Origin of the sequence: Microcoleus sp. A006_D1 (assembly GCF_036702805.1) — a bacterium.
Lineage (GTDB): Bacteria > Cyanobacteriota > Cyanobacteriia > Cyanobacteriales > Microcoleaceae > Microcoleus.
In genome coordinates this window covers 328,282-373,630 of sequence record NZ_JAUBVZ010000007.1, presented here as the reverse complement: position 1 = coordinate 373,630, position 45,349 = coordinate 328,282, and the positions used below count along the sequence as shown (strand labels likewise).

At 45.8% G+C, this 45,349-nt stretch carries 38 protein-coding genes; 20 read left to right on the top strand and 18 right to left on the bottom strand.

Features of this window, described 5'->3' with window-relative positions; all coding sequences use genetic code 11:
- Nucleotides 1–94: 94 nt before the first annotated feature.
- Nucleotides 95–1,651 (bottom strand): metallophosphoesterase family protein, encoded by a 1,557-nt coding sequence (locus QUB68_RS15950; protein WP_332994125.1) that lies wholly within the window; start codon nt 1,649–1,651, stop codon nt 95–97.
- Nucleotides 1,652–2,119: 468 nt separating this feature from the next.
- On the opposite strand from QUB68_RS15950, the gene QUB68_RS15945 reads away from it, so the two are divergent.
- Nucleotides 2,120–3,505: a hypothetical protein gene (locus tag QUB68_RS15945; protein WP_332994123.1), complete on the top strand. Its 1,386-nt coding sequence runs from the start codon at nt 2,120–2,122 to the stop codon at nt 3,503–3,505.
- A gap of 372 nt (nt 3,506–3,877) precedes the next feature.
- On the opposite strand, the gene QUB68_RS15940 is transcribed toward QUB68_RS15945, so the two are convergent.
- A complete protein-coding gene (locus QUB68_RS15940) occupies nt 3,878–4,276 on the bottom strand; it encodes a DUF4342 domain-containing protein (RefSeq protein ID WP_332994121.1) in 399 nt (132 codons plus the stop codon).
- A gap of 654 nt (nt 4,277–4,930) precedes the next feature.
- Here QUB68_RS15940 and QUB68_RS15935 point away from each other — a divergent pair.
- Together QUB68_RS15935 and QUB68_RS15930 are read left to right on the top strand one after the other, a co-directional pair.
- A complete protein-coding gene (locus tag QUB68_RS15935) occupies nt 4,931–7,753 on the top strand; it encodes an AAA-like domain-containing protein (RefSeq protein ID WP_332994118.1) in 2,823 nt (940 codons plus the stop codon).
- A 387-nt stretch (nt 7,754–8,140) separates the two neighbouring features.
- On the top strand, nt 8,141–9,688 hold the full coding sequence (locus QUB68_RS15930; protein ID WP_332994116.1) for a sensor histidine kinase: 1,548 nt from the start codon (nt 8,141–8,143) through the stop codon (nt 9,686–9,688).
- An 81-nt stretch (nt 9,689–9,769) separates the two neighbouring features.
- Here QUB68_RS15930 and QUB68_RS15925 read toward each other — a convergent pair whose 3' ends face one another.
- From QUB68_RS15925 to QUB68_RS15910, 4 genes are all read right to left on the bottom strand, one after another.
- On the bottom strand, nt 9,770–10,150 hold the full coding sequence (locus QUB68_RS15925; RefSeq protein WP_332994114.1) for a hypothetical protein: 381 nt from the start codon (nt 10,148–10,150) through the stop codon (nt 9,770–9,772).
- Nucleotides 10,151–10,248: 98 nt separating this feature from the next.
- Nucleotides 10,249–11,217, bottom strand: a complete 969-nt coding sequence (gene secF, locus QUB68_RS15920; RefSeq protein ID WP_332994111.1) for a protein translocase subunit SecF — start codon at nt 11,215–11,217, stop codon at nt 10,249–10,251.
- 212 nt (nt 11,218–11,429) lie between these two features.
- Nucleotides 11,430–12,839 carry a protein translocase subunit SecD gene (secD, locus tag QUB68_RS15915; protein ID WP_332994109.1) on the bottom strand — a complete coding sequence of 470 codons (1,410 nt, stop codon included), beginning with the start codon at nt 12,837–12,839 and terminating at the stop codon, nt 11,430–11,432.
- Between the two features lie 169 nt (nt 12,840–13,008).
- Nucleotides 13,009–13,992, bottom strand: a complete 984-nt coding sequence (locus QUB68_RS15910; RefSeq protein ID WP_332994107.1) for an alpha-ketoacid dehydrogenase subunit beta — start codon at nt 13,990–13,992, stop codon at nt 13,009–13,011.
- Between the two features lie 192 nt (nt 13,993–14,184).
- Between QUB68_RS15910 and QUB68_RS15905 the strand changes: the two genes are divergently transcribed.
- Nucleotides 14,185–14,760, top strand: coding sequence for a Uma2 family endonuclease (locus QUB68_RS15905; protein WP_332994104.1), 576 nt, complete (start codon nt 14,185–14,187; stop codon nt 14,758–14,760).
- Nucleotides 14,761–15,037: 277 nt separating this feature from the next.
- Here QUB68_RS15905 and QUB68_RS15900 read toward each other — a convergent pair whose 3' ends face one another.
- Nucleotides 15,038–15,310 carry a type II toxin-antitoxin system HicB family antitoxin gene (locus QUB68_RS15900; RefSeq protein ID WP_332994101.1) on the bottom strand — a complete coding sequence of 91 codons (273 nt, stop codon included), beginning with the start codon at nt 15,308–15,310 and terminating at the stop codon, nt 15,038–15,040.
- A 174-nt stretch (nt 15,311–15,484) separates the two neighbouring features.
- The gene (locus tag QUB68_RS15895; RefSeq protein WP_332994098.1) at nt 15,485–16,852 is read right to left on the bottom strand and encodes an NACHT domain-containing protein; all 1,368 of its coding nucleotides are present in this window, start codon (nt 16,850–16,852) and stop codon (nt 15,485–15,487) included.
- Nucleotides 16,853–17,177: 325 nt separating this feature from the next.
- Between QUB68_RS15895 and QUB68_RS15890 the strand changes: the two genes are divergently transcribed.
- Entirely contained in the window at nt 17,178–18,017 is an 840-nt protein-coding gene (locus QUB68_RS15890) for an SH3 domain-containing protein (RefSeq protein WP_332994096.1), read from the top strand.
- 219 nt (nt 18,018–18,236) lie between these two features.
- On the opposite strand, the gene QUB68_RS15885 is transcribed toward QUB68_RS15890, so the two are convergent.
- Nucleotides 18,237–18,962 carry a M15 family metallopeptidase gene (locus QUB68_RS15885; protein WP_332994093.1) on the bottom strand — a complete coding sequence of 242 codons (726 nt, stop codon included), beginning with the start codon at nt 18,960–18,962 and terminating at the stop codon, nt 18,237–18,239.
- 94 nt (nt 18,963–19,056) lie between these two features.
- Between QUB68_RS15885 and QUB68_RS15880 the strand changes: the two genes are divergently transcribed.
- Nucleotides 19,057–19,293: a hypothetical protein gene (locus QUB68_RS15880; protein WP_332994090.1), complete on the top strand. Its 237-nt coding sequence runs from the start codon at nt 19,057–19,059 to the stop codon at nt 19,291–19,293.
- A 183-nt stretch (nt 19,294–19,476) separates the two neighbouring features.
- On the opposite strand, the gene purB is transcribed toward QUB68_RS15880, so the two are convergent.
- From purB to QUB68_RS15860, 4 genes are all read right to left on the bottom strand, one after another.
- A complete protein-coding gene (gene purB, locus QUB68_RS15875) occupies nt 19,477–20,772 on the bottom strand; it encodes an adenylosuccinate lyase (RefSeq protein WP_332994087.1) in 1,296 nt (431 codons plus the stop codon).
- Between the two features lie 182 nt (nt 20,773–20,954).
- Nucleotides 20,955–26,663: a DEAD/DEAH box helicase gene (locus QUB68_RS15870; protein WP_332994085.1), complete on the bottom strand. Its 5,709-nt coding sequence runs from the start codon at nt 26,661–26,663 to the stop codon at nt 20,955–20,957.
- 11 nt (nt 26,664–26,674) lie between these two features.
- Complete coding sequence (locus QUB68_RS15865; RefSeq protein WP_332994082.1) at nt 26,675–27,685, bottom strand: hypothetical protein; 1,011 nt, start codon at nt 27,683–27,685, stop codon at nt 26,675–26,677.
- Complete coding sequence (locus QUB68_RS15860; protein ID WP_332994079.1) at nt 27,678–29,711, bottom strand: hypothetical protein; 2,034 nt, start codon at nt 29,709–29,711, stop codon at nt 27,678–27,680. The genes QUB68_RS15865 and QUB68_RS15860 overlap by 8 nt, the downstream gene beginning before the upstream one ends.
- A gap of 53 nt (nt 29,712–29,764) precedes the next feature.
- Between QUB68_RS15860 and QUB68_RS15855 the strand changes: the two genes are divergently transcribed.
- The 7 genes from QUB68_RS15855 (at nt 29,765) to QUB68_RS15825 (ending at nt 32,322) form a co-directional block, all read left to right on the top strand.
- Nucleotides 29,765–29,950, top strand: a complete 186-nt coding sequence (locus tag QUB68_RS15855; RefSeq protein WP_332994077.1) for a type II toxin-antitoxin system HicB family antitoxin — start codon at nt 29,765–29,767, stop codon at nt 29,948–29,950.
- A gap of 36 nt (nt 29,951–29,986) precedes the next feature.
- Nucleotides 29,987–30,229: a type II toxin-antitoxin system HicB family antitoxin gene (locus tag QUB68_RS15850; RefSeq protein ID WP_332994074.1), complete on the top strand. Its 243-nt coding sequence runs from the start codon at nt 29,987–29,989 to the stop codon at nt 30,227–30,229.
- On the top strand, nt 30,222–30,428 hold the full coding sequence (locus tag QUB68_RS15845; RefSeq protein ID WP_106148795.1) for a type II toxin-antitoxin system HicA family toxin: 207 nt from the start codon (nt 30,222–30,224) through the stop codon (nt 30,426–30,428). The genes QUB68_RS15850 and QUB68_RS15845 overlap by 8 nt, the downstream gene beginning before the upstream one ends.
- On the top strand, nt 30,425–30,655 hold the full coding sequence (locus QUB68_RS15840; RefSeq protein WP_332994070.1) for a type II toxin-antitoxin system HicB family antitoxin: 231 nt from the start codon (nt 30,425–30,427) through the stop codon (nt 30,653–30,655). The genes QUB68_RS15845 and QUB68_RS15840 overlap by 4 nt, the downstream gene beginning before the upstream one ends.
- Nucleotides 30,656–30,723: 68 nt before the next feature.
- Nucleotides 30,724–30,945, top strand: a complete 222-nt coding sequence (locus QUB68_RS15835; RefSeq protein WP_332994069.1) for a type II toxin-antitoxin system HicB family antitoxin — start codon at nt 30,724–30,726, stop codon at nt 30,943–30,945.
- Nucleotides 30,946–31,286: 341 nt separating this feature from the next.
- The gene (locus tag QUB68_RS15830) at nt 31,287–31,754 is read left to right on the top strand and encodes a helix-turn-helix domain-containing protein (protein WP_332994066.1); all 468 of its coding nucleotides are present in this window, start codon (nt 31,287–31,289) and stop codon (nt 31,752–31,754) included.
- Nucleotide 31,755: 1 nt separating this feature from the next.
- Nucleotides 31,756–32,322 (top strand): PIN domain-containing protein, encoded by a 567-nt coding sequence (locus QUB68_RS15825; RefSeq protein ID WP_332994064.1) that lies wholly within the window; start codon nt 31,756–31,758, stop codon nt 32,320–32,322.
- Between the two features lie 68 nt (nt 32,323–32,390).
- Here the strand turns inward: QUB68_RS15825 and QUB68_RS15820 are convergent, their stop codons facing one another.
- A complete protein-coding gene (locus QUB68_RS15820; RefSeq protein WP_332994060.1) occupies nt 32,391–33,920 on the bottom strand; it encodes a YifB family Mg chelatase-like AAA ATPase in 1,530 nt (509 codons plus the stop codon).
- A gap of 224 nt (nt 33,921–34,144) precedes the next feature.
- On the opposite strand from QUB68_RS15820, the gene QUB68_RS15815 reads away from it, so the two are divergent.
- From QUB68_RS15815 to lnt, 3 genes are all read left to right on the top strand, one after another.
- Nucleotides 34,145–34,492 (top strand): histidine triad nucleotide-binding protein, encoded by a 348-nt coding sequence (locus QUB68_RS15815; RefSeq protein ID WP_332994058.1) that lies wholly within the window; start codon nt 34,145–34,147, stop codon nt 34,490–34,492.
- A gap of 670 nt (nt 34,493–35,162) precedes the next feature.
- Complete coding sequence (gene psbA / locus QUB68_RS15810; RefSeq protein WP_332994057.1) at nt 35,163–36,245, top strand: photosystem II q(b) protein; 1,083 nt, start codon at nt 35,163–35,165, stop codon at nt 36,243–36,245.
- A gap of 359 nt (nt 36,246–36,604) precedes the next feature.
- Nucleotides 36,605–38,356, top strand: coding sequence for an apolipoprotein N-acyltransferase (lnt, locus tag QUB68_RS15805; protein WP_442923095.1), 1,752 nt, complete (start codon nt 36,605–36,607; stop codon nt 38,354–38,356).
- 129 nt (nt 38,357–38,485) lie between these two features.
- Here lnt and QUB68_RS15800 read toward each other — a convergent pair whose 3' ends face one another.
- Nucleotides 38,486–39,391, bottom strand: a complete 906-nt coding sequence (locus QUB68_RS15800) for a bestrophin family protein (protein ID WP_332994055.1) — start codon at nt 39,389–39,391, stop codon at nt 38,486–38,488.
- A 322-nt stretch (nt 39,392–39,713) separates the two neighbouring features.
- Between QUB68_RS15800 and recJ the strand changes: the two genes are divergently transcribed.
- Entirely contained in the window at nt 39,714–41,789 is a 2,076-nt protein-coding gene (gene recJ / locus QUB68_RS15795; protein ID WP_332994053.1) for a single-stranded-DNA-specific exonuclease RecJ, read from the top strand.
- 88 nt (nt 41,790–41,877) lie between these two features.
- Here the strand turns inward: recJ and psb30 are convergent, their stop codons facing one another.
- Nucleotides 41,878–42,018 (bottom strand): photosystem II reaction center protein Ycf12/Psb30, encoded by a 141-nt coding sequence (psb30, locus tag QUB68_RS15790; protein WP_332994051.1) that lies wholly within the window; start codon nt 42,016–42,018, stop codon nt 41,878–41,880.
- A gap of 213 nt (nt 42,019–42,231) precedes the next feature.
- Between psb30 and QUB68_RS15785 the strand changes: the two genes are divergently transcribed.
- The 3 genes from QUB68_RS15785 to QUB68_RS15775 all read left to right on the top strand — a co-directional run bounded on the left by QUB68_RS15785 (nt 42,232) and on the right by QUB68_RS15775 (nt 43,485).
- Nucleotides 42,232–42,600, top strand: coding sequence for a YkgJ family cysteine cluster protein (locus QUB68_RS15785; protein WP_332994049.1), 369 nt, complete (start codon nt 42,232–42,234; stop codon nt 42,598–42,600).
- Nucleotides 42,601–42,677: 77 nt separating this feature from the next.
- Complete coding sequence (locus QUB68_RS15780) at nt 42,678–43,001, top strand: hypothetical protein (protein WP_332994046.1); 324 nt, start codon at nt 42,678–42,680, stop codon at nt 42,999–43,001.
- 196 nt (nt 43,002–43,197) lie between these two features.
- Nucleotides 43,198–43,485 carry a YggT family protein gene (locus QUB68_RS15775; RefSeq protein ID WP_106149207.1) on the top strand — a complete coding sequence of 96 codons (288 nt, stop codon included), beginning with the start codon at nt 43,198–43,200 and terminating at the stop codon, nt 43,483–43,485.
- Between the two features lie 255 nt (nt 43,486–43,740).
- Here the strand turns inward: QUB68_RS15775 and QUB68_RS15770 are convergent, their stop codons facing one another.
- Both QUB68_RS15770 and QUB68_RS15765 read right to left on the bottom strand, forming a co-directional pair.
- Nucleotides 43,741–44,172, bottom strand: a complete 432-nt coding sequence (locus QUB68_RS15770; RefSeq protein WP_332994043.1) for a hypothetical protein — start codon at nt 44,170–44,172, stop codon at nt 43,741–43,743.
- Between the two features lie 196 nt (nt 44,173–44,368).
- On the bottom strand, nt 44,369–45,346 hold the full coding sequence (locus tag QUB68_RS15765; RefSeq protein ID WP_332994139.1) for a shikimate dehydrogenase: 978 nt from the start codon (nt 45,344–45,346) through the stop codon (nt 44,369–44,371).
- Nucleotides 45,347–45,349 lie beyond the last annotated feature (3 nt).

Below are 45,349 nucleotides of genomic sequence, written 5' to 3'. Positions count from 1 at the left end.
AAACTGGCTCGTATCATAGATTCTTAGCTAAACCCGCCCCTACAAGATACTATTGTTTTTTTGCAATGACCTACTTACCAACCCAGAAACGAAGTTAAATCACAAAAGGTTCGATCGCGATCTCCTGCCATTTCCCCTCAAATCGTTCGACAACCAAAGGTCTGACTCGGAACTTCGGGGGAGTCCCGTCTAAAACATCAATCCGCAAACACGAATAAGGACGGCGCTTGTGGGCACCTTGACCGCTGCGGCCGACAAATAGCAAAGATTCTGCTACCTGGCGGCCTGTTTTTTCAGCACCGGTCGATCGCGCCAACCGATAAGCTTCCGGGCTCGACGGTTCGTGCAATATCGGCCCTTCCGGGCGCTGGCGGCGGAGACTGTGGCCGCTTCCCCCGCAGACAATCCAATTAATCCCAGAGTCGCCGTGTCCGGTATCTCCAGTCCGCAGGTATTCCAAACAGTGGGCGTGGCCTGTGAGTACCAAATCTACTAGCGGGCGCCCCCGCGTCTCCTTCCCAACTGCATCGGCCACCGCGTCGAGCACCTCGCGCAACCGCAACCGCACCGCCAAAGTTTGAGCTTGATTCCACTTTGTCGCCTCGGTTACGTAGGGGGGATGGTGCAGGTAAATTACCCGCCCTCGCACCTGTGCATCGCCCCAAGACGCGATCAGTCTTTGTTTGAGCCATTCGAGCTGTTCGACATCCGTGGAGGCCTTTCTGTCGGGCGACAGTTGTTTGTCGATATCCATCAGCATTTCGTCAACTTGCTCTAATTTGGCGCTCAAGTCGTCTAGCTGTTCGGCTTCCTCTGGATTTTCCGGTTTGAGCCGATCGGACATTTCCAGCATTTCCAATTTTTCTTGTTCCAACTTCTGCCTATCAAGTTCCAAATTTTGGCGGCGAATGTCGCCCTGTTTGGTTTTCGGGATCGGCAAGGGTTCGTTGAAAGTATTGGAGTCGAGGGCGAAGAAGTCGATGCCGCCGCTGCGGAACGTGTAATAGCGGTTGGGTAAGCGGGTAAAGCGTCCGGGTTGGTAGCGGAGGCAGCGACCTGTGCTGGTGCTGGCGGTGTAGTGGATGTCTAGGTGGCGATCGAGTTCTCCGGGCAAGTTGTGAGCTTTCAGGTAGTCGAGAAATGCTTTAGCGTAGGCATTTCCGCGATCGGAACCGTGCCAGCCGACATCGAGATCCAATTTGGAACCCAACAGCTTCCGCAGCGGCAAAGCTGTTGCCGACAGAATGCCGTAGAGTACGGGCAAGTCGTAGTAGTCGTGGTTTCCCGGTACTGGCAAAAACGGAAAATTGAACACCATGCGATCGTAAGCAATCCGAGATGGTTGCTCGCCGCCGACGAGAAACTCTCGGTAGGGGCGAATAAAGTTTTGCAAGTAATATTCGCTCGAACCCACCAGATACACTACATCGCCCGTGTGCAGGGCGAAACGGCAATTTTCGCGTTCCGAGATCATTTGTTCGGCAACCTGCCGCTGGGGGTTGTGCCCGCGGTGGTTGCTGGTGCCGCTGTCGCCTGCAACTAAAAACGAAAACTCTGGAGTGTCGGCGGTTGGATCGTCCAAAACCATTCGAGTTTGGTCGATTCCCCGATCGGCGATCGACTGTTCTTGCCACCGCACCCGCTCGTTCATTTTGCGGATTTTGACTATTATCCGCGGATCGGACACGAATTTCACGCCACCTAGTCTCCCAAATTGCTCAGTTCCTAGTTAATAGTGCAGCGATCGACCGCGTTTTTACCTCTCTCTAAAAGCTGAACATCGATCTGGGGAAAGCGTGCGGGGGCTAAAAACTTGGTTTCTGCTTGCCTAGGAGTCGATCGATCCTTGAAACCAGATTTTTTTGAGATTTCGCCAGCTTGCGGTTATTAACTAACCGCTGCAATCTACTGTTATTAATGATACAAATCGCTTTTGTTCCGGGAATCGCCGCCAACTTTAAATTTTTTATTCCCCTCTTCCCCCTCACCCCGTCTCCCCCTCACCCCGTCTCCCCACAACCTGCAATTTTTGAGTCATGAACGATGGCACGATCGCAGCCTGTTTTGATACCATGCAATCAAGCCCAAGACAATCAGGGAATGTACTGGAGGTGCGTAAATGGAGCTTTTCGGAGAACAAAAACGGTGTCTGGATGGTTTGGTGGAGTCGATCGAGCAATTGGGAGGTCGAGTAGAGATTGGCAAGCTGGAGCAGATAGCCGAGTTAATCATTCAAACGATGAGAGGGCCTTGGCGCTACTTTCACACGTCGGAACACATTTTTGAGGTCGGGGGTTCTGTCGATGCGATCGAGGTGCTCGCTGCCCTGTTTCACGACCTCGTATACGTGCAAGTCGATCAGGGCGTGAGTTTCAATATTAGTAGCGCCCTTTGTCCTTTTGTCAAAGAAGTGCGATCGCAGTTAGTGATTAGAGATGAAACCGAACTTCCCAACGATGTCATGTATCACCTCGTGGCCTGTGTCTTTGGGTTTGTTCCCGGTAAAACTCTCTCTCCCTTTGCCGGCCAAAACGAATTCTTGAGTGCTGTGATTGCTGCCAAATCTTTGGAGCCTTTTTTGCCAGCAAGTGCGATCGCCGAAATCGCCGCCTGCATCGAAGCTACTATACCTTTTCGTGCGGTGTCGCCCAGCGGTTTGAGCGCGATCGAACTTTTGCACCAGCGACTGGTAAGTGTCAATCGCGATTTTGATTTCGGATGGACTGATGCCAAAACCGCAGAAATTGTCAAGCGTTCTGTCAGGTTAGCAAATCGGGATGTAGAGAATTTTGCCTCTCCAAATTCCTCTAATTTCTTAGACAATACATGGAACCTGATGCCGGAAACCAACCACGAATTGAGCAATGTCAATTCCTATACTGTTGCCGGATATCGCAAGTCTCTGCAAAAAATGGAAGGATTTTTAAACTTCCTCAAACCCGAACTGGTTTTCCAGCAGTTTTTGCAAGAGCCGGACGATGAAACCTACGCTAACATGATTGCCCAAACTCGCAAAAATATCGCAGTTGCCAAACTTTATCTGGGTATCAAGCTAATTACCATCGCCATTTTAGAAGCTCTTTCCTACCGTTTGGGTCGCGATATTCCGCTTTCAACTATGATGGGAGAATTGCGCGCACCAGGATTCAAAACATCGGTTTTGGAGGATTATTTGCCCAACAGACAAATCGCCTACCCCTTAGAAAGTCAGTTGGAAAAAGAGGTTTTAGATATCCTAGCAATAGGACGCAATCAAGAATCTCCCTATGATATTAAAAACTCACCCGTAGCTACCTTTATTATCAAATCTATCGGCTTTGCTGAAACAGAAAACTTTTTGAAGAAAGCTCAAGATTTTTTTGCCGGTGATATTTCGTCGGAAGAGTTTCTATCTTACTGCGCTCCCGATATCATCGAGACCATCTCCTCCGGGGTGATGAAGCTCTTTGACAGCAGAAAGATGGCTTTAGGGAAAGTTAAGTTAGCTCACCAAACTGTTTCTTAGGATATAGATAGGACGTACGGTTGAAACCGCATCTACACAAATGTAGGCGTTATCCTTCGGGAAGGGTAGTCCGCCTCCGCGGTGTAAAGCAAATAACGCAATTTTAACTGCCCAATCTTCAACCCGCGGAGGTATTCGGCGAGCGAAGCCGAGTCGCGGGTTTTGTTTGTATAGACGCAGTTTCAACCGCCCAGTTTTCTAATTTTTTTACTCCAAAGAATTGGTTTAAAGCCCCAAGCCTTAAAGGCGAGAAATTAAAACAAGACTATTCATTACTCGAATCCTCTTCCTTCCAGGTAGAGGTCGCCCTCATATGTCAACTGTCATATGTCAACTGTCAACTGTCAACTGTCAACTGTCAACTGTCAACTGTCAATCTGTTCTTTCGATGATAATCGTCATGTGAGCGACTAATGCACCGATCGCTCCGATTGCTGCAATGACTGGAAACAAAGCGGCACCGATCACTCCGCCAACTACTCCCACCGTCAGAGGAACTTCTACCAAGATCCGTCCTTCTTCATTTTTGATAATGATGCGGCGGATATTGCTTTCGTGAACCAGTTCTTTAACTTTAGCCACTAAATCGTCGCCATTAATCTTCAACTCCTCGACGCTAACTTTGTCCTGAGTATAAACAGGAGTTTCTAAGGGAGTCGTTTCAAAGTTAACCTCAGTAACTTTTTGGCTCGAAATATTTCCCGATACAGGTATTGATTCGAGTTCTCTAGCCCCGACCGGTTCTTGTTCGCGATCTGTAGGTGTGTCCATTTTTTGTTCTCCTTGGGAGTAAAAGTATTTATGTATAGAATTACCTAGTAAAGATAACACGCAACTTTTTGTAGATAAATCATTCTTTTGGGTGATATTGCTGCTGGTGCTGTCGTGCTTTTCTCTTCATTTTTAACGGCGACAATCCAAAATCCGTCCTCCGCGGGCTCGATTCTGTCTGCTGCAAGAAGCAAGTTCGGCAACGAGCAAGGTACGGGATGCAACGGATGTAGCGGATAGAAGCAATCAGCAACAGGGAATATTTTTCCCCTCTCCCCTTCTCCCCCTCCCCTTGTGCCAATACGCTAACTGTCTGCATATCGCCCTCGTGGCGCGAGGGCAATTCAAAAACCTGCGATCGCCACAGCCACAGGATTCAAGCTAGTTTCACACTCTCAGATACTCAAACTCAACAGGTGTACCGGTTGAAATAGTGACATTGTACTGAAAGTGCGATCGCCTCGCCGTTTATAGGGTTAACACATCTAATTCGGCAAACCGCACATGGAAACCGTCGCTTACTTTACTCAAATGTCCTTTCAATTCAACTCTGTGCGATCGCCCTCCCAAACCCGGCCCCCCGAGGTTCCTCCACTCAACATCTTAGAGTTTCTCATGAGAATTGCCTAAAATTAAGGGGTAGGAGAAGTAATAATGATCGAAATATTATCGCAACAAAATCAACTTCCTCAAATAGAAGTTGAGGTTGAGAAAAAGTCGGGTAAAATAGAATTACTTGCTTCTGCTTCCCCTTTATTGTCCGTGTGCGATTTGACAGCTACAGAATTTGAATATCAAGTTGGCGGCAGTTTGCCCGCGAATGCTCCTACCTACGTCACCAGAGCTGCCGATCGCGAACTTTACGACTCGTTAAAAACAGGCGAGTTTTGCTACGTACTCACCGGGCGACAAATGGGGAAATCGAGTCTGCGGGTGCAAACAGCGCGCCGCTTGCAAGCAGAAAACACCGCCTGCGGGATTGTTGACATCACGGGAATTGGCACTGCCGAAATAACTCCCGTGCAGTGGTATGCCGGCTTTACAGCCACTCTCGCCAACAGCTTAAAAATTAAAATGAATGTCAAGACTTGGTGGCGCGATCGCGAACACTTGCCGCCAGTCGTCAGATTAAATGAATTTATAGAACAAGTATTGCTTCCTGCGAGCGATCGCAATATCGTGATATTTATCGACGAAATTGACAGCATTCTCTCCCTCAACTTCAGCAGCGACGACTTTTTTGCCATGCTGCGCGGCTGCTACAACAAACGCGCCGAAAATCCCGACTACAACCGCCTGACTTTTGCCTTATTTGGAGTCGCAACTCCTCAAGATTTAGTTGGTGACAAAACCCGAACTCCGTTTAATATTGGTCGCGCCATCGAGCTCAAAGGATTCGATCTTGCCGAAGCAGCACCTTTAGCCCGAGGCTGGCCGCAAAAAATAGATAATTCCCAAGAAATTCTCCAAGAAATCTTAGCATGGACGGGAGGACAGCCATTTCTAACCCACAAAATTTGTCAATTAACGTCTCAAAAGTTAGCAGCACAAACCGACAGCAACTGCAATAGTCCAGCTAACAGTCAGTTATTCATTGCCGAATTAGTGCAGTCGAGCGCCTTGGAAAACTGGGAATTTCAAGACGAACCGGAACACCTCAAAACAATTCGCGATCGCCTTTTGAGAAATCCCCAGCACACCAGCCGCTTGTTAGGAATTTACCAACAAATTTTAGCCGCCGGTGCGACTCTCCCCAACGCCACAGAAAAACCAGCAGGAGAATTAATTCCTCAAGCTGCTTTAGCTGAAGACAGTGCCGAAAAAAGGGAACTGTTACTATCTGGTTTAATTGTCAAAGATCGAGGAAAACTGAGAGTCTTTAACCAGATTTACGCCTCGGTTTTCAACCGAGAATGGATACAGCAAGAATTAGCAAAGCGCAGACCTTACTCTGAGTCCCTCGACGCTTGGTTCGCATCCAACCATACCGACAGTTCTCGCTTGCTGCAAGGCAGATCTCTGGTAGAAGCGTTAACCTGGGCGGCAGACAAAAGTTTAAGCGATCGCGATTATCAATTCCTGTCAGCTAGCCAAGAACTAGAAAATCTCGAATTTCAGAGAGCTTTGGAATTAGAAAAAGCAGCCTCAAAAATATTGGCAGAGGCAAATTTAGTATTGACTAAAGCTCAGCAAAAAGCCAAGCTGACAGTCCAATTGAGTTTGTTCGGACTCGCTGCCATTTCCGCAATTTCTGCCAGCATCGTAGTGCAGGCGGAGCGAGTTGCTGCTCGCGCCCAAAATCAAAAAAAACAAGCGATAATTACCCAAATTGAAGCTCTCAACTCCACCGCCGATATTTCCCTAAGCTACGACGAGCTAGGAGCTTTAATCGCAGCAGTCAGCGCGGCAAAAAAAATGCGAGACATCCAAGTTTCCCCAACGCTCAAAGCACAGACAGTAAATATACTGCATCGAACGCTAAATGCAGTCCGAGAACGCAATCGTTTGGTTAACGGACACACAGCTAATTTTAGCCCCGACGGCAAGTTAATTGTAACTGCTGGTGACGATTTTATTGTTAATTTTTTTCAGCCCAACGGCAAATTATTTTTGAGTTTGCCGGGACACACCCAGTCAGTTACTGAGGTTGTTTTCAGTCCAGACAGTCAGTTAATTGCTTCTACAAGTTTTGACAAAACAGTCAGAATTTGGCACCGCGATGGAACTTTACAGCACATTTTGAAAGGTCATCGAGATTTAGTTTGGAGCGCGAGTTTTAGCCATAATTCCGAATTAATTGCTACAGCCAGTTCTGATAAAAGTATTAAGATTTGGAGTGCAGGCGGCGTTTTGCTGCACACTTTAACAGGACATACTAGACCAGTTACATCAGTTAGGTTCAGTCCTGACGGCAATATGTTGGCTTCCACCAGTCAGGATCGAACTGTCAAACTTTGGAAACGCAGCGGGAAAACACAGTTTCGACTTGAGAAAACTCTTTTGGGACACGGAGATGAAGTCTGGGGCTGCAATTTCTCGCCCGACGGTAAGATGATTGCTTCGGCGAGTCACGATTGGAAGGTGAAACTTTGGAACACTGACGGCAAGTTGCTCAAAACTCTCGACGATTCTACAGCAGGTTTGGGTAGTGTCAGTTGGAGCGCAGACAGCAAGATGCTCGCAGGGGGCAGCACTGACGGTAAGGTGAGACTTTGGCGGCCCGACGGCACTTTGCTGCACACTTTTAAGGGGCATCAAGCGGATGTGTGGAGCGTGAGTTTTAGTGCCGATCGCACAACTTTAGCATCTGCCGGCAAAGATGCGTGGGTGAGGCTTTGGAATCTTGAGGCTGCTAGGGTAGAACCCGCTGAACTTGACAAATTGGTCGCAGCCGGCTGTCGCTGGCTGGGAGACTACCTGCAATACAATCCGCGTGTTGAGAGCGATCGGCATTTGTGCGAAAAAACTGATAATTGACATTTTTTGGCAATTCCCCAACATCGGTTTTGCCTGACTTGTCACAGGGTCGCTAGTCTTGTCTGGATTGTCCTATAATTCTAGGTAAGGGGTAATAGCAAATGTAGTGGTATAGTTCGCGGATGTCTATCAATCCGATCCCAATTAATGTAAAGAAATGTTAAAATCAGAGATCGCTGCTAGATTCGGATTAGTAGAATCTGGGATAGATAAAATTTAGTAAATAGTCAGGTTTTACAGGGGTGTCTGCTGTTAAATCGATCTCACCTGCGTATCGTTTCCGGTGACAACAGCACGATTCAAGATCAAAAAATCATGTTGAATTAACTGGATTCGAGCGAGCAGAGCGGAGTTGATTGCCAAGCTCTAAACTGAGTCGAAAATGCAATGCAAATATTACGCAACACTCCAGCACCCAACCGCAACGGCCAATTACCAAAGGAGGGAGCAGTGTATGAAACTGACGGGTTGAGTCCCTTGAAATCGCCGCTTGGTTTGCGATCGACTCTACAGGAATTAACCCTGTACGACTTTCTCCTAGAGTCAGACTGTCTGGGTGGCGAAGTTGCTAAAATTTTTCAAGCTAATCCTTTACTTCCCGGCATCATCATTACTGAGAAAGGAAAGTTTACAGGGATGATTTCGCGGCGGCGTTATTTTGAACACATGAGCCGTCCCTACAGCTTGGAGTTATTTTCTCAACAGCCTTTGTTGGTACTCTACCGCTTTACTAAAACTGATATCTTGGTTCTCGATCGCAAAACCTCGATTATGACAGCAGTGCGGCAGTCTTTAGAGCGATCGCCCGAACTAATCCACGAACCAATTGTAGTGCAGGTAGAGCCGGACAGTTACAAACTTTTAGACGTGCACCAACTGCTACTTTCTCAGTTGCAGATTCACGAATTAGCAACCGTGGCGATGCGGGAATCGCAAGCACAGTTGAGGCATCAAGCCCAACAGCTCGAACTTGCCCTGCTGGAACTTCAGCGCACTCAAACCCAACTAATTCAAACAGAGAAAATGTCTTCTTTGGGGCAGTTAGTAGCAGGAGTAGCTCACGAAATCAATAATCCGATCGGCTTTATCTACAGCAATTTGCACCACGCTAAAGAGTATACTGAAAGTTTAATGCGGATGCTTTACCTGTACCAGCAACACTGTCCCGAATCCATCGCAGAAATTGCAGCGGAATCAGAAAAAATCGAACTCGATTATTTGCTGGAAGACTTGCCAAAAGTGTTCAATTCCATGCAGCAAGGTGCAGAAAGGGTGCGCGACATTGTTTTGTCGCTGCGGAATTTTTGCAGGTTAGACGAAGCCCAAATGAAGCAAGTCAACATTCACGACGGAATCAACAACACGATTATGCTTTTGCAAAGCCAGCTTAAAGGGAAACCGGGACAGGAGGCGATCGAAATTCACAAAGAATACGGCGACTTACCGCTGGTTCAGTGCTATCCCGGACAGCTAAATCAGGTATTTATGAATATTTTAGTTAATGCAATTTACGCTATTATTGAGTGGAACAAACACGAAAATGTTGATGAAAAAAGTCAGAAAAATTCGCAATTAGGCGAGGAAGAGCATTCCCGTGCAAACATTCAATCCTCAATTTCTAACTCTACCCGCCTGATTTCTACGATTCGGATTCGCACGGAGTTAATCGAGGGAAAAAAGGTAATAATTAGGATTTTTGACAACGGCCCGGGGATGACAGAAGATGTTCGGAAGCGGTTGTTTGACCCTTTCTTTACTACTAAGCCTGTCGGCCAAGGAACTGGTTTGGGACTGTCGATTAGCTATGAAGTTGTTGTCAACCAACATGGCGGCGAATTGAAGTGCTTTTCGGAACCGGGCAAAGGAACAGAATTTGCGATCGAGATTCCACTTGAACAGTTTTCCCCAGCACAGATTTTACCTCGCTTTGCCTGACTGCTGTTAGGGAGCGGGGACAGCACTCATGATTAATGACAACTGACAACTGACAACTGACAACTGACTACTGACAACTGACTACTGCGAACCCTTGCAAACCCACTTCCACAAAAAATGACTCGGCCCCTGTTGGCGAATGCGGCGAACTTGTTGTTCCAAACGCTGTTTTTCCGGCTGTGGCAATCCTAGCACCCGATTGCGACTTTGCCAAGTTAGCACTGCTAAAGTCATCGCCAAGCACAAAGTCAAACCAAGAGTCGGCCAGCGGTGAAAATACAAACCGTAGCGCACCGCCGCCCAAGTGAAGTTTTCCAACCACAAACCGATTTCGCGACGCAAACTCCAAATGCTTAAAAAACCGACGCTAATCCACAGCAATATCACAGTTAACCAGCGGCCGTAAACTGTTAGTTTGTGAAGCCTTTGGACTTCAATTTGAAAATTTTGGTCATTAGTCATTAGTCATTAGTCAGTTGTCAGTTGTCAGTTGTCAGTTGTTAGTTGTTCGTTGTCAGCAGTCAGCAGCTTGATAACTCATGACTGATGACCAATGACAATTAAACTTCCTCTGACGGATTGATGGCTTCTACAGGGATGGCGATGGAGTTGCCCGTGCGACTGCGCCACCAAGCTAGCAGCGTGCTGGCAATAAAAATACTCGAATACGCACCGGCAATAAAGCCGATAATCAATGCTAAAGCAAAGTATTTGAGGGTTTCGCCGCCAAATAAAAAGATTGAAAACAGTGTTAGCAACGTGGTAAAAGTCGTGTTGATCGACCTTCCCAGCGTCTGCATCACGGCATCATCGACAATTTGATCGATCGACTGTCCGGGATTCAGCTTAATTACTTCCCGCACGCGATCGTAAATTACCACTGTATCGTTAACAGAAAAACCGATAATTGTCAAGAGCGCGACCACAAATAAACTGTCAACTTCCACTCCTATAACCAAACCCAAAATTGAGAAAATGCCCAGCGTAATTAAGACATCGTGAAACAGAGCAACAAAAGCAAAAAAGGCGTAATCTAACTGAAATCGGAACGTTAGATAAAGAGTAATGCCAGCAAAAGAAAGCAACAAAGCCAGCAAACCCGAAGTAAACAACTGTTTGCCGAGGGTAGGCCCAACCGTATCAATTTGAATAGATTGAGGAGCAAAAGCGCCTATTTTCTCGCTCAAAGCTGCTTGCAACTTAGTGCGCTGTTCGACATCCAGAGTTTTTGTGCGCAGCGACAAACCGCGCTGTTCTTTCCCGATAACTTGAATGCTGCTACCAGCCAAACCTTGGGAGTCTAGAATTTGGCGGACACTGACAATATCGATGGGTTTACAATTTTCGGGTTTCGTGCAGTCGAGTTCAAATTGCAGCCGAGTGCCGCCGATAAAGTCCAAACTGGGGCGCAGCGGTGCGCGGATGTCGGGACGAGTCCAAGAAATCGCCATCGATACTATACCTGCAAGGATGATAGCGGCGGAAATACTCCACCAGATCGATCGCTGTTTGATAACACTGAATTGCATAAAATTTGAAGTCAGAAGGAAGAGGGAAGTTCGGCAACGGATTGTGTAACGGATGTAACGGATGTAACGGATAAGAAGAAGGAAGTTAACTAACCGTAGGGTGCGTCAGGGGGAAAATTTGTAGCCTGTCGTCAAAACATTCTGACAGTAAACGCACCCTACAATAACTGACTACTGTCAACTGCCAACTGCCAACTGCCAACTGCCAACTGTCAACTATTAACAGTTTTCGACAAACCGGGACAAAACCACTGAGGTTTCCGCAATCCGGGAAAGCCCAAGACTACCAAAAGTAGAGTGCGGCTGCAAGTAAGAGCAGTAAACATACTCACTGCCACGCCCAATGCTAGGGTTACAGCAAACCCTTTGACTAAACCAGCCCCCAACCAGAACAACGCAGCACAAGCAATCAGCGTTGTGACGTTGCCGTCTAAAATGCTGGAAAAAGCGCGGTAAAAACCAGATTCGACCGATCGATAAAGCGTCTTTCCCGATCGCAACTCTTCCCGCGTGCGCTCAAAAATCAGCACATTAGCATCCACAGCCATACCGATGCTGAGCACAAAACCAGCAATTCCCGGCAGCGTTAAAGTTACTCCCAACAGCACGAAGGCTGCCCAAGTTAACAAAGCATAAATTAACAGAGCAATATTGGCAATTACGCCGGGGAGTCGATAGTAACCAACCATGAAAATCAAGACTAAAACTAAGCCGCCGATACCTGCGTTAATACTGCTTTGAATGCTATCTCGTCCTAAGCTTGCACCGACAGTGCGGTTTTCAATAATTTCGACTGGTAGAGGTAAAGCACCACCACGTAATTGCACCGCCAAGTCATTAGCTTTCTGTGCTGTAAAGTTGCCCGAAATTTCGACATTACCGCCTGTGATACCACTTTGCTTGTACTGATCGCTAACAGTCGCAGCGCTGATCAGTTCGTCATCTACAAAAATGCCTAGAGTGAGGTTTGTACCAGCAATGCTTTTGGTCAGTTCGGCAAACTTTTCGGCCCCCTCGGTATCGAAGCGTAGCGCTACAGCATAGGTGTTACCTAATGAATTGGATGCGGCGAAAGCATCTTTGAGGTTTTTGCCGGTGATCTCGGTACGTTCGTAAAGGTTGGCGGTGAGTTGTTTAATTTCCTGATTCTTTTTGTCGATCGCACTTTGGTTGTCGGCAAGAGCCTTAGCATCTCCTTTTGCCTGCAACTCCTGCTGCTTTCCCAACAGTCCGAGAAGTTCCTCTTTCCTGACCTTCAAAAAAGCTCCTTCTTGCGGTGTCTCGCGCCGAAAATCTAGCTGTGCTGTACCGCCCAGCACCCGTTCCGCTTGTTGCGGATCGCTGACTCCTGGTAACTGAACCAGAATTTGATCGTTGCCTACCGTTTGTACAACTGATTCGGAGACTCCCAAACCATTAACTCGGTTTTCGATAATTCGCCTTACTGCTTCTAGATCCCGCTCTTCAATTTTCGGGATATCTTTGGTAGTTTTTATCTGAATTGTGAGTTGCGACCCTCCTTGTAAGTCTAATCCCAGCCGCGTGGGGATTGTTACTATTACAGTAATAGCGGCGATGATTAAAACAAAAATTAGGGCTAATATTGAACGTTGTTTTTGCATACTTAATTATTGGTTATTGGTTATTGGTTATTGGTTATTGGTTATTGGTTATTGGTTATTTGTTATTGGTTATTTGTTATTGGTTATTGGTTCGTCCCGATCTTTTTTTCGGTTTTCAAATAACAAATAAAAAATAACAAACAACAAATTACCAATAACCAATAACTATTTATACTCGCAAAGCTACCATTTTTTGGACTGCTTCGACTATTTGATTGGGCTGGACAATTGTCAGTCTTTCTAAATTGCCGTTGTAAGGTGTGGGAATATCTTGTGAAGACAGTCGCAAAACTGGTGCGTCGAGTTCGTCAAAATATCGATCGCAGATTGAGGCAATTAGTTCGGCACCGATGCCTCCTGTTTTCATGCACTCCTCTACAATAATTACTTTGTGGGTTTTGCGAATGGATTCGCCGATCGTCTCCATGTCCAGGGGTTTGAGAGAAATTAGGTCGATTACTTCGGGATCGTAACCTTCTTTGACCAGTGCGGGCACAGCTTGCAGGACGTGGTGCCGCATCCTGGAATATGTCAAGATGGTGACATCTTTGCCCGATCGCACAATTTCGGCTTTGTCTAACGGCACTAAATATTCTGTTTCTGGCAAGTTTTCTTTGAGGTTGTACAGAAGGACGTGCTCGAAAAACAGCACCGGGTTATCATCGCGGATGGCTGATTTTAAGAGTCCTTTGGCGTTGTAGGGAGTCGAACAGGCGACTATTTTCAAACCCGGTACTGCTTGGAAATATGCTTCTAACCGCTGAGAGTGTTCAGCGCCGAGTTGCCGGCCCACACCGCCGGGGCCGCGAATTACCATCGGCATTTTGAAGTTGCCGCCGGAGGTGTAGCGCAGCATTCCGGCGTTGTTGGAAATTTGGTTGAAGGCGAGGAGCAAAAAGCCCATGTTCATGCCTTCGATGATCGGGCGCAATCCGGTCATTGCTGCGCCGACTGCCATGCCTGTAAAGCTATTTTCGGCGATCGGGGTATCGAGCACTCGGAGCTCGCCATATTTCTCGTAGAGGTCTTTGGTTACTTTATAGGAACCACCGTATTGACCTACGTCTTCGCCGAGTACGAATACGGCTGAGTCGCGGGCCATTTCTTCGTCTAACGCCTCGCGGAGCGCGTTGAACAGTAGGGTTTCTGCCATAGGAGGTGAAGCAATGATTGCAGGATGGTTAGATTAGAATCTTAACCTTTTGGGGTGCGGATAAGGATGCGATCGCACATTTGGCAGTTAAGACAGGAGATTTTGCCAACACATATCATAACATTTCTCTTATGTCAATCAATATTTAAGTTAAAATAATCCTAACTTGCCTGCCCACAGCAGAGGAATATTATGCTCCAGACAAAAACTGAACTAACTCTGGAAGAGTTTCTCGCTCTCCCCGAAGGAGAAGGCGATATTACTTACGAATTTATTGACAATCGAGCAGTACCGAAGATGTCACCCAAAAAAAATCATTCTCGCCTCACCAGAAGCTTAATAAAAATCCTCGAACAGTGGGGTGAGGAACAAGGAGAAATTGGTGTAGAATGGGCGGTAAAATTGACCAGAATGGGGCGAGATTGGGTTCCAGTCCCAGACCTTTTATATGTTTCTTACCAACGCTTATCTCCTGACTGGAATCAAGATGAAGCCTGTCCTGTAATCCCAGAATTAGTCATAGAAATTATTTCACCTGAACAAACTTTTGGTCACTTAGCAGCTCAAACGAGAAATTATTTAGATGCTAAGGTGTTGCGGGTTTGGGTAGTAGATAGCAAGGCTAGAAGTATTACAGTTTTTTATCCCGATGCAGCACCGCAGACTTATATGGGAGATACACTGTTAAAAGATCCACTTTTTGATGGATTAGAATTTAGTGCGGAACAGCTATTTCAGATGGCAAAAATACCACCAAAGTTCTCTTAGAACCCCGATTTATTCAACAATTCGGGGATCGGGATATTCTATTTTTTGAGATCGGTAGATGAAGGCGAATTAAAAGCTATTCCATTGTTCTAGAGTAATTTGCCTTTCTGTAATCTCCTCTACCTCCCGAATCATCATCCGTAACTGAGGGACAGAATACTCATCATTAGAGGGAATCGTTAAGCGATACTCTTGATAAATCATAAACTGGTGCTTACTTCCAGAAAAAGGGCCATCAAAGCCTAGCTGTCGCAATTTCTGGATTAACTCTCGACGCTTACAAGGTGTCCAACGGCTCAAGGCTAGGCTCCTGATTTAAATCAATATTGTCAATGACTGGCAAATGGTGTCGCAATTTTAACCCGAGCAAAATCCAGTCTTCCAAAGTCGATCGTAACTCATTTTGACACTCCTTTAAAGTTGAACTAAAGGCGATGACTCCCTTACAAACAGTAATTTTACCGACAAAGCTATTATCTTCAAGTTTGTCATAACTCGCCTCGTCCATTGCTTTGTCAACGTATTCGCTCAGAATGAATTTTACAGTCATTGAGTTTCCTTTCGCTTGGCGAATATTTGGCTATTGGGTATTTAGGTTTCCTCCACAGTTACATTTATTATATTTTTTTTTTGCTCAAATAGCTGTCCTCGATAATTTTCCAATTTATACCTAAAATTTTATCATTTAATACCATAAATAGTAAATTTTGTCAAGCTCCTCAATTTAGATTTCTGAAAAATGTTTTTGCAACAAATCGTGGATAAATCGATAGCGCCGATCGCCCGTTTGTTGCAGCAACAGTCGATCGCCCGCAGCATCCAGAAAACGCTTGTAATCCCAAGGAATATAGCCGCTAGACCACAGCACGAGGTGCAACATAAAACTATCAATCGCCGGAATTGGCGGCAGCAAAGCACTAATTACCGCAGCCGCAGCACCCGCAATCAACCCCCAAATCGACCCGGAGACTAGGGTGAAAATTAATCCCAAAATCACCCAAATCAGCCCGCCAACCAGCTTAACCCCAAACTGATAGTTCCGCTGCTGCTCGCCTGTTTGCAACCAGCTCGACGGGATGCGATCGAGGTAAAATTCTTGAATTCCTTGTTGTTCCATCCTGATCGCCAACCATCCCAGCCATTTGCGAATTTGTTCGGGCCGCAGTTCCTTATTTCTGGGATACTGCTTGACTTGCCCAGTCATTTGATGGCGAATGTAGGCAGTTAAAAGATATTTGCGCTGTTCTTCTGCGGAAGTTATGCGCTTCCAAGATTCGATCAAAATATCATCGTAAGCCAGAGCCATCATGCTCAACAACAAGGGAGATTTTGCCAATTTCAGCAACTCCGGCTCTTTCTCAATGCTGTACCAAAGTTCGCGGCTTCTGGCTTCGAGCAGATAGTTTTGAATTTGAGTTTCTGTCAAAGGTTTCAGCAAAACTGCTGCTTGCAATTTAAATCTAGTTTGACAGTTTTTATAGACTTCAAAACTGCTGCAAGCTACTAAATGTTTGGGTTTAAATTCGCTGTCAACAAACTGATTGATTGCTTGAATGCAGATATCTTGGCGGTGGCTTTCCACTTCGTCCAAACCGTCTAGTAGAGGCAGTAATTTTTGTTCTGCAAGCCATTTTTTGCCCACAGCGGCAGGAATGCCGTATTTGTACTGAAGTTGAGCAATTAACCAATCTGCGATCGCCCCGGATTCTGCTTTCCACGATCCGAGTTCAAACAGCACCGGTACTGGCAAACTAGCGTCTTGTTCGGCGCGGGAAACTAACACCAGAGCCAATTCTAGCAGCGTCGTGGTTTTGCCGGAACCCGTGGCTCCCAAAATGACCAATTTGCCGTTGGTGCGATCGAACACTTGAGAAATGCTAGCTTTGGGAGGAAGCCGAAAACTCGGGCGGTTTCCGGCTTTCACTTCCACATCCCAACAGCGGCTAACACCGAGAGGCTGGGAGTCTTGGCTGAGGTTAGCCAGCACAGCAGCGTGCAAAGACTGCGATCGCCCTGCTTGGACTTCTCGCTTTACCTCCGAAAGCAGTCGATCGCGAGGCGGTTGTAATCTCAAAGGAATGAATCTTGACATTTTAGCTAAAACTGCACCTCGCGCTGGGCGCTTATCTTGCCAGATTTGCGCGCAACTGGCTCACAGCAACAGTACCATCACTACAGGTGTCAAGTATAGATGGAGTGAAATGATTGTGACAATCATTCAGGTTAAATTTTAGGAACTAATGCGGAAACCTCAGCCCGGATTAAGTATTTTCACTATATATGGAATGGCGAGCGCGCCAATTTTCCCCGGAAAATCCAGATAAATCTGCCCTAACCAAGTATTTTCCCTATAAAAATTCTAGCCTCGCGCCAACTCCAAAACAAAAATTATCAGTATAAATACAGAGGGGTTTTTTATGTCATTTACTTCTACTCAAATTATCATCACAGGCTTAGCAGGGCTAGCAACAGCCGTAGGAGTGGCTACTGCAACTATACAGTCGGGTGCAATGAAACAATCCAATCCCCCCCTTGCAGAATCCCCAACCACCGTCATAAACCCGATCGCACTCGTTGAGGCGAACAACCCCGAACCTGGGCAACCAGAACCTCTGCAAGTACAAACCCAGGCCCCAGAATCTGCCACATCTCAATCTCAACCACCCAACAGCGTCGCACTTCAACCCTCGCTAATCGCCGGAGTCTCTCCGCAAAAAGTTGGCCCAGTAGTTGTCACACCGCCAAATTCTGGTTGCAAAATCAGTATGGCTGTAGTCAGCGATCCGAGTCCACCGCTGAATGTGCGATCGCGCCCGCAAGTAACCGACAGCAAAATAGTAGGAAAACTCCCAAATAATCGCTTTGTTTCAGTCGCCGAAGAACAAAACGGTTGGCTGCGAATTACCGAACCGCCCGGTTGGATTGCCAAAAATCGCACTGAAAGCAGTTGTTCTAACGTCAACCAGCAGATTAATTTTCGGCCCGGGGGAGACGAAGCAATTGTTAAAGGTCGAATCATCGGCGGCGGCAGCCACTCTTACAGGATTCGCGCCACAAAAGGTCAAACCATGACTGTTAAGAATCGGAAAGATGTTTTCCCACTCATTCTGACTCCTAGTGGCAAAGTTTTAGGAAATTCTCATCAAGGAAATGAAACAGAGTGGACTGGCAAAATACCAGTTACTGGAAATTACAGATTTGAACTAGACTCAAATTTCCGGGGATACGAATACGAATTTTATGTGCGAGTCCGATAAAGTTAAACTTTTATTGGATGGAGGGGTGGCCAGAAACCGGGTTTTTGCGAAGTATTTTCGCAGTAAACGACAGATTAGGGAAAAAACCCGGTTTCTTTAGTCTTGATGCGTAAGTCATATTCACGGGTGGCCAGAAACCGGGTTTTTTGCGAAGTATTTTCGTAGCAAACCACAGATTCGCGAAAAAACCCGGTTTCTTTAGTCTTGATGTGTAGCTAATTAAGGGATTTCAGAAAGCGAAACATCTAAAATCGCAAACTTCTGCCAATCTTCCGAATCAAAATGCCACCATTCTGTGCTTATCCCAATAAATCCCTGTTTTTTCATCGCATCTTCCAACACTTGACGATTTTTCCGAGATTGCGCGCTGCCACCGTTGTAATCTCTGTGAGCTTTTTTGGTAAAATCGTCAAAGGGCGTTGGCATTTCTAATTCTTTGCCAGTGCGATCGACTAAAGTTAAATCCACAGCCGCACCGCGATTGTGCCGCGAACCCCTAGCAGGATTAGCAACATAGTTCGGATCTGGCAAAAATTCCCACATTTGCTTAGTCACAGAAAAAGGCCTGTAGCAATCGTAAACTTTCAAACCCAAGCCGATTTTTTCCAAATCTGTTTGAACTAGCGCTAATTTTTGAGCAACAGAAGCTCTTAAAGCGCATTTTGCTACTGTGTAAAGTTTTCGTTTCAAGAAATTGTTAGCTGTGGCGTAGCGAATATCGAGGCGAATGTTGCGATTTACGGTGCGGATGTCAACAAGTCGCGCCCAACTGGGAAGTTGACTCATGAAAATGCTTTCAGGTGCGATCGGGCTTGGTTCTGGTTGGGTAATTTCCACTCTTGGCGGTTCTTGGGCGCGGACAAATATTGGTTGGTGCAGACCGATCGCACATAGCAATACTAGCATAAAGGCGATCGGATATTTTCCAAAACGATTAAATTTCATAGCTGTTTTGATGGCGAATATTAGAGAAGAGATTGAGGTGATTTTTCTGTGGTATAATCAATATTATGTAGTAACAGTGACAGCAGGATAAACTATGAAAACTGCAATTTCACTTCCCGATTTAGTTTTTGAAGAAGCCGAGACATTGGCCAGTCAGTTAGGGTTATCGCGCAGTGAGCTTTATACAAAAGCATTGCAAGCATATCTACGACGATACAATCGCGATCGAATTTTGAGCAAACTCAATCAAGTCTATTCTGAAGAGTCCTCTGAACTAGATCCTGTTTTGGCAAAGATGCAATTTATGTCCTTACCCCATGAGGATTGGTAATACCAAGTCCGGGTTCGTTACCCCCTTTATCAATCGGCGATTGAAATCGCTTCTACACATACAAAGTCCGCCTCCGCGGACTGAAGAATAAAGGGGATATCAAAGCCGAATTTGGTATAATTGATCCCAAAGAAGTTTGGTGGAAAAACTTGCCCGATTCAAATTAGGAAATTAAAAGTATTTTCAAATTCCCAAGCGCTGATACACTAAATCTAAGTGCCTCAATTGATACTGCGGATCGAAACAATCATCAATTTCTTTGCTAGTCATCTTAGCTGTTACCCGATCGTCCTTAGCAATCAAATTGTAGAAATTGCCTTCAGATTTGTTCCAAGCTTCGTGAGCACAAGATTGCACAATTTTATAGGCATCTTCGCGACTCGTGCCTTTTTCGACTAAGGCTAGCATCACCCGTTGGCTGAAGATGACTCCGCCGTAAAGGTTCATGTTTCGTTTCATGTTTTCGGGATAGACTAGCAGGTGTTTTACTAAGTCTGTGGTTTCTACTAACATGAAGTGGGTAACAGTAGAACTGTCTGGCAAAATCATCCGTTCTACGGAACTGTGAGAGATGTCTCGTTCGTGCCAAAGTGCAACATTTTCTAAGGCTGCAACGGCGTTGGCGCGGACAATTCTCGCCATTCCTGTGAGTCTTTCGGAGCGAATTGGGTTGCGTTTGTGGGGCATGGCGGATGAGCCTTTTTGCCCTTTGGAAAAGAACTCTTCGACTTCGAGCACGTCGGTGCGTTGGAGGTTGCGAATTTCTACTGCGAAACGCTCGATCGATGCGGCTAAGAGTGCTAAGGTTTGGACGTATTCGGCGTGTCGATCGCGCGAAATGACTTGAGTGGATGCACAATCGGGTTCGAGTCCGAGGTTTTGACAGGCGATCGCTTCAATGCGCGGGTCAATATTAGCATAGGTTCCGACTGCACCGGAGATTTTGCCGACTGCGATCGACGATCGCAAATTGACTAATCTCGCGCGGCTGCGAAAGACTTCAGCCAGCCATCCTGCTAGTTTAAAGCCAAAGGTGATGGGTTCGGCGTGAATTCCGTGCGATCGGCCAACCATCACAGTATTGCGATGTTGTTGAGCCTGATAGCGAATAGCTTGACTCAATTCTTCGACACGTTGTAACAAAATATCGACGCTAGCGACTAACTGTAGCGCCAAAGCGGTATCGAGCACATCGGAACTGGTTAAGCCGAGGTGGATGTAGCGTCCGGCATCGCCTACATATTCGTTGACATTTGTCAAGAAAGCGATCATGTCATGGCGGACTTCGGCTTCTATTTCGAGGACTCGTTTGGGGTCAAAATTAGCCTTAGCTTTGATTTCTTCGACTGCGGCGGCGGGGATGTAGCCGAGTTCGGCTTGAGCTTCGCAGACAGCAATTTCTACTTGTAGCCAGGTTTTTAGCTTGGCGGTTTCAGTCCAGATGTTGCCCATTTCGGGCAAAGTGTAGCGCTCTATCACGGTTGGGAATTAGGGAATGCGATCTCACTATTGTACCGCTATGTGGCACTGGGGATAGGTCTGGTTGGTAAGGGCGATCGGGTAAAAATGGGGGAAATGGCGATCGGCTACAGTAATTTCAACATATACAGTGCCTGCCTAAGTCTTCCACCATCTAATCTGGTAATGTTTGAAACCTCCATCTAATCATCTAGCGATTGATAGCACCAACTTGGACGGCGCAGGAGATTGAATGTATCTAGGTATCGAACTTGAGCGGACGGCTCTAGTGTAGCAATCGCTTCATTCAATAAACCTTGAGGGCTATCTTTGTTCCACAAAGGATGAACAATAATCACCCTTTTATCGCCCACGACAAAACCCGGTAAAGTGCCGAACTGTTCCCCAGAACAACTAAACGAAGCACAAAATGTATCGCGCAGTTTAGTTGCTGTCTGTACCCAATTTTCTAAGTCTGGAGTAGAAAAATCCCCATCTAATCCGCATTGAAAATCACTGCTAGCCAATCCCCTCAGCAAGGAAAGCCCCAAACGCCAATCCAGCAAACCGTGATAGTTCATATTGCGATACTGCTGCAAGCAATCGTAACAAGAAGAGTCGCATTTGTCGCGATGCTCAGGAGACATAATTGCCTCAGCAAAGCTATTTTGAGAATTCAGAATTTTGTCTGTAAGGATGTCTTCCCAGTGTTCGGCTAGCCAGTAAGTGAATCCAGAACCATTGGCCAGCCGATCGCTAATTACAATTTCCCCTACTTTTTTATCCTCTAATTCAACCTGTCGCAAACCGCTGATGTCTAATTCTTCTGGATCGATATCTAACTCCTGTGCCGCTACAGCACGAACCATGAAAGCGGCTGAGTAGAAAGCAGCTTTGACAGCAGAACCCGGTGCAATAGGATCGAGGCACAATCCATTCGGTACAGCAACGGGTTTAATTCGCAGTACGCCAGTGGTTTTTGGGGCAATTATGGCGATCGCCTCTAATTCGCCCTGCTTTTGGAACTTCCACTTATCATTTTTATTATGGAATCTCTCATCAATCCACTGATCGGGTAAGAGTTTGTCACCGCGTCCAAATGTGGCATTTCCGATTGCTCCTCTGAATAGCTGTCCTCGATTGTCATTGACGCGGAAAACGCGGCCCGACGCAGAAAAATCTATCTGAGTATTCGTGTTATTTACTAATTTAACACCTGGAAGCTGCGACTCGGCGACGCTACCTGCACCTGTAATTAACACATCGTATTCCTCTTTCGCGTCAGATCCAGGATTGATGCTGGTACGGAAAGCTAAAGGGACAGCCCACTGAAAAACTCGAAATCCCTGTTCGTCAGTTGCCTCGCATTTCGGACAGACTGTATTTTCAAACTTTGTATTAGAGGTGGCCGTATGTTGGCAGCGCTGACACCTCAACATCCATTTGCGATCGCTCAGAGGTTTGCCAGCAGCAACTAACCCGTGTTTACCGCCTGAAATTAACGGCGCTGTAAATCCGATCGCGGTATAAATTCGCTTGTCTTTAGTTTTTTCGGAACCGGGGGCAAATTCCGCGACGGCTAAATCTAAATCTCGATTGATAGTAGGAACTTTCTGTTCTCTAGACGGATCGTGATGGTACAAATCGCGCACTCTTGAAGGCATCCCGTACATCGGCAGAATCCCGCCCTCAGCTAGGCGTTCTGCTAATCCATCTCCAATCAATTCTAAGTTATTGGCGCACTCATTAATTTTATCAAACAACTGCTGACGTGCATAGATTTCTAATTGATCGCGATCGATACCTGCAACGCCGACTAGCAGAGAATTTATGACCTGGGTTACTTCAGAAGAAATTTTCAACCAATTACAAATTTGATCGCGGCGTTGTTCAGTGTTCCGCCAATTTTCAACTGTGCCAAATTCACCGTGACTGTCAGGCGGTTTTTCAACTTCCCAGCAGTTGACACCAGCAGCAATAAATGCTCGTCTCAAACATTCTTTGGTTAGGAGGCGCTGGACTATCTCAATTTGTGACATAGCAAGAAAAGGAACCGGCGGCGGATCGCCCGTAATTTTTTCAGGATGCCGGTAATAAAACTCATCGTGCGATCGACCGCGACAGAGAGTCAGTACAATAGCGAAAGCCTGACCGCGACGACCCCCGCGACCCGCACGCTGCTGATAATTAAAGCGCATGGGAGGCATATTTGCCATCACAACAGCCATTAAACTGCCAATATCAATGCCCACCTCCATTGTGGTTGTGACGCTCAGAATATCGATAGTATCTACCTCTGGGATAAAATCTCTTTTTTGTTTGTCAAAATTCACGATGATGTTGCGGAAATGCCGCTGTCTTTCGGCCTGATCGTCGGTTTGTCCGGTCAACTCTTCGCAGTGCAACCGCAACGGTTGACGCTTATTTACAGCTTGGGTGGCGAAATAATTGCGATCGTACAAATCCTCACAAATTTTATTAGGTTCAGCCGATAAAGGTGCCAAGCAATTAGTACAAATACCTCCAGCGCGGTGCAGGTGATGGCGCTGACAAGACTCGCACTGCCACACGGGGTCATCGGACACAGCAACTCGTACAGATAAATGCCGGGGATCAAGTATTAAGTAGTGGTGTTGACCCTGCGTGCAAATAGCTGACCATAATGCTGGTTTCAATTCCCGTTCTGAAATTCCGCAAGCTTTTGCACACTCTTTAATATAATTCCGCAAGTTTGAGCGCGCATCACCCCAGTCTTTCCAGTCATTTAGCGGATACTCTTGAGGTTGTCTTGGATATCTGTACAATTCACCTAAAATTCGCAATACGCCATCGCCAATGCTCTCAAATACTGAGCTTGAAACTCCGCATTGAATGGCTAGCTGTTCTAATTTATTTGGGGGTAAATTAAGGCGAATATAACCCAATCCCGATGCTTCAATCCCAAAATATATGCGACTAAAAAGTGTGTCACATATCTCGGATTTTACTTTCTCTCGAAGTTCGTTGTCTCGGCTTGTTTTTGCGCCAGTAGACAAATTAGATTTCCATCCTGCGGTATCAGAGGAAAAATCAAAAAATTTTGTCCAATGATTATCTTCCTTACTGTCGTATTCAAATTCCTGGTAATGGAGATCATTACCAGCAGGATTAACCCCCAACACTTTCAATCGCTGTATGAGCAAACCAGGAGGTTCATTGTCACGATCTTCATTGTCAGGAGCTTCATTGTCGGGTTCAAACATTATGCTGAGAGGAACTGTGCGGGTATTAACTATTTTCTGAATTTCGTTGAGGATCTTCTGAGCCTTATCTTGCCGATTTTGATACATTTCCAAATCTTCTGAATCCAGACCTTCTGGCCAAGGTTTGTTAACATTTTTAATAGCTTTTTGTAACTCTTCAACAACTTTTGGGTTACGTTGAGCAAATAACTGGGCTTCAGGACGAGTAGGCTGACCGTATTGTTGAATATCTTCTAATAGGTGCGATTTGCCTATAGCGAGTAGCCCAAGTTCATCAAAAAGTGCTTCTCGTACCAGGTCGTCGTAGTGCGATCGCTCAATGCCATTTGATATAGAAGCGGCATCCTCGCGACTGTCAGAAAATACAACTAATTTGCGGGATTCTGCATCTTCCGGTAACTGATAAAACAGTTCTTTGGAAAGTAATTGACTCACTTTAGAAAAACCTGTGCGGAACCCTCGAATTGAAGACTTGCGAAACTTTCGTTTGCTATAGTCTGCACCGCAGCAAGCACAAACTGAAGGCAAAGCTTTAACTTTTTCCTCATTTTCTGGTGGCAGGTTCGGTCGATAAAAAATATAACCTTTTACTATCAAGTCATCAGATGAATTAGGAGCGTCCAAACTAACTATACCGCTGCGAGTATCTAGCCATGCTTTGCTCCAGTGACCTGACTCTGCTTTTTTAGACTGTCCCCAACGCTCTGAATCTTCATGGATTTCTCTAGAAGGCCAAAATATAGCAAATTCTTTGTAAGTCCTCTGCTCAATAAATCGTCCAGCTCTTCTGTCAGGAATTCCCTCAATATCTGGTTCCGTAGGCAAAAGTTCCCATCCGTCATTATTCTGTCTTGTCAGCCTATTTCCCCCAAAAAACACTGTTCTGCACTGTTCGCAATAAAGCAGTTCTAAAACTCGGTACTCGTCATAAAGTATGGGAGGATTTTCGACAAATAGTTTGCCAACTGGTCGATTTTTACTAATTTCATTTTCTTCGCATCCGTGATTCGGTTTAGTGCAAGCCCAAAGCCCCTCAATATTCCTAAAAAACCAGTGCATCCGGAAAGATGGCAAAGATTCTTGGTCTGATAAACCGCGAGTGGCTAGAAGTCCTGTTACTGCGAATCTGAGGTTTTCATCGGATAAGTCATCGCCGAAAATATTTTTAGCAAAATTCGCGATCGATACGGCACGAATTTTGCCATCAATGTTACAAGCATCGACCATTCTAGCCCCAACCTGCGCGGTTTCAGATTCCACAATTTGGCGGCAAGCATTGTATACAGCCGTTGACTGCAACGTTTCTGCATTGTTAATTTCTGGTGCTGCTGCCAAAGCGATAAACGGTTCGCTATCCAGAAACTCTTGACCTTCAATTGGTGGAATTTGTTCTAAATGACCCGGTATAATTTGCTCAGAATTCCATTCGGCACCAAAGAATTGATTCAGAAATTCTAAGCTTTTTGGATCGTCTGGTTCCAAAGATGCACTAGAGGCAAGAATCCGCAATTTTGGATGACCTGGATGCAGCCCTAAACGTTGCAGCAACAGCCGCAACAAATAAGCCACTTCTGTCCCCGAAGTGCCGCGATACAAGTGCAATTCGTCAACAATTAAATGAAAGACGCTACCATCTTTGTTTAACCATTCCTTTGTTTTTTCAAAAATATCTCGCTCGATATCGCGCATCAGCATGATACTGAGCATAGAATAGTTGGTGATTAAGATATCTGGCGGGGAATCTTTCATATCCCAGCGGCAGCGCATTTCTGATCCATCTAAACGCGGGAAAAAGAACCTCACATCTTCATCGCCAGTGCGATCGGCGTGTTCGCTAGCGCGATCGGCTGATAACTGCATCTGCTGCATTGCTTCCAGGAGTTCTTCTATTTTTTTGCCATTAGGTTTACGATTTTCTTTGTATTCATGCCCCGGTACGGGAGTAACGCCGTTGTATCTCCCAAAATAGACTCGGTTGCCTTTTCTATTACTTTGAAACCAATCTCTAGCTAAATCGGAATCGAGGGCGCGGCGAAGTCTAGTTAGCTGGTCTTCAACTAAGGCATTCATGGGATATAAAATTAGGGCTCGAACGGCAGCATCCCGCTTTTCATGACTTCTTTGAGGAACGCGATAAGACCTTTTAAAACTGCGATTTTTTGTTACTCGTGGGTTACATTCGTCTTGCCAATCCTGATTTTTCCACCAGTCATTGAGATGAGGAAAATCAGGATTTGGAGCATTCCAGGTTCTGGATTCTTTGGCAAGGTAAGCAAACAGGGGCAACAAGAAAGATTCGGTTTTACCTGAGCCAGTACCAGCCGTTACTACAGCATTTTGACCTTCTAATGCCTGTCGCAGCATTTGGATTTGGTGGCTGTACAGTTCGTAATTGCCTACAAGTCCGCAGGAGGCAAGTTGTTTAAAGTCTTGAAGGGCAGTTTCATCCAATCCCGGTACATTTGAAATATCTAAATCATGGATGGTTTTACCTGATTTTTGATAGCTGGGCATCGGTTCAATCCAGGGTTCTTGATGGAATGCACCGGGTTGGCGCAGCAGTCTTTCGCGTTCTTGTTCTATTTCGGGGAATTGAGTTCCGAAAGCGGTTTTTATGTACAGTAAAAAGTTGTCACGAATTGTGTTAAAGGCGTTAATTGGGTCGTGCATAAATTACCTCACTATGTTATACTTAAAGATTGCTGTAAAAGTGTTTGCCCTAATTTAGCTGCGGTCATTTCTGCTATTTGAGGCGGAACAGCGGTGAATAAATTAAATCCCTGAATTGGCGGCAGAACACGCGGCATTTTTTCATATTTTGGTGCATAACCAGAACAAAGGGTTAAGGCTCTTTCTAAAAGTCGCGGCAGGTTAGCGCTAGCGGGTACTGCCATAGTGAATCTGCGTTTGTCGTAGATAAGAACATTCCGCCGCAGTGCTTTGAGAATAGCATACCTTCCCCAATCGAGGTCTATTTCCGCACACTTTGCATCTTGCCACAGATAGTAAACTTTGGTGTTTCGTGATGGGTGACTGTATTGGCTAAGGCGAAGGGGGCAATCGGTTTCTTTTATGGATTGAAATTGTAAAGAAATCGGGTCAAAGGTTTTGCTCTGCCAGTTGAGTTCTGTGTAATTATACCATTCGAGGGTAGCTAAGTAATCGTCAATACTGGCGGCAAAATTCAGCAAAGACCAAGCAGAAGGGGTTTCCATGAATGGTATTTTAAGGGAATTGCCGATCGCCTGTAATTCGCTCACATCCTCTGCTTGTACAGCCACTCGCTTAGGTATCAGCCCTAATTCACTGGATTGTTCTGTGACTTCCAGCTTGATGTGATGTCCCACCGACTGACAAGCATTTGATAATTGTTGGATAGTATTGGGCGATCGCGCTCCTGCTAAAATGGCTTGAGGAAAGCCAGTACAAGGCAACCGCACCAAAACTGGAGGAGCAGCATAAACCTTATTCTTGCTGCTATCATCGCTAAAATTAAAGTCACAGTGACCCAGAGAATCGAGGGCGCGAATTGCTTGCAATCTTTTATTCTTAATTCCGTCTTTGTCTGTGTTTTCCTCCTTCACACCCGTCTCAAGATTATATAAATAATCAAAGGTTTCCTTAAAGGATAGCCAAGCAAGTTCCTTTTTTGCTGAAATAACGTAGAGCAGTTTTTCGCTAGTTTCAGACACGTTCTGCCTCCTTTTGAAATTTTTTCCACAATACTCTTAACTCTTGTCGATCGGGCGGGGAAATTATCTTGCGATCGTGCCACAATATTTCTTTCCACTCCCGCATTTTCTTGCGGTTTCTGCACTTGGATATTGCCGGTTCTGAGTCGGATAAATTAGTGCCACAAAACATTACTTGACCGCGATGGCGACCTTTGGAAATAGCCCAAACAGGCTCCCAATCTGTAGGCAGCGATTCCCCAGGCAAAGTTACTATTTGACCTGCTTGTTTGCCTACAAATAAGATCCGCTGCTTTCCTTGTATTGGCAAACAAGTGTTGAAGTTAAAGGGAGGGAAATCAACAACATTCTGCACCAATGCACCTGCAACGCCCGCGGTTCCATTATCTGCGTGAGTCAGGCGATACCCGAAGCGATCGAACTGTGGCGCGTTGCTTTGGGATGGCAAAGAATAGTTTTCTACTAATAACAGAGAACAGCGCCTGATAATATCCTCTCCACTGCGTGCTTCAATTAGCAACTTCGTTTCCGCTGGAGTATCGGCTGGCAGTTCATAATTACCTGCTGAGTTTCTGCTATCTAATAGCTGATTATTGCAATATACTTTTATTGATTCGCTACCACCTTGTAAAAATAATTTTGGCGGGGCAAAGTTAAAGAACTTATTGCCTCTTTCCAGGCGGATTCCTCCAGCTAACTCTAGCCGTACATTAGTCGGGAAAGCTAAGATTGGGTATTCTTGTTTAATGAGTTCGTCACTGCAAGCAGCCTGCGCTTTGAACAAGTGCCACCCACTGGGCAAACCATCTATTATTTGCAACTTTTCAAAGCCTTGACAGCTCAATTTTCCCCATTTTGTCAGCAATTCTAAACACTCTTGATGAGCCGCTAAATAAAATGGCTTTTGAGTGGGCAACTGTCGCACTTCCACTAAACCGGGCAATCCCTCAGTCTCTCCCTTAACGAATACTCGAATGGGCGATGCTGGCAGTTTAAAACACCATTTAGAGTCAGCCGATCGCATTTTTACACCTTCCCGCCAATTAAAGTCTGAAGCAGAAACCGTTTTTCCGTCTGATTCAGATATTAATGTTGAAGACCAAACACTGCTATATTCGGAACAGGAAAAGGATTGAGAATTATCTTCTAAAGATAACAAAAAATCGTCTTCAGGAAATTCGTGTTTGGTACTGCAACGCAAGCTTAGGGTAGCGCGTTTGGCAATTGAATCGAGTTTACAGCACAATCTCAAGATTCCGTAAATCTGCGTTCGATCATAAAGTTCAGCAGTTCCATCCCAATCGCGCAATTCATCAATAATCCATTCGAGCAATGCTTGGCGAATTTCGTCGCTGTCTCTGGTTTCTTTTAACAAATCCAGCGTCCGTTTTCGCAGTTGTGTGCGGCCGTGTTTGGCTAATAAAAGTGCGATCGCTCCCTCAGCGGGATATGAAATAGGATCTAAGTCAGCAGCGGCAAAAATAGCAGGGAGTGCGCGACGTTCTTTTTCAGTCAAGAGAGTTTGGGCGATCGGCAGTCCAATGTGCTTTCTCTTGCCAATGCTGTGGCTGTTAAAGATACCCAATTCGCCAGATTTGTCTTCATTAGACCACTTTTCTAAATCTTCCCAGAGTTTCGACATCCTGTCAAATGAAGGATACTGCCCTGTGGTAGGTTCTTCGCCTAGTAATGTTCGCAAGCGCGGATAGTAAGAATGGGTGGCAAAAGTTCCTTCAATACCGGCTGCTAAGACAAATAGCGCTAAATAAGCGATATAAGGCGGATAGTCTAATTCTCGCTGCTGCCAATTATCACGGCTTTGTAAGGCTTTCACGCACAAACCCTGCCTTGTCACCCCATGAGGCCCTGTTTTGATAGCTGCAATAAAATCTGAGAAATCAGCACCGCTTTCTTGACCAATACCCGTTATGAGTTCCTCTGTGACATACAGGTGAACGCTGCGCCCTGCCATTTCATTTTTGAAAAAATGAGCTGCGATTGAATTATTCCATTTTAAATAATCCATTTTTATATTTCATATAATTTAAGTGAGCTTGGTAATTTTAAGTATTATAGCCCATGAATAGCCATTATAGTCCGATCGTCCAATGGTCAAAAGAAGATCGAGTTTTTGTTGTCTGCTTGCGTAAATTTACTGAGTTTTTGCAGCCTTGCACTCACGGTCACACTTACGAGGAAACCGCCAAACACGGACAAGAATTGTTACAAACATTATTTAGAGAAGTTAGTCAACGAAACAATTGAGGTGCTTAGGGAAATCGAAGCAGAGGAGACAGAATCATGAAATATACAGTTGTTATCCACTGGTCAGAGGGCGATCGATGCTTTATCGTGTTTTTGCCGGAATTTGAGGATGTAATGCAGCCTGTAACTCACGGAGATTCTTATGAAGAAGCTATCTACAATGCGCGAGAGGTTATGGCATTACTAATCGAGAGTTGTCAAGCTGAAGGTAAACCATTGCCAGCAACTAAGAAGCTAGAACGATTATTTCAATCTACGCTACAATTCACTCATGCCTAAAAAGATCAGAGAATTAAAAAGCCTATTACTAAAAGCAGGGTTTACTTACCGACAGGGAAAGGGCAGTCACACTGTATGGGAACACCCTTTATTACCTGAAAAAATTACACTGTCAGGTAATGATGGCGATGATGCACCAAATTATCATGAAAAAAGAGTAATATCGGATTTGCAGAAGCTGAAGGAGATAGAAGAATGAATAGCCATTACAGTCTCATCATCGAGTGGTCAGAAGAAGATAAACTTTTTGTTGTCAGCTTACCTGAGTTTACCGATGTCATGCAGCCTTGCACTCACGGACACACTTACGAGGAAGCAGCAAAACACGGACAAGAATTGTTAGAAACATTGATTGAACTCTATCAAGAAGATGGCAAACCTCTACCAGAACCTCAGACCTTGGGGAAACGATTACAGATTGCGTAATTTTTTAATATCAAGAGATAGCGAACCACAATCGAGGAGTACGCTCTCACAATTGAGGATGATGAACCATGAAAGACTATCACATAAATATTTTCTACAGCAGCGAAGACGAGGGTTATATTACGGATATTCCTGACTTAAAATACTGCTCTGCTTTTGGTGAAACTCCAGAAGCAGCTTTGCAGGAAGTACAGATTACTAAAGCAGCATGGCTAGAAGCTGCAAAAGCTGAGGGAAAAACCATTCCTGAACCTAAATATCGACCTGCAATCTATCAAGTTATGACTTGAAAAACGATCGCAAATAATATCACTCAATCCGATCGATTGTACGGTACTGAAAAGCCTCCCCCACATAGTTAGCAGTTAGTACGGTGTTCACACGGCACACCTTGCTACAAATTTTAATATTTCGTTTGTTTCGGATATTGCGTTTGTGACGCGAAAAGTGTTATCGTGAAAACAACTGAGTATGTGCCGGAAGAGTTATACACGGGTAGCCAGAAACCGGGTTTTTTACGAAAATACATCGTTACAGCCCGCAGATTCTCGAAAAAACCCGGTTTCTTTAGCCGGAGTGCGATCGCGAACTACATAAATCAAACAAAAACACATCAAAAGAGAGACTTGCTATGTTGAAGCAAAAAGAGTCCCCAGAGTCGGTTTTGATTCCAGAACAAGAAAAAGAATCAATAGCCCAATTAGACCAGATTCTCAGCCTCGAATCTTCACAACTAAAATTAGTGGCAAGTAATGGAGAAGAAATTGCCATTCCCGAATCAGTTTACACTGTACTCGGTCAAGTTGTGCGCGCAATGGCATCAGGTCAAGCTATTTCCATCGTGCGTCACAATCGCGAACTAACAACACAGGAATCTGCTAACATTCTTAATGTTTCGCGACCATTTTTAGTCAAATTACTGGAAAACGGAGAAATTCCCCATATCAAAGTTGGTTCCCATCGGCGTATACTTTTCCAAGATTTAATGACCTACAAGGAACAGCGAAAAGTCAAGCGCCGCCAAGGACTTAAGGAACTAACTCAATTTCTGCAAGATGAGGGTTTTTACGAAGAATCTATATCCAATTTAGCTGATTAATATGGACATTCTTTATGTTGTTTTAGATTCCTGTGTCATTTTCCCTATGCCTTTATGCGATACGCTACTGTGTGCTGCGGAGGCTGAGTTATACAGCGTTTATTTTTCACAAGAAATTCTAGATGGTGCTACTCGCAATCTTGTAAAAAAACGAAGAATGACAGAGATTAAAGCAGCACGTTTTCAGGCGATGATCAAGAACACTTTTACTGAAGCAATGATCGAAGTGCCTGCACGTTTGGTGGAAGCAATGACAAATCATCCGGGCGATCGTCATGTTGTAGCTGCTGCTATCATTGCAAAGGCTCAGATTATTGTCACAGATAACCTCAAACACTTCCCAACGGAGGCTTTGGAACCTTATGGCATTGAGGCACAGCACCCGGATGTATTTCTGACTGAGCTTTTCGATCGAGATCCAGAGTCGATGGTTGAGATAATCAGGAAGCAGTTTGAGGGTTTAAAACCACCACCTCATACTGTTAATGAACTTCTTGATAACTTAGAAAATAATAATCGAGTTCCAGAATTTGCTAACAGAGTTCGCCTAAGAATTCACGAGCCATAAAAAGTTTAAAAATATCCTCAAACTGCTCGATCGGCAATTGTGGAAACTCAATCATTATCAGAATAATTCTACTGCATCCGATCGATCGTCCGATACTGCACCGCCTCACCCACATGATTAGTTTTCAGGCTGTCATCCCCCGATAAATCCGCAATAGTTCTAGCAACCTTCAAAATTCGATCGCTAGCCCGCGCCGAAAGCCCCAACTTCCGAATCGCCATCTCCAATAAATTCCGCGAAGCATCATCCAACTGACACCAAGTGTTAATATGGCTGCTTTGCATCTCCGCATTACACCGCAAGCCAGATTCCGACTTAAAACGGTTAGTCGCAATCGCCCGCGCCTTCTGAACCCTCACCCGCACGGGTTCCGACTCCTCACCCGTCGGCTGTCGCGTAATTTCCTCCGGTTTCAAACGATTAACCGCCACTTGCAAATCAATCCGATCCATCAAAGGCCCCGAAAGCTTTGCCCAATATTGCTCCCTCTTTTGCGGCGAACAAGTACACTGTTGGATAGAATCGCCGTAATAACCGCAAGCGCAAGGATTCGTACTTGCAACTAAAGTGAATTGAGCCGGAAACATTACCGATTGTCTAGTCCGAGAAATCGTCACATAACCATCTTCCAACGGCTGCCGCAAAAACTCTAAAACATCTCTTTTAAACTCAGTTAATTCATCCAAAAAAAGGATACCGCGATGTGCTAAAGAAATTTCACCCGGACGCGGAAAACTGCCGCCGCCGACAAGAGAAGGCCCCGATGCTGAATGGTGAGGACTGCGAAAAGGCCGATCGCTCACCAGCATACCCTTATCCTTCAACAACCCAGCCACCGAATGAATTTGAGTCACATCCAAAGCTTCATCAAACGTCAGCGGTGGCAAAATCCCCGGCAAACGTCTCGCCAGCATAGTCTTACCGCTCCCTGGCGGCCCCACAAAAATTAAATTGTGTCCCCCCGCCGCCGCAATTTCCAAAGCCCGCCGCGCGTGAATTTGCCCCTTTACATCCTTTAAATCTAGACCGGGAAACCGCGTTTTTGCTAATTCTTGTCTGCCGTTTACTTCTACGGGCGAATAAGCTTGAGGCTTGTTCAAAAAATCAGTAACTTCAAATATATTATCAAAACCGTAAACAGATATTCCTTGTACTAAAGCCGCTTCCGTCGCATTTGCCGCTGGTACAACCAATCCCGAAATACCCATTTTGGCAGCAGCAGCGGCGATCGGCAAAACCCCCGCCACAGGCCGCAAACTCCCGTCTAAAGAGAGTTCCCCCAAAAACAAATGATCTCCCAAAAGCTCGGCGCTGACTTGTTCCGATGCTGCTAAAATGCCAATGGCGATCGGCAAATCAAAACTCGGCCCTTCCTTTCGCAAATCCGCCGGAGTCAAATTAATCACAATACTCCGCATCGGAAAAGCATATCCCGAATTTTTTAGCGTAGCCTTAACCCTTTCTTTAGCTTCTTGCACCGCCGAATCGGGCAATCCCACCACCACAATTTTCGGCAGTCCCCCCGATACATCAGCCTCGACACCCACCTTTACCGCGTCAATTCCTACGATCGATGCACTCCAAACCCTAGCAAGCATTTTTTTATCCTTAATTTGCCTGTCTTTGATTCATCATATATTATGATTAACAATGACTAATGAATATCGGAAGAAGCAAGAAAAACTTTTCCTTGCCTCTTCCTTTTCTCCCCTTCCTTCTCTCCTCCTGCCTCTTCCCCCTTCTGCCTTCCGCCTTCCGTCTTCCCTGAAAATTTATCCGTTACATCCGTTACAACATCCGTTGCCGAACTTCGTTAACACCCATGACAACTCAAGAAACGCTTTTCAGCAAAATCATCCGCAAAGAGATTCCCGCAGACATAGTTTATGAGGACGACTTAGCCCTAGCCTTCAGAGATATCCATCCGCAAGCGCCCGTCCACATCCTAGTCATTCCCAAAAAACCTATTCCCAAATTAGCAGATGCCAACTCTGGAGATCTTGCTCTGATGGGACACCTGCTGCTGACTGTCAAGCTGGTAGCAGAACAACTCGGACTCAGCAACGGCTATCGCGTCGTGATTAATACTGGTAGCGACGGCGGCCAAACTGTAGATCACCTGCACCTTCACATTCTCGGCGGACGACACATGAACTGGCCCCCAGGCTAAAGGCTAATTTTGACGCACAACTTACGAACTCATCCTCAGAAACCCGGTTTATGGCTATTGCAAAGCGCCTCATAAACTGGGTTTTTAGTTAATGAATCCGGTTGATGGGGAATTGTTGACAATAGACTTGAATTGCAAAAATAATTAGGACGGGCTAGAAGCCCATCCCACAAATTTTTTTTCTTGTGGGATGGGCTTCTAGCCCGTCCTAAAATTTAATTAAAAGAACTGTTGCAATCTTGTCTAATGCAGCCCGATCGCACAATCACCCAATTTCCAGTATTCTCCAGATAAAAATTTACCCTCGCCTAATCCACCGATGATATGTGAATAAATATTAAAAATAATCTGTTCAATACCTAATTAAGAGATCTTGAAATAGAAAGGCGATCGACCTGAACAACAGTAATTGAATTCAACTGCTGAATAAACCTACAGATAATAGATTCAGCTCTTCTGTCCGCTGTATTTAACCGTATTACTTATGTAACATTACTTTGCAAATAACTACAAATATTCACTAAAAATCAATGTTTGTAAATGTTTGTAAAATGTTTTAATTGTCAGCACTAAACCCTTGGCAAACTTTAGTGAATGGTGTTAGTAATATATCAACGTGGGGCATCCCCACAACGAACATTGAAAATTTAATTAAGCAATCATAAAACCAATGACAACAACCGTAGAACGTCGCGAAAGTGCTAACGTTTGGGAACGGTTCTGTGGCTGGGTAACTAGCACAGATAACCGGATTTATGTGGGCTGGTTCGGGACGATCATGATCCCAACTCTGCTGACCGCCACCACCTGCTACATCATTGCCTTTGTGGCAGCTCCTCCTGTGGATATCGACGGCATCCGCGAACCAGTTGCTGGTTCCTTGATGTTCGGTAACAACATCATCACTGGTGCTGTTGTTCCTTCTTCAAATGCGATCGGGCTTCACTTCTATCCCATCTGGGAAGCAGCCTCTTTAGACGAGTGGTTGTACAACGGCGGCCCTTACCAGCTCGTAATTTTCCACTTCCTCATCGGCATTTTTTGCTACATGGGCCGTCAGTGGGAACTCAGCTACCGCTTAGGAATGCGTCCTTGGATCTGCGTGGCTTACTCCGCACCTGTGGCATCTGCTACCGCAGTATTCTTGATTTACCCGATCGGACAAGGCAGCTTTTCTGACGGTATGCCCCTGGGAATCAGCGGCACATTCAACTTCATGATCGTGTTCCAAGCCGAACACAACATCCTGATGCACCCCTTCCATATGTTGGGAGTTGCGGGTGTCTTCGGTGGCGCACTGTTCTCAGCCATGCACGGTTCTCTGGTTACCTCTTCTTTGGTTCGCGAAACAACCGAAACCGAATCTTTGAACTACGGTTACAAATTCGGTCAAGAAGAAGAAACCTACAACATCGTTGCAGCCCACGGCTACTTCGGTCGTTTAATTTTCCAATACGCCAGCTTTAACAACAGCCGTTCCTTGCACTTCTTGTTAGGTGCGTGGCCAGTTGTCGGCATCTGGTTTACCGCTTTAGGTATTTCCACGATGGCGTTTAACCTCAACGGTTTCAACTTTAACCAATCGATTCTCGACTCCCAAGGTCGCGTCATCAACACTTGGGCGGATGTCATCAACCGCGCCAACTTGGGTATGGAAGTCATGCACGAGCGCAACGCTCACAACTTCCCCCTCGACTTGGCCGCCGGTGCTGTCACCCCAGTAGCAATGGTTGCTCCTGCCATCAACGGCTAAGTTTAGCTTTTGATTGACAAAAAGCGCTCTCTCCAAACGAGGGCGCTTTTTGTTTTGGCAAGTATAACTTAAGAGATTGATTTTTGATATTATTTCCGCTGTAACGACCACAACAAAATTGGTTTGATCGTTCGGACTTGAGTCCGCATCCATAACTTAGGACTAAAGTCCGAAGGATCAAACAGTTAATTGACCGGACATGATATATTGATTAAGAATTATTCAATTTGGCAATCATCAAAGTGGCGATATTTAAAAGATTTAAAGTTGAAAAACTCGCGGTTGGGAAATCTCAAATATTAAGCTGGGCGATTCCCTACGGGATAGCTCCGCTTCACGCACTTTGCAGCGGTATTTTGATGGCATTGACAACAGCACCATTCAATGCTTGGCTCTTAGCTTGGGTAGCATTAGTTCCCCTCTGGGTTTTGGTTGTCAGTTATCAACTACCAATAATCAAAGAAAAAAAACACAAATTTCTTTTTCTTCCTTCCTTCGGCTACGCTCAGGACAAGTCTTCCTCCCATCCGTTAAATCCGTTAAATCCGTTACATAATCCGTTGCCGAACTTCCTTCTTCCTTCTCTTTGGGGAATTGGCTATCACGGATTAGCCTTATCTTGGATTATGGGAATACACCCGATGACTTGGTTGGGAGTTCCTTGGTGGCCGAGTTTGGCGATCGCACTTTTTTGCTGGACATTCATCACCCTCTGGGGAGCCGCATTAGTCACCGTTTGGGCGTGGCTATTTGTAATTCTCAACTCCCTCACTGTACCAGGGGAAAATCTAACTCTTAACTCCCCCCCTTTACAAGGGGGGGCTGGGGGGGGTAAAGCTAAATTTTCAGCGTTAACCCGCGTTTTAATTGGCACAGCTTTGTGGTGCGCCTTAGAAAGTCTTTGGAGTTCCACTCCTTTGTGGTGGACATCACTATCTTACACCCAAAGCCCGCACAATTTAGCAATATTGCACCTCGGTCAGCTCTCCGGGCCCAGCGCAGTAACAGCAGCTATTGTAGCAGTAAATGGCTTAATTGCCGAAGCTTTTATCGAAGGAAGTTCGGCAACGGATTCTGTAACGGATGTAACGGATGTAACGGATGTAACGGATCGATGGAAGCAGGAGGGAGGAAGAGGGAAGAAGCAAGAAAGAAGAAAGAAGAATTGGATAGCTTATATTTTGCCTGCGAGTTTGTTTTTAGTTTTGCATATTGTCGGCTGGAGTTTGTACAATCGCCCCTTAATTCAAGAGGCGGGAACAGCTTTAAAAATTGGGATTATTCAAGGGAATATTCCTAACGATATTAAGTTTGACTCAGGGGGTTGGCGGCGCGCTTTGGAAGGTTACACGGCTGGATACAAACAGTTAGCAGATAGAGGAGTCGATGCTGTGTTACTTCCAGAGACAGCTTTGCCTTTTATCTGGACAAACGAGTATCAGCGTTCTACTCTTTCCTTTTACCAAGCTATTCTGGAACGTGGTGTTCTGGCTTGGGTTGGAGGATTCGGACAGGAAGGAGATAGCATGACGAACAGCTTATTGGCGATCGACAAAACAGGAGAAATCATCAGCCGCTACGATAAACTCAAGCTAGTGCCCTTAGGTGAATACATCCCTTTTTACGAAATCTTAGGCGGGATTATCAACCGGCTGTCTCCCTTAGATGCACATTTAGTACCAGGTAACTCAAAACAATTGTTTGATACACCGTTTGGCCGCGCCATTGTCGGAATTTGTTACGATTCTGCCTTTGCTGAAAATTTCCGATATCAGGCGGCGCAGGGAGGCGAATTTATGCTCACAGCTTCCAACAATGCCCATTACAAACCGCCGATGCTGGCTCAGCATCACGCTTTGGATGTGATGCGGGCAATTGAAACTGATCGGTGGGCTGCGATCGCAACTAATACAGGTTATTCTGCTTTTGTCAATCCTCGCGGCGAGACGGTTTGGAAGTCGGGAATTAATACCTATGAAGTCCGAGATGCTACTATTTATCGGCGCAAAACTCAGACTTTGTACGTGCGCTGGGGCGATCGGCTGACACCTTTATTGTTGGTTTGGGCGGGGTTAATGGGGTTGATTAGCCGTAATAAAAAGTGTTCGTAGTGAGGACTTCAGTCCTCCTAAAATTCAGAGGACTGAAGTCCTCACTACGAACCAATTTTCTAGTAGTTGTTTTAGCGAAAACTATCTTATTTGTGACCCGCCCCTACAGTTCACTAATGACGGATCGTTCTACTTTTCTTTTACGCGATCGTGAACGCTAGGAGATAAAGTAATTAAATCGTCGATATTGCGCTGCATGGCAGCACAAATATTATCCAAAGGCAAATCATTGGCATCGTGCCCGAAAGGATTTTCGATTTCAATGCCGATTTCTTCGATGCCGAACAAAGTAAAACTAATTAAAGCCACAACTGGGCCGGTTCCCCAAGTCAAATCGTTCACCATTTGAAAGGGCAGCGCCAAACAGTAAAGCAACAATAGCTGCTTCAGGTGAATCGCGTAAGCCAAAGGAATAGGCGTTTTCAAAATCCGCTCGCAGCCGCCTAATACATCAATCATAGAGTTGAGCAACTCCTTCATAGCAGTTAACTGATAGACATCGAGGCAATTGCGCTCGTACTGCTCGTGCAAATAATCCTCAATCCAAAAGGCAATTTCTAACGGCGGATTGTTCATTGATTTGAGTTTTTGGTACTGCGATGCGGACATTAATGGCTCTAATTCTGGATTTACTGATTCTTGCCGCAAATGCAATTTCATCGCCACTGCAAAGGCAGGTAACAGGCGCAGGGCTGACTTTTTGAGTGCGATATCCTGCTGGTCTTTTTCCTCAATTGCTACCCAGATTTGGCGCGCTAAATTGCGGACGTTGTTGACTAAAGTTCCCCATAATTTCCGACCTTCCCAAAATCGCTCGTAGGCTGTATTTGTCCGAAACACTAACAGTAAACCCAGCACAATACTCGGTACAATACTCGACAAAATTGGCAAAGAAACTGGCAATTTCCAAAAATGCAGCAGGGCAATAAAAAATCCAAAGCCGCCGCACAGCAAAACGCGGGGGAAAATTGAGGGAATGACGGAGCCCCGAACCTGTAATGCAATTTTAAACCACGTCGGTCGATCGACACTCATGCAAGTCTCCTCATAAAATTAAATTCGCCCTCTGCGCCCAAAGTCTATTTTCGATTTTCGATGGACTCCACAGATGCAATCTGGGGGTTGGAACTTTGGTCTAAGTTTTTTTTACTCTCCGCAACTCCTATCGGGCGCTGCTATGCCTATTTGGGTGCCGTGAGAGCTTCCGAAAAAAGCTTTCCTACTAACAACCTTTGGATTTTACCCAAAAAACTCATCTTTAGGATCTAAATAAAATCTCAAATCTCAAATCTCAAATTGATTGACTGATGTACTTAATTAGGTAAGATTAGCTATATATCTTTAGACGTTAGCTTCCGTGCAAGAGTTACCCACATCTGTGCCCCCGCATTCTCACCGATTGCCGAACCAACGGTGGCAAATTTATTCGCCTCACCCACAGCAAGCCGAACATTTTGCCGCTGAAATCGGTTTGTCGTGCTTGCTGGCACAGGTGCTGATTAACCGGGGCATCGATTCTGTTGAAGAAGTGCAAGGGTTTATCGAACCGGAATCTCTGGTTTTGCCCGCGCCGCTGGATGAGTTTCCCGATTTGGCTGCGAGTGTCAAAATGTTGCGGGAGGCGATTTCGGCAGGGCAGAAAATTGCGATTTGCGGCGACTACGATGCTGACGGGATGACGAGCACGGCTTTGTTGCTGCGAGCTCTCAGGGCTCTGGGGGCGAATGTGGATTATGCTATTCCCAGCCGGATGCGCGAAGGTTACGGGATTAACGATCGCATTGTAGAAGAATTTCACGCCGAAGGTGTCGCTCTGATTCTGACTGTTGACAACGGAATTGCAGCCTACGGCCCGGTGGCGAGAGCGCGAGAACTCGGTGTTAAAGTTATTATTACAGACCACCACGATTTGCCGCCAAAACTGCCGCCGGCCGATGCTATTCTCAACCCGAAATTAATTGCGGAATCTTCGCCTTATCGCGGTTTGGCTGGCGTAGGTGTTGCTTATGTTTTGGCGATTTGTTTAGCTCAGGATATGCAGAAAGTGGGCGGGTTGGTGAATCCGCTGCTGGAATTATTTACTTTGGGAACTATTGCGGATTTGGCGCCTTTGACTGGAGTTAACCGCCGCTGGGTAAAGCGGGGTTTGCGCCTTTTACCTCATTCGCAATTGGCGGGTATTCAGGCTTTGATTCAGGTGGCAGGAGTGCAGGCGGCAAGTGCGGAAACTTTACCTCTTCTAAACTCAAAAACTCAAGCTAATAATACCTTAAAGCCTGAAGATATTGGTTTTCGGTTGGGGCCGCGGATTAATGCTGTGGGGCGGCTGGCTGACCCTCAAATTGTGATAGAGTTGCTGACAACGGACGATCGCGAATTGGCACTCAAGAACGCCATGCAGTGCGAACAAATCAATCAGCGCCGCCAAGAGTTGTGCCAGGAAATTGAGCAGGAAGCGATCGCCTGGTGTGAGAAAAGTGCGATAGATTTGCAGCAGGAACGGGTGTTAGTTGTGGTACAGCCTGGTTGGCACCACGGAGTGATCGGGATTGTAGCATCTCGGTTGCTGGAACGTTACGGCGTACCCGTTTTTATCGGTACTTTTGAAGATGAGGGTGAGGATGTGGGTACAATCATCCGGGGCTCGGCGAGGGGAATTCCTGAGTTTAATGTATTTGACGGGCTGAATTTTTGTGCTGATTTATTAACTAAATTTGGCGGACATAAGGCGGCTGGCGGTTTTTCTATGCCGGCCCAGAATCTCGAAGAATTCCGCCAGCAACTGTCAATTTTTGCCAATCAATGTTTGCAGCCGGAACACCTCAAGCCGCTGGTTTCTGTAGATGTGCGGGCGGATTTGGCTGAGATTAATCTTGACCTTTATCGACAAATTGATGCTCTAGAACCTTGCGGGATTGAAAATAAGGCTCCGGTATTTTGGACACCTAATGTTTGCATAACTGAACAGAAAATTGTTGGGAAAGGAGGTCACGTTAAACTAACTGCAACTCAAGATGAAAAAGGTTCGGCTAGTGTGAAGGGGATTGCGTGGCGTTGGGGGGAATATTTTCCTTTGCCTCGGCGGGTTGATATTGCTTACCGCTTGCGGGAAAATAGTTTTAATGGCAAGACATCGGTTGAGCTGGAATTGTTGGGCGTTCGCTTGCCGGCAAGTGCTGCTAGTTCGAGGCCGCCGATGTTCGGAAAAGTTGAGTTTGATTACTGCGATCGCACTTATTCTTGCAGTCTCTCTCCCGCCGGTGCTCAAGAGGAATTGAGAATTCGCAATTCTCAAGGGCAAGTTTTGGCTGTTGCACCCGGACAAAACATCGGTTTGTTGGGAAACTCCCGCAAGGATGCTAGAGAAATCGATGTATCTTTACCTTTTTTTGAGAATTTGATCCAAACTGCTAAACACGCCCTCGGTATTTGAGCGGAAATTTGGCGATCGAGCTTTGGGAATTTTGCATAATTTAAAACTCAAAACTCCAAATTTCTCGATCGCCCGCAACGTGCTATAATTACAAGTCGCCGCCTTTAGCTGCCAACAGAAAAATCACAATCGGGCCCGAAAGCACGACTGCTGCAAGTAAAGCTACCTGAATAATGAGTTGGTAGTTTACACCGTTCAGGCCGCTGAAAAGATCGGTTATAAAGTCCATGTGTCCTCCTACTGTATTGATTAAGTCTAGATTGTTGATTAGAAAATCCGCTTCTGATTTTACCGGGCGATCGGCCCTATTTTTTAAGGAAGTTTACAAAATTCAACAAAATGTAAAGAACGATCGACCTCCCATTGATAGGGAACCGGGGAATTAATGCCCGTTGTCGGAGTGTTCCCAATCTAAAATCTAAAATCTAAAATCGAACGAACTATGGCTACTTGGCGTTGCATAAAGCAGTGCGGTGCTTGTTGTTACCTAGAACCAACAGAGCGCCCAGACTTAGACGAGTATTTATCTGAAGAGGAATTAAAGCTCTACTTGAGCTTAGTCGGAGATGACGGTTGGTGTATCAATTTTGACAAGAAAACGCGAGAATGCGGAATTTATGACGATCGACCGCGCTTTTGTCGGGTAGACGAGGAGGTGTTTCAGGAAATGTATGGCATTGAGCCTGCGGAGTTGAACGATTTTGCGATCGACTGCTGCTTAGAGCACATTGAAGACCTTTATGGCGATCGATCTTTGGAAATGATCCGCTTCAACTCAGAAGTGGGAATTATCGCCTTACCAGGCAATTAACGCTCACCCTGTTTCTGATTCCAGAGAGAGTGTCAGAATAGACAAATTAAGGAAATATCGCGCAGTTGAGTTGAGCCATGAGCAATCGAGAGGGTTTTACAGGCGGATTTATTGCAGGAGCCGCAGTGGGCGGCTTGGTGGGTGCAGTTTTGGGTGCAGTGCTGTCGCGGCGCGCTGCTGAAGCTATGCTGAGCGAACCTTCTGAAGCCAAGGTAAGAAAGATGCGCCAGCAGAAAGCCAGCCAACTCGAAGCCGAAGGGATGGAAGTAGCTAGGCTGAGTTTGGAAGATAAAATTGCCCAGCTAAATCAGGCCATCGATGACGTGCGGCTGCAACTCGGCGATGTCAATGGGAATTCGCAGGCGCTGGGCGGCGAGGGTTCGATCGCCCCTGACTCCTGAGTCAATTTAAGATTGTAGATTAGTATGGGCGATCGACTTTCACAAGCGAGCGGGACGATCGCACTCCTAACCAACATTTTTACAAAATCGGGATGCTCCCAATGCTCGCACTCTCCCCCATTTCCGCTCTCCCGCAGCTATGCTAAACTTAAAGTTAAAGTGTCTGTAAACTTTACTCAAACTTCAACCAGAATATATGAGTTATTCCATAGGCCTTTTGGCAACCACGCTGTCCACATTTCTGCAAATCTATGTAGTCCTAATGATTTTTAGGGTGCTATTAAGCTGGTTCCCTAATATCAATTGGTACGACCCCCCGTTTTCGATTTTGAGTCAGTTAACAGACCCTTACCTGAATCTATTCCGCTCAATTATTCCCCCCTTAGGAGGGATTGACTTTTCGCCACTGATTGCATTTTTTGTACTTCAGTTCGGCTCGGAATTCTTGATCGGTCTTTTGAGCAGCTTGCAAACAGCATTTTAGTTAAAAAAGCTGAATTTTAACTAAAAGGGTAAATTGTTGGCAGACATAGCTGCTGGCAACTAAAGTTTAGATTTGAGATTTTTAGATGAACTCCCCGCTTGAAAATCCGGGGAGTTCATCGTATATTAGAGATCGGAAACTCAAAGCGACTCAACAATCTCAAATCTCCCCTGAGAAACCGAAACCTGCATGGCGGTTTCTCAACAGCCCAGCCAAAATCTCAAATCAGCAATTCTTTAATCTCAAATACTTTTGTTAGCGGCGAACCACGCCAGTAAAACCTGTAGCTTTAAATTGCTTGAGCTGCAAAGGTGTTCGTTGATTGGCAGCAACCGAAATTCTGAGCTGAAAATCGCTAATTCCGGGAGGAACTTCTTCGATAGAACCCAAGCGAGTGCGGTTTTGCATCACCGGATTCTCGTCGGCATCGTAAATGCGGCCGAAAATATCAGCATTGACAACAGGTTTGCCGCTGCTATTTTCAGCTTTCCCAGTAATCAAAAAGCAGTTAGCTTCCATAGAACTGCCGCTGGTGACTGTTCCTTCTGCCATTTCTGCCGGACATTCGTGATAAGAAAGATCGGAAAGTTTAATCTGCGTCAGAGCCCAAGCAGGTGGAGTGAATACCAAACTAAAAATTCCGATCGCGCAAGTAGCAAAAAAAAGGCTGATAGCTCGAAATTTCATAAATTGCAGCGTAAGTATATTTTAATTCTCAGCTTAGCGCGAATTGATGCTCAAATTCTTAACATCTGTAGGGAAACGGCAGTGCCGTGTCCGGCTCCGGGAGGACACGGCAGTGCCGTTTCCCTACCGCCAAAGAAATCGGATTAGCGCCGGGAGGACACGGCAGTGCCGTGTCCCTACCGTGAGAAAAATCGCATTAATCTAAACCTAAATGCTGCCGCAAGGCTTGGCGCATCACATCAACTGGGACGGATTCTGTATCGAGCCAAATTTTCAAAGCGGCTGCTCCTTGTTGAACTAGCATTTCGAGTCCGTCAATGGCTCGCGCCCCGCGAAGCTGTGCATCCTTGAGAAACTGAGTAGGATTCGGAGTGTAAATTAAATCATAGACGATCGCACCTGCGGAAATTCGATCGAGCGCAGCAGCCGAAACCGGCGACTTTTCCCCGTGCGGGTACATCCCCACAGGAGTTGTGTTCACCAGCAAATCCGCCTGCGAAATTAACATTGACAAATCGTCCCAAGTATGCACCTGCAAATTCTGCACCGGCATCGGAGAAGTTACCCAACTCTGCTGAAATTCCGCTAAATTTGGTGCGCTGCGGCCGACAACGTGAATCTCTGCACATCCCAATTGAGCGCATCCAGCCACAACAGCCCTCGCCGCGCCACCGTTGCCCAAAATTACCGCTACTTTCTGACTCCAATCCGAACCCCCCCTAGCCCCCCCTTGGTAAGGGGGGGGATTAGAAGGAACAGCCCTATCATCGCTGAAAGAGGCAGGTCGATCGTCTTTAGCCCCCCCTTGGCAAGGGGGGGTTGGGGGGGTTTGCAGCGGCGCGAGAAAGCCTTCTACGTCAGTATTTGTGCCGCACCAACCTTGGTCTGTCAGGTATACGGTATTGACTGCGCCGATCGCCCGGGCGATCGGAGAAACCTCCGCCAGCAGCGGTAAGATGGCTTGTTTGTGCGGAATCGTGATGCTAAATCCCCGAAGGTCGATCGCCGCAAATCCTGCAAGCGCAGCTTTTAAATCCCCAGGTTTTACCGGAAACGGCAGGTAAACAAAATCGACTCCCAAATGGGAAATAGCAGCATTGTGCATCGCCGGCGACAGAGAATGTGCGATCGGATGACCAATTACTCCTAACAGTTTAGTAGTGCCTTTAATCATAGT

Excerpts from the sequence above, each read along its gene's own strand:
- QUB68_RS15950 (WP_332994125.1), bottom strand. The coding sequence starts at position 1,651 with ATGAACGAGCGGGTGCGGTGGCAAGAACAGTCGATCGCCGATCGGGGA.
- QUB68_RS15945 (WP_332994123.1), top strand. The coding sequence starts at position 2,120 with ATGGAGCTTTTCGGAGAACAAAAACGGTGTCTGGATGGTTTGGTGGAG.
- QUB68_RS15940 (WP_332994121.1), bottom strand. The coding sequence starts at position 4,276 with ATGGACACACCTACAGATCGCGAACAAGAACCGGTCGGGGCTAGAGAA.
- QUB68_RS15935 (WP_332994118.1), top strand. The coding sequence starts at position 4,931 with ATGATCGAAATATTATCGCAACAAAATCAACTTCCTCAAATAGAAGTT.
- QUB68_RS15930 (WP_332994116.1), top strand. The coding sequence starts at position 8,141 with ATGCAAATATTACGCAACACTCCAGCACCCAACCGCAACGGCCAATTA.
- QUB68_RS15925 (WP_332994114.1), bottom strand. The coding sequence starts at position 10,150 with ATGACTAATGACCAAAATTTTCAAATTGAAGTCCAAAGGCTTCACAAA.
- secF (WP_332994111.1), bottom strand. The coding sequence starts at position 11,217 with ATGCAATTCAGTGTTATCAAACAGCGATCGATCTGGTGGAGTATTTCC.
- secD (WP_332994109.1), bottom strand. The coding sequence starts at position 12,839 with ATGCAAAAACAACGTTCAATATTAGCCCTAATTTTTGTTTTAATCATC.
- QUB68_RS15910 (WP_332994107.1), bottom strand. The coding sequence starts at position 13,992 with ATGGCAGAAACCCTACTGTTCAACGCGCTCCGCGAGGCGTTAGACGAA.
- QUB68_RS15905 (WP_332994104.1), top strand. The coding sequence starts at position 14,185 with ATGCTCCAGACAAAAACTGAACTAACTCTGGAAGAGTTTCTCGCTCTC.
- QUB68_RS15900 (WP_332994101.1), bottom strand. The coding sequence starts at position 15,310 with ATGACTGTAAAATTCATTCTGAGCGAATACGTTGACAAAGCAATGGAC.
- QUB68_RS15895 (WP_332994098.1), bottom strand. The coding sequence starts at position 16,852 with ATGTCAAGATTCATTCCTTTGAGATTACAACCGCCTCGCGATCGACTG.
- QUB68_RS15890 (WP_332994096.1), top strand. The coding sequence starts at position 17,178 with ATGTCATTTACTTCTACTCAAATTATCATCACAGGCTTAGCAGGGCTA.
- QUB68_RS15885 (WP_332994093.1), bottom strand. The coding sequence starts at position 18,962 with ATGAAATTTAATCGTTTTGGAAAATATCCGATCGCCTTTATGCTAGTA.
- QUB68_RS15880 (WP_332994090.1), top strand. The coding sequence starts at position 19,057 with ATGAAAACTGCAATTTCACTTCCCGATTTAGTTTTTGAAGAAGCCGAG.
- QUB68_RS15870 (WP_332994085.1), bottom strand. The coding sequence starts at position 26,663 with ATGCACGACCCAATTAACGCCTTTAACACAATTCGTGACAACTTTTTA.
- QUB68_RS15860 (WP_332994079.1), bottom strand. The coding sequence starts at position 29,711 with ATGGATTATTTAAAATGGAATAATTCAATCGCAGCTCATTTTTTCAAA.
- QUB68_RS15855 (WP_332994077.1), top strand. The coding sequence starts at position 29,765 with ATGAATAGCCATTATAGTCCGATCGTCCAATGGTCAAAAGAAGATCGA.
- QUB68_RS15850 (WP_332994074.1), top strand. The coding sequence starts at position 29,987 with ATGAAATATACAGTTGTTATCCACTGGTCAGAGGGCGATCGATGCTTT.
- QUB68_RS15845 (WP_106148795.1), top strand. The coding sequence starts at position 30,222 with ATGCCTAAAAAGATCAGAGAATTAAAAAGCCTATTACTAAAAGCAGGG.
- QUB68_RS15840 (WP_332994070.1), top strand. The coding sequence starts at position 30,425 with ATGAATAGCCATTACAGTCTCATCATCGAGTGGTCAGAAGAAGATAAA.
- QUB68_RS15835 (WP_332994069.1), top strand. The coding sequence starts at position 30,724 with ATGAAAGACTATCACATAAATATTTTCTACAGCAGCGAAGACGAGGGT.
- QUB68_RS15830 (WP_332994066.1), top strand. The coding sequence starts at position 31,287 with ATGTTGAAGCAAAAAGAGTCCCCAGAGTCGGTTTTGATTCCAGAACAA.
- QUB68_RS15825 (WP_332994064.1), top strand. The coding sequence starts at position 31,756 with ATGGACATTCTTTATGTTGTTTTAGATTCCTGTGTCATTTTCCCTATG.
- QUB68_RS15820 (WP_332994060.1), bottom strand. The coding sequence starts at position 33,920 with ATGCTTGCTAGGGTTTGGAGTGCATCGATCGTAGGAATTGACGCGGTA.
- QUB68_RS15815 (WP_332994058.1), top strand. The coding sequence starts at position 34,145 with ATGACAACTCAAGAAACGCTTTTCAGCAAAATCATCCGCAAAGAGATT.
- psbA (WP_332994057.1), top strand. The coding sequence starts at position 35,163 with ATGACAACAACCGTAGAACGTCGCGAAAGTGCTAACGTTTGGGAACGG.
- lnt (WP_442923095.1), top strand. The coding sequence starts at position 36,605 with ATGGCATTGACAACAGCACCATTCAATGCTTGGCTCTTAGCTTGGGTA.
- QUB68_RS15800 (WP_332994055.1), bottom strand. The coding sequence starts at position 39,391 with ATGAGTGTCGATCGACCGACGTGGTTTAAAATTGCATTACAGGTTCGG.
- psb30 (WP_332994051.1), bottom strand. The coding sequence starts at position 42,018 with ATGGACTTTATAACCGATCTTTTCAGCGGCCTGAACGGTGTAAACTAC.
- QUB68_RS15785 (WP_332994049.1), top strand. The coding sequence starts at position 42,232 with ATGGCTACTTGGCGTTGCATAAAGCAGTGCGGTGCTTGTTGTTACCTA.
- QUB68_RS15780 (WP_332994046.1), top strand. The coding sequence starts at position 42,678 with ATGAGCAATCGAGAGGGTTTTACAGGCGGATTTATTGCAGGAGCCGCA.
- QUB68_RS15775 (WP_106149207.1), top strand. The coding sequence starts at position 43,198 with ATGAGTTATTCCATAGGCCTTTTGGCAACCACGCTGTCCACATTTCTG.
- QUB68_RS15770 (WP_332994043.1), bottom strand. The coding sequence starts at position 44,172 with ATGAAATTTCGAGCTATCAGCCTTTTTTTTGCTACTTGCGCGATCGGA.
- QUB68_RS15765 (WP_332994139.1), bottom strand. The coding sequence starts at position 45,346 with ATGATTAAAGGCACTACTAAACTGTTAGGAGTAATTGGTCATCCGATC.